The sequence below is a fragment of the Kitasatospora sp. NPDC101235 genome (assembly GCF_044767505.1).
Taxonomy (GTDB): Bacteria; Actinomycetota; Actinomycetes; order Streptomycetales; family Streptomycetaceae; genus Kitasatospora.
On record NZ_JBIWNZ010000009.1, the window covers coordinates 166678 to 222170 of the forward strand.

The window sequence follows — 55493 nt, forward strand, 5'->3', positions numbered from 1 at the left end:
GGCGGACCGCCAGGTCCAGCTTGCGCTGGCCCATCACGAAGACCGGGTGCCCGGCGAGGCGCTCGTAGTCGACGTCCCACAGCCAGGAGGTGTCGGTGCCGTCGGCGTCGAGGGCGTTGACGGAGAGGATCACCGGAGCGGGCGGGCCGTCGATCAGCGAGAAGGTCTCCAGCCAGCCGGCCGGGTTCTTGGCCAGCAGCAGGCGGATGTCCCGGCCCTGGTACTGGACCACGTCGTAGCGGCCGGCCACGGCGGCCACCGAGCGCATCCGCTCCAGGGCGACCTGCGGGGCGACGCCGAACACGGCGGCGACGGCGGCCGAGCTGGTGGCGTTGGCCAGGTTGGCCCGGCCGGGCAGCTGGAGCTGGATGGGCCAGGCGCCGCGCTGCGGGTCGATCACGTGGGTGCCCTGGAGCGCCCAGTGCGGGTTGGGCCGGCGGAAGCCGCAGTCCTGGCAGAACCAGTCGTCGCCGGGGCGCTGCATCACACCGCCGCAGGCGGGGCAGGACCAGGCGTCCTCCTTCCAGGCCTGTCCGGCGGCCACCCAGACCACCTTCTTGCAGGAGGAGGCGGCCCAGGTCACCAGCGGGTCGTCGGCGTTGGCGATGACCACGGCCTCGGTGTTCTGGAGGCCCTCGCGCCACTTCTCGGCCATCATCCGGGTCTCGGCGGCGCGGTCGAGCTGGTCGCGGGAGAGGTTGAGCAGGGCGATCGCCTTGGGGCGGGTGTCGCGGGCGACCATCGCCAGGTACTTCTCGTCGACCTCGATCACGCCGAAGCGGGCGTCCGTGCCGCCGGCCAGGGCGGAGGTGATGCCGGCGGGCATGTTGGCGCCCAGGGCGTTGGAGACCACCGGGCCGGCGGCGCGCAGCGCCTCGGCGATCAGGCGGGTGGTGGTGGTCTTGCCGTTGGTCGCGCTGACCAGGACGACGTCGAGGTGGTCGGCGAGGGTGGCGAGCAGGTCGGGGTCGAGCTTGAGGGCGACCTTGCCGCCGATCACCGAGCCGCTCCCGCGCCCGGCCTTGCGCGACACGGCGGCGGCGACCCGGCCGGCGGTGACCGCGATCTTGGCGCGGGCCGGCAGCGAGGCGTCGCGTGCGCCTGTGGGCTCCGATTCGGTGCCTGCCATGCTCAGTGGTTCCTCCTTGCTGCGGCACCGCCTGCGACCGGATAACGGGCCGTCGGGCGGCGGGGACGGGGGTCAGCCTACCGACTCCGTCGCCCGACCGGACGATCCGGACCCCGCGCCGCCTGCTGCGACGCGCTCGCGGGCGCTGCTGAGGGCCCGTCAAGGAGGGCGGTGTACGGAGCGACCCCTTACTGCTTGACGACGCTCCACGGGTGCCGCCGGGTTCCCGAGCCGTCCGGTAAGGATCTGGTGAAGAAATGATCAGCGGTCCGGGCGGTGGGTGCAGCCGGCCGGATTTCCGGCGGCCAGCGTGGCGGTGATCACCAGGGTGCCGTCGTCGGCCCGGAAGTCCAGCGGCGCGTCCAGCCGTCGCATCGCGGCGATCAGCCCGGTGTTGGTGCCGTGGGTCACTGCGTAGACCGTCCGGACGTCGGCCGCCCGGGCGGTCGCCGACAGCTGCCGCAGCAACGCCAGGCCCAGCCCGTGCCGCTGCCAGGCGTCCTCGACCAGGACGGCCAGCTCGGCCTCGCCGTCGTCCCACATCAGGTGCCCGAGCGCGACGATCCGCCCGTCCGGGGCGGTCACCGCGAGGCTGCGGCCGTGCCGGGGGTCCAGGAGGTGGTCCAGGTAGCGGCCGGCGTCGCGGACCGGGCCGTGGTAGCGCAGCCGCAGCGCGGCGGGGGAGCAGCGGTCGTGCATCGCCAGCGCCGCCGCCCGGTCGGCGGGCCCTGCCGGACGCAGCAGCAGCCCGGTCCCGTCCGGCAGGGACAGCCGGGACGGGGCCTCCGGCGCCTGGCCGGTGGTGCGGGTGGCGGACGGGTGCGGCCGGGCGGTCCGGTACGGGCCGCCGGTGAGCGCGGGCAGCCGGGTGGCCTGGCCCTCGGGCGTCGCGCACCTGCGGTCGGACCTGCGGAAGGGCCGGTGCCAGAGCCGTTCGGGGCGCGTGCGTGATGCCTTCATGCCGCCGACGCTACCGACGGTGCGCTTCCGTTCGGTTACGTGATCGTGAACGTGCGAATGCCCGTGTCGCGGTCGGGCGGTGGGACGCCGGGCCGGGACGGGTTCGGGACGGCGGGCCGGCCGACCGGGACGGCGTCGGCGCAGGTCCCGACCGGTGCCTCGTGCGGCCGGGACGGCGGGCGGCCGACGGTGGACGGCGTTCCCGGCGCTCAGGGCAGTCGCGAGACCTGGTAGTGCGCGATGGCCCACCCGTCGTCGGAGCGTTGCAGCAGGACGCCGAGGTTGACGGTGAGGGTCGGGCGGTCGGTGAAGGCGAACTCGGTGCCGAGGTAGCCGAGGAGCAGGCCGTCGGCCGGCCGGCGGGTCTCCAGGACGCGGTACTCGGCGGTCATCCCGAGCGGCTGGGACTCGTAGTAGGCGGCGACGCCCGCGCGTCCGACGCTGTAGGGGTGCAGGCCTTGGAAGACCGCGTCCTCGGTGAAGAGGGCGGCCACCCGGTCGGGCCGGTGCTGGTCGACGGCGGCCTTCCAGCGGTCGAGCACGTCGCGCAGGATCGCCTCGTCCTGGGCGTTGGTCCGGTTCATCGCTCTGCTCCGGGAGTCGAAGGGAGGGGGCGGGGCAACGGGGGCTCAGCGGCCGGCGCTCATGCCGCCGTCGACGTGGAGGATCTCCCCGGTGACGAAGGCCGCGTTCTCCAGGTAGAGCACGGCGTCGACGATGTCGGCGATCTCGCCCAGGCGGCCGACGGGGTTCATCCGGGCCAGGTGGTCGTGGGTCCCGGGGGCGTGCATCGGGGTCCGGACGTTGCCGGGGGAGACGGCGTTCACCCGGATGCCCCGGGTGGCGTACTCGATGGCCAGGGACTTGGTGGCGGACTGCAGGCCGCCCTTGGTCAGCGAGGCGAGCACGGAGGGGACCCGGGTGTCGGCGTTGTCGACCAGGCTGGTGGTGATGTTGACGATGTGTCCGCCGCCCTGCGAGAGCATCTGACCGACGGCCAGCTGGGTGAGGTGGAAGAAGCCGGTCAGGTTGACGCCGGTCACGGCGGCGTAGTCGGCGGGCGTGTAGTCGGTGAAGGGCTTGGCGACGAACAGGCCCGCGTTGTTGACCAGGGTGTCGATCCGGCCGAAGCGCTCGATCGCGGCGGAGACCAGCCGTTCGGCGGTCGCCGGGTCGGCGATGTCGCCCGGGACGGAGAGGACGCCCTCGTCGTCGGCGGGGGCGATGCCGCGCGAGGTGGCGACCACGGCGTGGCCGAGCTTGCGGTAGCCGTCGACCAGGCCGGCCCCGATGCCCTGGGAGGCTCCGGTGATGAGGGCGACCTTCTGCCGCGGCACTGACTGGGACGTGGGCACGACCTACCTCCGGTGGGCGCGGCCGGGCATCGGCCCGGTGGCGGGCGCGGGATCGGTGTCGGCCACGGTTGCGGCCCCGTCCTTTCGGGGCGTCCGCCGGCCGACCCCTCGACGGTAGGCCGGGCGCCGTGGTCGGGCAACGCCGAACCGCCCCGGCGCCGGGACCGGCTTCCTCCCTCCTGGAAGGCCGGGTCTGCCAGGCCTGGTCGGGGGCCCTGCCGCTGCCGGTCGTGGCGCCGGGCGGGCGGCGGACGGACGATGAGGGGGGCGGCGGAGCCCCGGTCCTGGGGGGCGATCCCGCCGGAACCCCCTGAGAACGGAGCCGTGCCGTGAACGAGTTCCTGGTCGAGATCACGACCGTCGTGCCCGAGGGCACCCCCGCCGAGGAGGTGGACCGGCGGCGCGCCGCCGAGGCCGTCCGCGCCCGCGAGCTGGCCGCCGCAGGCCACCTGGCGCGGCTGTGGCGCCCGGTCGGCGAGCGGCGCAGCATCGGCGTCTGGCGGGCGGCGGACGAGGCGGAGCTCCGTGGGAAGGTGCTCGGCAGCCTGCCGCTGTGGCCGTGGATGACGGCCACGGTGACGGCACTCGAACCGCACCCCAACGACCCCGGGAGCCGCTGACCGGCGGTGGGCCGCCCGCCCCGGCGCAGCGGTCTACCGCAGCAGTTCCGACGCCGCGGCCTTGACCTCGGCGAGCAGGAGGTGGAGGTCGGCCTCCGTGGTGGCGGCGTTGAGGAGGCAGGCACGGAGCATCTCGGCGCCGCCCAGGCGGGCGCCGGTGACGAAGACCCGGCCGCGCCGCTGGACGGCGACGGGGAGGTCGCGGTTGAGGGCGTCGCGGGCGGCCTCGTCCAGACCGGGCGCACGGTGGCGGAATGCCACGATCGAGGTCTGCACCTCGGTGAGCAGCTCCAACTCCTCGTCCGCCTCGACGAGTTCACCGAGCCGGCGGGCCAGCGCGGTGCACCGGGCGATGTCCCGGGCGAGGCCGTCGCGGCCCTTGTGGGCGATGGTGGCCCAGACCTTCAGGGCCCGGAAGGGGCGGGTCTGCTCGGTGCCGTACTCGGAGAACCAGCCGAGCGCGCCGGCCGCCTCGTCGCGCAGGTAGGACGGGACGAGGCTGAAGGTGCCGCGCAGCTCCTCGGTGTCGCGGACCAGCGCGCAGCCGCAGTCGACCGGGACGCCGAGCCACTTGTGCGGGTCGAGGGCGAGCGAGTCGGCGCGCTCCAGGCCGGCGTAGCGGTGGGCGATGGCCGGGTCGAGCCGGCCGAAGGCGCCGTACGCGCCGTCCACGTGCAGCCAGAGGCCCTGGTCCTCGCACAGGTCGGCGATCGGGCCGAACTCGTCCACCGCGCCGGCGCCGACGGTGCCGGCCGAGGCGACCACCAGGAAGGGCAGCAGGCCGGCCGCGCGGTCGCGCTCGATCGCCGCCCGCAGGTCGGCGGTGTCCAGCCGGCCGTCCGGGCCGGTGGCCACGGTGCGCAGGTGCCTGCTGCCGAGGCCGAGGAGTTCGGCGGCCTTGCGGACGCAGGAGTGGGTCTCGCCGGTGACGTAGCCGACCAGCGGCGGGAGTCCGGCCAGGCCGTCCTCGCGGACGTCCCGGCCGGCGAGCCGGGCGGCGCGGTTGCGGGCGGCGGCGAGGCAGACGATGGTCGCCATCGAGGTGCCGGAGGTGAGCAGGCCGCCGCCGGCCGGGTGCGGGAAGCCGACCAGCTCGGCTATCCAGCGGACCACGGCGCGCTCCAGGTGGACGTCGGCGTGGTCGCCGCCGGCCGAGCTGGGGTTCATCGCGGAGGCGGCGAGGGTGGCGAGCACCCCGGCGGGGGCGGGGGCGGAGTTGACCCAGCCGAAGAAGCGAGGGTTGCCGTTGCCCATCGGGTACGGCAGGACGTCCCGCTCGATGGCGCCGATCAGCTCGTCGAGCGGGCGGCCCCCGGCGGGCAGCGGGGCGTCGAGCAGGGCCTGGCGGGCGGAATCGTCCATGGGCTGCCAGACCGGGCGCCCGGGCAGTTCGGCGAGGTAGTCGGAGACCAGGTCGGCGGTGGCGTGCGCGGCACTGCGAAAATCGGTGCCGGGGAAGTCCTCGGTGGTCATGGCGTGCTCCAGGGAGGCCGGGGGACTGGCTGGGCGAGGCGCGGCTTCCTTGGCGCACCCTGATCAGGCGATGATCGGGCGATCGTACGCATGAGGGCCCTCGCCGTGCGGCGAGGGCCCTCATGCTGAGACCGGGAGCGTCAGTCCAACGTGCTGGACAGGCCACTGGCCGAGCGGCAGTAGCCCTGCATCTCCTTGTCGGTGATCTTGGCGCAGAGCCGTCCGGCTGCGCCGCCGTCGGTGTAGTTGACCGTGTAGTAGCTGACCAGGCCCTCGGCGCAGGCCTTGCGCTGCCAGCCGTCGGCGGCGGTGGCGCACTGCTGCGCCGCCCAGTCCTCGCGGTCCAGGTTGTACTTCATGGTGCGTGAGCCGACGCCGCGGCTGCAGTCCACCGCCCCGCCGCCGGCCTTGCCGTTCAGGCACCACTTGAGGGCCTCGGCGTAGACCTCGGGGTGGTTCGGGTAGTCGTGCGAGGACAGGTAGAAGGTCGGGGCGTAGAAGTAGCAGGCGGACTGGAACAACGCCGGCTGGTCCTTGCACGGGTAGAGCGGATCCTGGGCGAGCTTGTCGGCGGGCAGGTTGGCCTTGGCCTGCTCGTCTTCTTCGTCCGGGCCGAAGAGCTGCATGAACAGGCCCTCGGAGCAGCGGATCCGGTTCTGCTCGGAGGGGAACTTGTTGCACAGGTCGCGCGCCTTGGCGACGTCCTGCTTGACCACGAACATGGTGCCGTGGCCGACGCCGTGGATGCAGGGTCCGGCGTTCTTGGGCGCGCAGAGCTTGAGCAGGTCCGTCTCGGGCTGGGTGGAGGCGTTGAGCATCTCCTCGACCGCGCCGTGCAGGTAGCCGGCCGCGCAGGTCTCGTGGGGGAAGGAGATGACCTTCTGGAAGTCGGCGTTGAAGCGCTTGACCGCCGCGTGGCCGAGCTCGTGCGCGATCGGGTGGCAGAAACGCACGGTGTACGGCTTCTCCTTGGTGATCTTGTCGAGGTCGGCCAGGGCGACGCCGGGGTCGGTGGCGTCCATCTCGGCCATCAGCTTGTTGCGCAGCGTGGAGCGGGTCCACACCGCCGGGTCGCCGGTCGGGGTGGCGCTCGCGGGGCCGGCCGCGGAAAGCCGGGCGCCGGCGGCCCCGGGGCCGCCGGCGCCCGGGGTCGCGGTGGCCGCCGCGGGCGACCAGTCGGTGACGGCCACCGATCCCAGGCCCAGGACGCCCAGGAGCAGGGCGGTGAGAATCGCGAAGACTCGCGGCTGCATGACGGGATCCCCCGGCGGATCGAGGTGAACGTTTCGCTTCCATCCTGACGGTACGTGAGCGGTAATCCACGAGTTCGTCCGCCATTCGGGAGGTGTCGGCGACGCTACCTCACCCCGGGGCCTCCGGGCCTGCCGGGATGGTCCCGCACAATCACCCGGACGGAGTACGAGGGCGCGGGCGTCGGCGGCTGCGCCGTCCGGGTGGTGGTGCCGGGCGCCCCGGTGCCTCGCGGGTGGCGGCGCGGGCGCTCCGCTCTCCGTTGTCCGGGGCTCGGGCGCTGAGGAATCCGCTGCTCACAGCTCCAGCGTCACCCGGTACTCCGTCAGCCAGGCGTCGAAGTCCAGTGCGAGGTCGACGGCCAGTCGGACGGACTGCGGGTCGGTGTCCGGGGCGAGCGCGTCGGCGAGGCGCCGCCGGTCCAGCAGGTCCAGAGCCGGGGACGTGCGTTCGGCGGCGAGCCGGGCCAGTCCGGCGCGCAGCTTCGCCGGGTAGTGCGGGTCGGTGGTGACCGGGTACGGGCTCTTCGCCCGTTCGGCGACCGCTTGCGGCAGCACGTCCCGGACCGCGGCGCGCAGCAGGCTCTTCTCCCGTCCGTCGAAGGACTTCATCGCCCACGGGGTGTTGAAGACGTACTGGACCAGCCGGTGGTCGCAGAACGGCACCCGTACCTCCAGGCCGTTGGCCATGCTCATCCGGTCCTTGCGGTCGAGCAGGATGCAGACGAAACGGGTCAGGTTGAGGTACGAGATCTCGCGCATCCGCCGTTCCAGTGAATCGGCGGCCGGAAGGTGCGGGACCTCGGCGATCGCCTCGCGGTAGCGGGCCCGGCGGTAGCCGTCCAGGTCGAGCTTGCGGAGCAGTCCGGCGTCGAGGAGGTGCTCGCGCGGGGTGGCTCCGCCGCCGGCGATGTCGGTGAGGCCGAGCGCCCAGGGGAAGTCCTCGACGGCGATGGTCTTCGGGTCGTGGAACCAGCGGTAGCCGCCGAAGAGCTCGTCCGCGGACTCGCCGGACAGCGCGACGGTGGAGTGCCGGCGCACGCCCCGGAAGAGCAGCAGCAGCGAGGTGTCCATGTCGCCGACGCCGTTCGGCAGGTCGCGGGCGCGCAGCACGGCGGAGCGCCGGGACGGGTCGGTCAGGTCGGCCGCGTCCAGCTCGACGACGCTGTGGTCGGCGCCGACGTGGTCGGCGAGCAGCCGGGCGTACGGGCCGTCCTGGGTCTGCCGGACGTCGTCGGCGTGGAAGTTCTCGCTCTGCCCGGCGAAGCCGACGGAGAAGGAGCGCACCGGCCCGGCCCCGGCGGCGCCCAGCGTCCGGGCGGCGAGGGCGGTGACGGCGCTGGAGTCCAGGCCGCCGGAGAGCAGCGAGCAGAGCGGGACGTCCGCCTCCAGCTGGCGGTGCACGATGTCGTCCAGCAGGGCCCGGACGGTGGCGACGGTGGCCTCCAGGCTGTCGCCGTGCTCGCGTGCCTCCAGCGCCCAGTAGCGGCGGACCGAGAGGCCCTCGCGGCGCACCCGGACGACGTGCCCGGGCCGGACCTCGTGGACGTCCCGGTACGGGGTGAGGCCGGGGGTGCGGGTGTAGCCGAGCAGTTCGCGCAGCCCGTCCAGGTCCACCACCGGGCGGACGGCGGGGTGGGCGAGCAGGGCCTTGACCTCGGAGCCGAAGACCACGCCGTCCGGGGTGCGGTGGTAGTACAGGGGCTTGACGCCCATTCGGTCGCGGACCAGCAGCAGCTCCTCGCGCCGGACGTCCCAGACCGCGAAGGCGAACATGCCGTTGAGCCGCTCGGCCAGGTGCTCGCCCCACTCCAGGTAGGCGCGCAGCACGACCTCGGTGTCGCTGTGGGTGCGGAAGCGGTGCCCGGCCGCCTCCAGTTCCGCGCGCAGTTCGCGGTGGTTGTAGACCTCGCCGCTGTAGGTGAGCACGGCCAACGGCCGGCCGTCGTGCTCGACCGTCATCGGCTGGATGCCGCCCGCGATGTCGATCACCGCGAGCCGGCGGTGGCCGAGCGCGGCGTGCGGCTCCAGGTGGACGCCGCCGGCGTCCGGGCCGCGGCGGAGCTGGGTGGCCGTCATCGCGTCGAGGACACCCCGTTCGGAGGTGAGGTCGCGCTCGAACGCGACCCATCCGGTGATCCCGCACATCAGCAAGCCTCCGGTCTTCCGCTTCGTGTTCAAGGGGTCACGCTACGTGCGGAGCCGACGCCGCTTCAAGGGGCTTTCGAGAACGGGGGCGAACGGGTGGCCGGTTGACCGTCGACTATGGAGGAAGTGTGAAGGTGGGCTGAAAGTCGTAATGTCTGCCCGATTTCGGGCAGGAACTTTGGCTTCGGCGGGCCGCCCGACCTAGGCTCCTCACTCGTGCCGAGCTCACCCCACCCTCACGAAGACCTCCTCGCCCACCTCACCCGGACCAGCCCGCTCGGGCCCCGGGAGGCGGCGCGGGTCGTGGCGGAGGTGCTGGCGTACTTCTCCGAGAGCACCGAGGAGTACGTGCGCCGCCGCCACACCGAGCTCCAGGCACGCGGTCTGACCAACGAGCGGATCTTCGCCCGGCTCGCCGAGGAACTGCCGCAGCGCCGGGTCTCGGCGCCGGAGCTCTCGGCCCGCCAGCTGCGGCGGATCGTCTACGGCTGAGCCGTCGTTCCCGACCTTCCGAAGACTTCGAAGAGGAGACCACGCATGTGCGGAATCGTGGCCTACATCGGCCCCAAGGACGCGACCCCCTTCCTGCTGGAGGGGCTGGCGCGGCTGGAGTACCGCGGGTACGACTCGGCCGGCGTCGCCGTCACCGGGCGCAGCGGCGGGATCAAGCTCCGCAAGGTGAAGGGCCGGGTCGCGGACCTGGCCGCCGCCGTGCCGGCCCGGTTCAAGGGCACCACCGGCATCGGCCACACCCGCTGGGCCACCCACGGCGTCCCCAGTGACGCCAATGCGCACCCGCACCTGGACAACGCCGAGCGGATCGCCGTCGTCCACAACGGCATCATCGAGAACGCCGACGAACTGCGCGCCAAGCTCACCGCCGACGGTGCGGTGTTCCGCTCCGAGACCGACACCGAGGTGCTCGCCCACCTGATCGCCGCGCACGTCGCCGACGGCGTCGAGCTGGAGGACGCGGTGCGGGCCGCGCTCGGCCGGGTGGTCGGCACCTACGGCATAGCGGTGCTCGACTCCGAGCAGCCGGACCGGATCGTGGTCGCCCGCAACGGCAGCCCGATCGTGCTGGGCATCGGCGAGAAGGAGATGTTCGCCGCCTCGGACGTCTCCGCGCTGGTCCGCTACACCCGCCAGGTCGTCCACCTGGAGGACGGCGAGCTGGCCACCGTCCGGGCCGACGGCTTCCGCACCTTCACCGCGGACGCCCGCACCACGCACCGCCAGCCGTCCACCGTGGACTGGGAGGTCGACTCCTACGACACCGGCGGCTTCGAGCACTTCCTGCTCAAGGAGATCCACGAGCAGCCCGGCTCGGTCGAGCGCACCCTGAGCGGCCGGCTCGACGAGCGCTTCGCCACCGCGCACCTCGGCGGCCTCAACCTGGACGCCCGGGAGCTGCGCGAGATCCGCCGGGTGAAGATCCTCGGCTGCGGATCGGCCTACTACGCGGGCGAGATGGGTGCGCAGCTGATCGAGGAGCTGGCCCGCATCCCCGCGCACAGCGAGCCCGCCTCGGAGTTCCGCTACCGCAACCCGGTGATCGAGGCGGACACCCTGTACGTCGCGGTCAGCCAGTCCGGCGAGACCTACGACACCCTGGCCGCCGTCCAGGAGATCAAGCGCAAGGGCGGCCGGGTGCTCGGCGTCGTCAACACCGTGGGCAGCGCTATCGCCCGAGAGTGTGACGGCGGTATCTACCTGCACGCCGGTCCGGAGGTCTCGGTCGCCTCCACCAAGGCGTTCACCTCCACCGTGGTCGCCTTCGCGCTGCTCGCCCTGCACTTCGGGCGCATCCACGACCTGTCGCCCGCCGACGGGCGCCGGATCGTCTCGGCGCTCCAGGCGCTGCCGGACCAGATCCGCGAGGTGCTGGAGCAGAGCGAGGCGATCGCCGCACTCGCCGCCGAGTACGCCGACTCGGCGGGCATGATGTTCATCGGCCGGGTGCGCGGCTACCCGGTGGCCCGCGAGGGCGCGCAGAAGCTCAAGGAGATCTCCTACGTGCACGCCGAGGCCTACCCGGCGAGCGAGCTCAAGCACGGTCCGCTGGCGCTGATCAGCCCCGAACTGCCCACCGTGGCACTGGTTCCGGACGACGAGCTGCTGGACAAGAACCTGACCACGCTGGGCGAGATCAAGGCCCGCTCCGGGCGGGTCATCGCCGTCGCCCACCGGCGGCCGGAGGAGAAGCTCGCGGACCACTGCATCCTGGTGCCGAAGAGCGAGCCCGAGCTGGACCCGCTGCTGCTCAACATCCCGCTCCAGCTGCTCGCCTACCACGCCGCCGTCGCCCTGGAGCGGGACGTGGACAGGCCGCGCAACCTCGCGAAGAGCGTGACGGTGGAGTAGGACCCTCCGGGAAGGGCGCCCTCGGAACGGGCGTGTGCATCGGACTCGCGGGTCCCGGTCGCTGTGCGGACGGCCGAGGCCCGCGTCCCGTTCGACTTGGCCTCGCCGGGCGGCCGACCCGGCGAGGCGGTCCGGTGGACCGGCCCGGTCCGGCGGGCTCAGGCGGCGGGCCGGCGGAACTGTTCGATCAGGGCCGCGTAGCCGCTTCCGGCGTGGCCAGCGGCGATCGCGAGGTCGACCAACTCCCGGTAGAAGTGCGGGAGTTCGGCGTTCACGCCAAGGGCTTCACTCTCCTCGGCGAGGTGGCGCAGGCCGCCCTGGTGGACCGCCAGGGTCGCGTCCTCGGCCGGATACTCGCCCGCGTCGATCTGCGGGGCGTACGCGGTGACGTAACCGGCCGCCACGTTGATCATGGTTTCGGCGAGCGGGGCGAAGACGGTCGCCGGGACCCCGGCCGTGCCGAGCAGCGCCGCCCCGTGGAGGAAGCTGTTCAGGATGCCCCACATGATGCCGAGCAGTGACATGTCGTACAGCGGCGACAGGCCGTGGTCGGCGTCGAGGTAGACGGTGCCCGCCGGGCCGAGGTTCCGCAGCGTCGCCTCGTGCGCCCGGTAGGCCTCCTCCGGCCCGCTGTACAACAGGACGGCCCGCTCGGTGGCGATGTCCGGCGGGATCGCCATGATGACGCCCTCGACGTAGGCCAGGCCGCGCTGCGCCGCCCAGGCGGCGGTCTCCCGGGCCTGGGCCGAGGTGCCGGTGGTCAGGTTCACCACGACGCGGTCCGCGAACGTGCCCGCCGGCAGGTCGAGCAGCTCGCGGACGGCGTGGTAGTCCGAGACGCAGACGACCACCAGCGGGCTGGCCCGGACGGCCTCCTCGACCGAGCCGGTCCGGGCGGCGCCCCGGGCGAGCAGTTCGCCGGCCTTGTCCGGGGTGCGGTTCCAGACGGTGGTCGGGTGCCCGTTCGCGAGGAACGCGGCGGCCAGCGCCCGGCCCATCAGGCCGAGGCCGATGACCGTGACCGGGGCCGGGGCGTCCGTGGGGTTCGTCATGGGATTCCTTCCGTACGGTGTGCGGTTGGCGATGCCTGGATCCTCGCGGTTCACACCGGTGTGAAGGTCAAGTCGGCTGGGATGCCGGTTCGTTGGCGCCGTGTCGGACCCGCCCGGAACCGCCCGGACCCGCTCGGACCCGCCCGGACCCGCCCGGACCCGCTCGGACCCGCCCGGAACCGCTCGGAACGGATCGGAGTGGCTCGGGGCGGCTCGGAACCGTTCAGAACACCGAGCACCCGGAGAGGGTGGTCAGAGTGTCCAGGGCGGTGACCGCGGCGACGGAGTTGCCGGCCTGGTCCAGGCGCGGGCCCCAGGCGCAGACGGCGGCGCGGCCGGGGAGTATGGCGAGGATGCCGCCGCCGACGCCGCTCTTGCCGGGCAGGCCCACGCGGAAGGCGAACTCGCCGGCGGCGTCGTAGGTGCCGCAGGTGAGCAGGACGGCGTTGATCCGCTTGGCCTCGCTGCGGGACATCAGCCGGGTGCCGTCGGCGCGCACGCCGTAGCGGGCGAGGAAGGAGCCGGCCAGCACCAGGTCACGGCAGCTGGTGGCGACGGCGCAGTGGGCGTAGTAGTGCTCCAGGACGGTCTCGACCGGGTTCTCCAGGTTGCCGTGGCTGGCGATGAAGTGGGCCAGCGCGGCGTTGCGGTGGCCGTGTTCGGCCTCCGAGGCGGCGACCGCCGGGTCGGTGTCGAGCAGCGGGTTGCCGGACTCGCGGCGCAGGAACTCCCGCACCGCACCGGAGGCGTCGCCGGTCATGGTCTGGAGGCGGTCGGTGACCACCAGGGCGCCTGCGTTGATGAACGGGTTGCGCGGGATGCCGTGCTCGGTCTCCAGCTGCACCAGGGAGTTGAACGGGTTGCCGGACGGTTCGCGGCCGACGCCCTGCCAGAGCGTGTCACCGCCGTAGGCCACCGCGAGGGCGAGCGAGAAGAGCTTGGAGACGCTCTGGACGGAGAACGGCTGCTCCCAGTCCCCGACGCCGTACAGCTCCCCGTCGACGGTCGCGACGGCCATGCCGAAAGCCTCCGGGTCGGCGGTGGCGAGGGCCGGGATGTAGTCGGCGACCCGGCCCCGGCCCGTGGTCGCCCGGGCGGCCGCCTCGGCGGCCTCCAGCAGCACCGGCCAGTCCAGGATCTCCCCGCCGGGCACACCGTTCAACGCTTCTCCTCCACCGGCACCGACTGGGGACACGACCGGGACCGGGCGCGCGGTGCGGGTGCGTCCGGTCCGACCAGGATTATCCGTGTTTCGGGCGGGTGGTTCGGGAGGGGGTGGGTGGTCGGCCTCGTGTGGCGTGGTGCGGAGCCGTGCGGCGTGGTGCGGAGCCGGTGTCGCTCGGGGCCGGTGTCCGGAGTCCCGCGGGCCGGCTACGGCGCGTTGGTGGGGGCCTGGACGGGCGGGCCGGTGAGCAGGGTGCCGGTGTCCGAGTACGGCCGGCCGTTGGGGACGCAGCCGTGCAGCCCCTTGATCTGCTGCATCATCACCGGTGCCGGGGCGCCCGGGCCGGGGCAGTCGACGTGACCGTAGCCGAGGATGTGGCCGACCTCGTGGTTGACGGCGAGCGCGTGGTACGGCTCGGGCTTGCCCTGGTAGAACTCGGACAGCTCGGTCCAGCGCTTGAGGTTGATGACGACCTGGTGGGTGACGCCGCAGTTCACCCAGCCGCCGGTGTCCAGGCCGTACTGGCCGCAGATCCGGTCGGTGGACTTCGGGGTGGCCAGGTAGACGGTGAAGTCCACCGGGTCGGCGGGCATCCGCTGGAACGAGGCCGTGCCGCCGGCCGCCCAGCCGTGCTTGACGTCGCCGAGGACCGCGTCGACCTCGGCGGCGAACTGCGCCGGGCTCTGCGCGATCCCGTCCTCCACCCGCACCTTGTAGCGGTACAGGCGCTCGCCGGTGCCGAAGCGGGCGGAGCCACCGGGCGCGGTGGTGAACGCCAGCCCGTCCCGGTCCTCGCCCCCGCCGTTCCACGGTTGCCACCAGAGCAGCCCGGCGGTCAGCGCCGCGACCAGCGCGAAGGCGAGCACGCCGTGCCGGGGCTTGCAGCGGCGGAGCCGCGCGAGCGCCCTCAACGGCCCGCTCCCGCCGCGTCCAGGTGGCCGTACACCCCGCGCATCCGCCGGCGGCGGGCGGGGAGCGCCAGGCGGAAGGCACGGAAGGCGCGCAAGGCGGCGGTTCCGGCGCGCAGCGCCTCCGCGCCGGGCGCGCGGCAGACCCCGGCGAGGCGGGCGAACTCGCCGCGTAGGGCGGAGTGGGCCGTCAGAAGGGCGGTGATGCCCGGGCGGGCAGGAACGGGGGCCAGGGTGGACATGGCGGAAGTGCTCCAGGACGGGGTCGACGGGCCGTGGCGGCCGATCGGCGGCCGGGCCGTCGCCCGGTTGCGCGAAGGGGTTGTACCCGGAGGAACGGGACGGGGCGGGGCGGCGGTTCAGGAAGTGGCGTGCACCACGGCGTGACCCCTGTCGGACGGGAGGTCCGGTCGGTTCCCGGAACCGCTCGATGGTGTCACCCGGGCGGCGTGTCCCTGGGCGGCGCCGTCGGATTCGGGTGTCGTAGGGCGGGTCGGCCCGTCCGGGTCGATTCGTCGGGGCCGGTCCGCCCGGGTCGGCCCCGACCCGTCCGGAACGCCATCGGAGGCGCCGTCATGTCCATCACCGCCGTTTTCACCGTCGACGGCATGAGCTGCGGCCACTGCGAGAAAACGGTCAGTGCCGGGCTGGCCGCCCTGCCGGGCGTCACCGACGTCAGTGCCGACGCACCGAGCGGCCGGGTCACCGTGGCCTCCGCACAGCCGCTGGACGAGGCCCTGGTCCGCAGCGTGGTCGACGGGGCCGGGTTCACCTTCGTCGGGCGGGCCTGAGGGCGGTCCCGGGGTACGGGCGTGAAGGGTCGGGGTGAGGGGGCGCGGGGCCCGTCGGTCGTCGCCGACGCTGCCCCGCTGCCGTGCGGACCGGGCTCAGCCCATGCTCTTCGCGCCGTCCAGGGACTCACGGATGATGTCGGCGTGGCCGGCGTGCTGGGCGGTCTCCGCGGCGACGTGCAGCAGCACCCGGCGGGCCGACCACTCGGCGTCCGCCTCGAACCACGGGGCCTTCGGCAGCGGCTGAGTGGCGTCCAGGTCGGGGAGGGTGGCCACCAGCTCGTCGGTCCGGCGCGCCACCTCGGCGTAGGCCGCGAGGACACCGGCCAGCGTCTCGCCGGGCAGCAGGCGGAACTCGTCCGCGCGGCGGGCGTAGTCCTCCTCGGTGAAGCTGGTGAAGTCGGGCATCGCGGACGGGCCCTGCACGATGAACTCCGCCCAGAGCCGCTCGACGGTGGTCACGTGCTTGATCAGGCCGCCCAGGCACAGTTCGCTCGCACAGGACCGCAGGCCGGCCTGCTCGTCGGTGAGGTCCCGGGTGGTGAAGCGCAGGAAGTGCCGCTGCTTCTCCAGGGCCACCAGGAGGTCGGCGCGCTCGCCGGTGAGGTTCTCGGTGGCGGCGGTGGTGGTGGTGGTCGCGCTGGTGGTCGTGCTGGTCATGGTTCCGGCCCTTCGTTCGGTTCCTGCTCCCTCGGACAAGAACAACGCTACGGGCCATTGCGGTCACTTCCTGTCCTCAATTCCGGGGAGAATCGATGCATGGCGAACACCAGCACCCGAACGCTGCGACTGCTCTCCTTGCTCCAGACCCACCGGTACTGGCCGGGCGAGGAACTGGCCGAACGGCTCGGCGTCTCCGCCCGCACCCTGCGCCGCGACATCGACCGTCTGCGCGAACTCGGCTACCCCGTCGAGGCGCAGCGCGGCGTCGACGGCGGCTACCAGCTGGCGGCAGGCGCGGCGCTGCCGCCGCTGGTCATCGACGACGAGGAGGCGGTGGCCCTCGCGGTGGGCCTGCAAGCGGCCGCCGAAAGCCCGGTGGAGGGGGTCGCGGAGGCCTCGGTGCGGGTGCTGGCGAAAGTGGTCCAGGTGATGCCGGCCCGGCTGCGCCGACGGGTGGAGGCGCTGCGTGCGATGACCGTCCCGGTGGACTGGGGGACGCAGGTGGGCGCGGGTGTCGACCCGGACGCCCTGACGGTGGTGGCGCTCGCCTGCCGGGACGGCGAGCGGGTGCGGTTCTCCTACACGGCCGCCGACGGGCGCGGTACGGAACGGCACGTCGAACCGCACCGGCTGGTCTGCCTGAACCGCCGCTGGTACCTGGTCGCGTACGACCTCGGCCGGGCGGACTGGCGCAGCTTCCGCCTCGACCGCCTCAGCGCCCCGTCCGGCAGTGGCGCACGCTTCGCCCCGCGCACCCTGCCGGCGGCCGACGCGGCGGAGTTCGTCCGCGCGGGCCTCAACGGCATGCCCCGGCCACACCGGGTGGAGGCCCTGATCGAGGCGCCGGCCGACCACGTCCGGGCCCGGGTCGGCCGCTGGGGCACCGTGGAGCCCGTCACCCCGCACCGCTGCCACCTGCGGATGACCGCCGACTCGCTCGACTGGCCCGCCATGGCCCTGGGCTCCCTCGGCGCCGAGTTCCAGGTGCTCGCCCCGGACGCCCTGCGGATTCTCCTCGCGGAATGGAGCGCCCGCTTCGCCCGAGCGGTGACGGAGGACGAGGCGTAGGAAGCCGCCGTCGGGAGCCGCGGCACCCCCGCCTCGCCGGAGCCTGACGTGTGCCGGCCCCGTCATGGCCGGGTGACGGCGGGGGAGTGGGGAGTGGGGAGTGGGGCGTCGGGCGGGGTTCGGTCAGGGGGCGATGGCTTCGAGGGTGGTGCGGAGGTGGGTGAGGACGCTGGGGAGGGTGGGGAGCGGGGGTGTGGCGAGGGCCAGGCGGAGGGCGTTGGGGTGGTGGGGGGTGGTGGCGAAGGCGTCGGCGGTGGAGATCAGGATGCCCTCGGCGGCCAGGGCGGCGGCTGCGTGGTTGGCGCGCTGGTGGGGTTCGAGGGTGAGCCAGACGATGTAGGAGGTGGGGTGGGCGGTGGTGGTCAGGCCCGCCAGGGCGGTGCGGGCGATGGACTGGCGGGCGGCGGCGTCCGTGCGGCGTTCCTGCTCCAGGCGGGCGACCGTGCCGTCGGTGAGCCAGCCGGTGGCGAGGGCGGTGATCAGGCCGGGGGCGCCCCAGGCCGCCGTGCGCAGGCTGGTGGTGGCGGCCCGGAGCAGGTGGTCGGGCAGGACGGCGAAGCCGAACCGCAGGCCCGGTGCGACGCTCTTGGAGAGGCCGGCCACGTAACAGGTGCGTTCGGGGGCGAGGGTGTACAGGGGCGGGGGCGGTGCGGCCTCCAGGAAGGCGTAGGTGCCGTCCTCGATCAGGGTGAAGCCGTGCTCGGCGGCGAGCCGGACGAGGCGCTCGCGCTGCGCCGGGCCGAGCACCCAGCCGAGCGGGTTGTGGACGGTCGGCTGGGTGTACACCGCCCGCACCGGCCGGGTGCGGCAGAGGCGGTCGAGTGCGTCGAGGTCCGGGCCCGCGGCGGTGACCGGGACGGGGGCCGGGTCCAGCCCGTGGGCGGTGGCGAGCAGCTTGATGCCCGGGTAGCCGAGGGCGTCCACGGCGAGGACGTCCCCGGGGCGGGTGAGCGTGCGCAGGACGCAGTCCAGGGCCTGCTGCGCCCCGCTGGTGAGCAGGACGTTCTCGGGGGCGGTGTCGATCCCGCGGTCCAGCAGGTGGGTGGCCACTGCGGCCCGGTCGTGGCGGTGGCCGCCCGGCGGGTGCTGGCGCAGCAGGGCTTCGGCGTCGCCGCAGGAGGCGAGCGCGCGCAGGGCCTGCCGCAGCTGGTCGCCCTGCCCGGGGGCGAGCGGCTGGTTGAAGGAGAGGTCGGCCACCCGGGGAACCGGGAGTGCGCGCGAGGGTTCGAGGCCGTCGTAGCCGGAGCGCAGCCGGACGAAGGTGCCGCGGCCCTGTTCGCCCACCACCAGCCCGGCGGCGGCCAGTTCGGCGTAGACCCGGGTGGCGGTGGCGAGGGCGATCCGCCGTTCGCGGGCGAGGGTGCGGTGGGTCGGCAGCCGGGTGCCGGCCGGGAGCGCGCCGGAGCGGATGGCGGCGGCGTACTCGTCGACGATGGCCTTGTAGGAGGGCCGTCGCACGGATCACCTGCCGTTCCCGGGAGTGGAGGCGCGCTCCGGGGCGTACGGGCGTGCACCGGAGTGTATCCAGGACAATAAGTGGATTGTCCTGGGCGGGTGTTCCTAGCCTCGTCACATCCAGCAGCGAGGCCAGGAACGGAGCACGCGCCCATGACCATCCGCAGCGAGCGGGACCGGCACGTCGTCACCCTCACCATCGACCGGGAGAAGAAGCTCAACGCCCTCGACTACCCGACGATCGACGCACTGCTCGCCGAGCTCGACCGGATCGACGCCGACGACACCGTCCGTGCCGTGATCCTCACCGGCGCCGGGGGGCGGGCGTTCAGTGCCGGAGCCGACATCCCGTCGTTGGCGGCCAGCATCGAGGGCGGGCCCGAGCGGGCGCTGCGCGAGTTCGTCCGGCGCGGGCACACCCTCACCCGGCGGATCGAGGAGTTCCCCAAGCCGGTCATCGTGGCCGTCAACGGCCTCGCGTACGGCGGTGGTTGCGAGATCACCGAGGCCGCACCGCTGGCCGTCGCGGCCGAGCACGCGACCTTCGCCAAGCCCGAGATCACGCTCGGTTTCCCGCCGCCCTTCGGCGGCTCGCAGCGGCTGCCGCGGCACGTCGGCCGCAAGCGCGGCCTGGAGCTGATCCTCACCGGTGACCCCATCCCGGCCGCCCGCGCCGCCGAGATCGGCCTGGTCAACTCGGTCGTCCCGGCGGATGAACTGCTGGACTCGGCGCGGCACCTGGCCGAGCGGATCATCCGGCACGCGCCGACCGCCGTGGCCGCCTGCCTGCGGGCGGTGACCCGGGGCATCAACCTGCCGATCGACGAGGGGCTCGCGGTGGAGGCGGCGGCCTTCGCGGCGACCGTGCCGACCGACGGCGTACGGGACGGGATCCGGCGCTTCCTGGACCGCTCGTCCCCCGCCTCGTCCGCCTGAGGCGCACGGGCTGAGGCGCACGGGAAAGTCGTTGCCCGCAGCGGCCGGGCGAGTGATCATGGCGGGATGTCGGATCTGCTTGCGCGCGTGACCGCCTTCCGTGCCGCCTTCGCCCGTCGCCAGGCGGCGGATATCCGCGAACTTCCGGATTTTCCCGGGGTGTTCGCCGTTCGGGACGCCGAGTTCGTCCGTTCCGAGGAACACAACCAGCTGATCGTCGAGGGCCCGGGCACCGACCCGGCGGTGCTGCCCGAGCTGGCCGCCCGATGGCTGGGGCGGCGCCGCCGCTACTGCATCACGGTGCTGGACCCGGAGTCGGGCGAGCGGGCCGCCCCCGTCCTGGCGGCGGCGGGGTGGGAGCGGGAGAGCGTGGTGACCCTGGCGCGGCCGACGGACGGCTGTGTGCTGCCCGAACCTGCGGCGCTCCCTGTGGAGTTGGGCGAGGTGCGGGAGGCGGTGATGCGCCAGCACCGGGAGTGGAGCGAGGACGAGGAGCTTGCCCGGCAGCTCACCGACCGCCGCACCGCCCGGCTGCGCGGAGCCGAGCGGGTGCAGTTCCTGGCCGCGCGGACGCCGGCCGGCGAGGTCGCGGCCTGGAGCGATCTCTACCTCGAACCGGCCGTCGGGCTCGCCCAGTTGGAGGACGCTGTGACCGGCTCGCAGCACCGCGGTGCGGGGCACGGCGACACCCTGCTCGCCTCCGGCCTGGCGCTGGCGGCCGAGGCCGGCATCCCGCAGCTGTTCCTGCTCGCGGACGCGGTGGACTGGCCGCGCGCGTGGTACGGCCGCCGGGGCTTCGTGGAGATCGGGTGCAGTCATTCCTTCTACGGCTTCTACGGCCGGTGAGCGCCTGAAGCCCGGAGGGGTGGTCGCGATCGCGGGGCCGTGGGCGCGGATCGGCAACCGCCCGAGCACGGCGAGGGACCGGCCCGCCCGCGCGCTGCTCCGGCCGAGGGAACGGGCGGCCGGACCCGGACCGAGCCGGAGCCCGGACCCGCGGGGAGACGGGTGAGCGCGGCGCCGGGCGGGCGCCACCACCTGCGGGCGGCGGGACGGGAAGCGGGTGCGGAGCCTGCGCGATGGTTTCCCCGGCGGACTTCGCCGCACACGGGGAGGTGCGGCGGTCAGGCCGTACCGGACCCGGCGGGCGGTGTGGCCCCGCGGCCGCAGTGGGCGGCGACGGTGTCGGCGAAGGCGCGGGCGAGCGGGAAGAGGTTCTCCCAGTCCCGGACGGCCCAGCCGGCGGTGAGGGCGGGCAGGTCGGGCAGCGGGAGCAGCCGCAGGCCGGGGTGGCCGGGGCCCTGCCACTGCGGGAGGGCGGGGACGACGGCGTGGCCGAGGCCGAGTTCGGCGAGCAGGATCGCGGTGTCCCAGTCCGCGACGCTGGTGTCGAAGACCGGCCGGATGCCCGATTTCCCCAGCCAGGCCTCGACTTGGGAGCGGGAGACGGAGTTCTGCGGCAGCCCGATCAGCCGGGCGTCCTGGAGGTCGGCGGGCGAGATCCGGGCCCGGGTGGCGAGCGGGTCGCCCGCCGCGACGGCGAGCACCCAGGGCAGGTCGACCACCGGCCGCTGGTCGATGCCCCGGGCCGGGACTCCGAGGGTGATCCAGGCGAGGTCGGCCCGGCCGGTGTTGAGCGACTCCAGGCAGCTGCGGCTGGAGACCTCGGTCTGGAACTCCAGACTGACCTGGGGGAAGCGCCGCCGGAAGTCCACCACGGCCGCGGACATGAAGTGCCGGATGCTGGTGGCCCCGGTGGTGATCCGTACGGACCCGCCCTCGCCGCGTGCGAGTTCGGCGATCCGGTGCAGCGCGTGGTCGATGCTGCCGAGCCCGGCGGCGATCGCCGTGCGCAGCAGGCTCCCCGCCTTGGTGGGGACGACCCCGCGCGGGTGGCGTTCGATCAGGGCGAGGCCGACCTCCCGTTCGAGCCGTTTCACGTGCTGGCTGACCGCGGACTGGGTGCAGTTCAGGTCGCGGGCGACGGCGCTGAGCGAGCCGGCCCGGCAGACCGCGGCGAAGACGCGGAGGTCGTCAATGGTCACGGAGATCCAAGGTATCGCTTGGGGGTTTCCCAGTAAATCGGCGGATTGACTTGGGTGTTCCGCGGGATCGATCATCGAACCAGGGCCCAGGGCGGCAACCCGCCCGCTGTCCTCGCGGCGTTCCGGACGCAGTGGCGGGGGCACGGGCGGGTGTCGACCCGCATGGATGTGCAAGAGCGGTGCAAGAGCGGTGACGTACGACGGCGGGGAGTGGGCATGCGGTACGCCGATGGTCCTGGTGCGCAGTGCGAGGTGTTCGTCGCGGCACCGGTGGAGCGGGTGTGGGAGCTGGTGACGGACATCGGCCTGCCCGCCCGGCTCAGTCCGGAGCTCCAGCGGGTCGCCTGGCTGGACGGCGCGGACCGCCCCGCGCTGGGCGCCCGCTTCGAGGGGCACAACAGTCGCGAGAACATGTCCGACTGGCGGACGGTCTCCGAGGTGACGGAGCTGACCGGGCCGACCGACGGGACGGCACCGGCCGAGCCGGGCGCCCGGCGGGTCTTCGCCTGGGGCGCGATGGACGCGGACGGCCGCTACGGCGCGCCGGTGTCCGACCTCACCGGGGCACTGGCCCGGTGGCGCTTCGAGCTGACCCCCGAGGACGGCGGCACCCGGCTGCACCAGTCGGTGGTGATCGGCCCCGGCCGCAGCGGCGCCAGCCTGGTCATCGACGCCAGGCCGGAGCTGGAGGAGAAGATCGTCGAGTTCCGGCTGAACGAGCTGCGCACCGGCATGACGACCACCCTCGAAGGCATCAAGTCGCTGGCCGAGCAGGGGGACCGGGCCCGGCCCGAGCGCTGATCCCGAGCCCGCGAGGCGGGACGGGCCGGGCGACCACCGAGCACGGCACGTCCATCGGGCCGTGCCGTCCGAACGGGAGGAAGGGTGTCATGGCACGTGTGAACTGGGCGGGCTCCGAGGTCATCTGGGTGGGACAGCTCGGTCGGCTGCTCGCCGTGGTGCGAGAGGCGGACGGTGCGCGGATCCTGCACATCGACGACTGGTCCACGGTGGTGGACGACCGGACCGAGATCCACCACCAGGGCGGTGGGCGGCGCCGCCGGCTCACCGTCCGTCAGCCCGGTGAGCAGCCGGTCGTGTTCCGCTACCGGCTGTCGTGGCTGGTTCCGGTGGAGATGTTCCTGGACATCAGCTATGACCGGTGGGTGGACGAGGAGAACGATCCGGGGCTGCTGCTGGTCGATCTGCTGGGCGGAACGGACGACTGGAAGTAGCCGAAGCCCTGATGGGCCGGGAGGCCCGGTCAGCCCGCCACCCGGGCGCCCGGGCGGCGCAGCGCGGCCCGGGCCGGCAGCACGCCGGCGAGCAGGGCCAGGAGCAGGCAGACGCCGACGGTCAGGGCCATGGTCGACCAGGGCAGGGTGAGGTCGACCCGGGTGCCGAGCCTGGCGGAGAGGCCGGAGCGGATGCCGGCCAGGGTGACGACCGCGATCAGCAGGCCGAGCGCGGCGCCGATCCCGACCGCGAGGGTCGACTCGGCGGCGACGATCCGCAGCACCTGCCGACGGGTCGCGCCGGACAGCCGCAGCACCGCGAAGTCCGGGGCCCGCTGGGCAGTGGCCATCAGCAGGGTGTTGGCGACGGCGAGGCAGCTGTAGCCGAGCGACATGCCGATCAGGACGACCAGGAAGATCCGGACCAGGGCGTTGTCCTCGGAGGTGGTGCGGGAGGCGTACTCGGCGCTGCTCAGCGCCTGGGCGCCTAGCGGGGCGAGGGTGGCGGCCGAGGTGGCGTCGGCCGTGTAGACGACCGAGGTGAGTGCCGAGGGGTCGTGCGCCCGGACGGTGCGGGTGGTCAGCAGCACGCTCGCGGTGGCGGAGCCGTCGGTGATCTCGGCGACGACCGTGACGTCCACGGTGCTGCCGTCCTCGAAGGTGACCGGAACGCGGCGGCCGGTGGTCCAGCCCAGCCAGGCGGCGGTGCCGGCCTTGACCACCATGGTGTGTTCGCCCGTCAGGCCGTCCAGGGAGCCGGAGGTGACGGTCATCCGGGTGCGGGCCTTGCGGAACGCGGCCTCGCTCATCCCCACCGCGCCGACGTGGTCGGTGCCGCCGGCGTAGAGCCGGGTGGGCAGCAGCGAGGCGCCACCCGCAACGGCGGCCACGGCGGCGTCGGAGAGCCCGGGCGTGCCCTGCGGGGTGACCACCGAGGCGGCCTCCTGCCGGACGGTCTCGTCCAACGCGTAACCAGTGGCCCGCAGTTGGAACAGCCCGGCGATCAGCACGGCGAAGCCCACGGTGACCAGCACCGGCGCGGCGGTGGAGGCCGTGCGCCGGACGGCGGTCAGCGCGCTCTCCCGGGCCATCGTGACGGTGGCGCCGCGCAGCCCGGCCAGTGGCCGGCAGACCGCGCGGACGATCGGCGGGATCACGGCGGGCGCGAACAGGGTGAGGCCGACGATCAGCGCCATGGCCGCGTACAGGGCGTTGTTGATCATGCTGTCGGACTCGCTGCCGGCGGCGACCACCACCAGCCCCAGCCCGAGCGCGGTGCACACCCCGCCGGCGATCCACCGGCCGCGGGACATCGGGCGGTGTTCGACGGCGGCCTCGCGCAGCGCCTCCAGCGGAGCCGTCCGGGCCGCCCGGCGGGAGGCAGACCAGACCCCGAGCAGCGCGACCACCAGGCCCAGCGCGAAGGAGCCGAGCAGCGGCAGCGCCTGGAACCGTACGGTGAAACCGGCCGGCTCCAGGCCGCCCTCGACCATCAGCGCGCCCAGCGCGGGTGCCAGCAGTGCGCCGAGCAGCACGCCTGCGCCGCCGGCCGCAACGCCCACCGCGAGCGACTCGGCGTACACCATCCGCGCGATCTGACGCGGGGTGGCGCCGACGGTGCGCAGCAGGCCGAACTCGCGCCGTCGCTGGACGACCGCGAAGGCGAAGGTGGAGGCGACCACGAAGACGGAGACGAAGGCGGTCAGCCCGGCCATCGCGGTCAGGATCTGCAGGCCGATCCAGCGGGTCTTCTCGGCGCTCCGGTCCTCCAACGCGGTGAGCGCGGCACCGTGCAGCACCGTCCCGTCGCCGCCCACGGCGGAGGCCGCCGCCGCGGCAACGGCCGGAAGGTCCGCGCCCGGCGCGGTGACCAGGCCGATCGCCCGGACCCCGGGGGCGAGGGACTCGGCGGCGCGGTCGGAGAGGTAGAAGGACGGCGAGTCGACGGTGCCGGACACGGTGTAGCGGTCCGGCCCGGCGGCGGTGAGCAGGGTGACCGGGGAACCGGGCGCCAGCCCCAGCGAGGCGTCCAGCACCACCTGGTGGTCGTCGGCCGGGGCGCTGCCCGCGGTGAGCCGATCGGGGCCGAACGCGGCACCGGACCAGTTGCGGCCGCGCGGCTCCGGGCCCGGGTCGGCGACCGGCCTGCCGTCGATCACGGCCTGGGCGTAGAAGGCGCGGTCCGGCACGGCCCGCGCCACGCCCGGAACGGTGGCCAGGGCCCGCAGCAGTTCCTGCGTGCGCTCCCGGGACCAGGGCCGGCCCGGGGTGAAGGTGCCGTCCGACTGGTCGACAGTGGGGCTCTGCACCACGACCCGGGTGCCGGCGTAGCGCCGGGGCACGTCCGGTTCGGCGGAGGCGAGCACCAGGGCGGTCATGGCCAGGATTGTCACGCCCAGGCCGAGCGCGACGAAGGTGCCGAGGAAGGACGCCCAGCGGGCGCGGACGGTGGCGAGGCTCGACCTGCCGCAGGCCCCGGACGACCACCGCCGGGTGCTGGCGGTGCTGACGTACCTGGGGTCCTGAGGGCGTTGCGGTTGCGCGGTCCTGCCGTGGCTTCAGCCGGCGTCGGCCGTACCGGAGTTGCGGGCGGCCTCTTCCTCCGCCGTGCGCAGTGCCTCGGCGATGGCGCGGAAGCCGCGGCGCCCGGCGTGGGTGCGGGCGGTGACGCCGTCGGCGTCGGCGAGGTACGGGTCGGCGCCGTGGGCGAGCAGGATGTCGACGATCTCGCGGTGGGCCGGGCCGCCGTCGCCGAGGAGGACGGCTTCGAGCAGGGCCGTCCAGCCGAGGTCGTTGACGTGGTCGACGTCGATCGCGGTCTCGGCGAGGACCGCGCGGACGTAGGCGACGTGGCCGCGTTCGGCGGCGGGGATGACCGACACCCCGCCGTAGCGGTTGCGGCGGGTGAGGTCCGGGCCGCCGGGGAGCAGGGCGCGCAGCATCGGGACGCTGCCGGTGATGCCGGTGACCAGCCAGGGGCTGTTCAGCTGGGGGTCCTGCGCGTTGACGTCCGCACCGGCCTCGACCAGCAGCCGGGCGACGGCGACCCGGTCGGCGAAGGCGGCCCGCAGCAGCGGGGTGCGGCCCTCGGCGTCGCGGGCCTCGACGGTCGCGCCCGCGGTCAGGGCCGCGCGGACGGCGTCGAGGTCGCCGCGGTCGGCGGCGTCCAGCAGGGCCTGATCGGCGGGGGAGAGCGGACGGGCGGTCATGGCGGGGACTCCTCGGCGGGGTGGGCGGACTGCGTGATGCTCCCAGCCTGCCGTCGCGGGCGTACGGCGGCGTCGGCGGGGCGGTCGCCCTTGGCCGGCGGAGCGGATGACGGTCGGGTCATCCGATCGGATGACCCGACCGTCGGCGTTCAGCAGGAGAGTGGAGTGGACAGCAGGTCACCACGGCGTCGCCGGTCGCCAGGGTGTTCCCTGTCGGCAGGGCGTGGTCGGTCGCCGGGGCGCCGCCGTCACCAGGACACCGGGTAGCGGACCGGATGCCCGCCGATCCGGCCGGGCAGCAGGCCGATGGCGACCAGCAGCCCGGCGGCCAGCACGAGGAGCGGGAGGAAGGGCACGGGGTGCGGCGCCTGCAGGACCACGATCACGGCGGTGGCCACGGCCGGGGAGTGCGAGAGGTGGGTGAGCATCATCGCGCCCAGTGAGAGTCCGGCGGCGACGGCCGCGCCCCAGGCGGTGCTGCCGGTGACGGCCAGGGTGGCGAAGCCGATCAGGGCCGACATCAGCTGACCGCCGATCAGGTTGCGCGGCTGCGAGATCGGCAGCCCGGGTGCGCCGTGCACCAGCGCGGCGCTGGCGGCCAACGGCGGGATCAGCAGCGGTTGGTCGAGCAGTACGCCCACCCCGACCAGCAGGAGCAGGGCGCCGATGGCGAAGACGGTGGCCCGCAGGGCATGCAGCGGGTGCGGTCCGGGCGTGACGGCGGGCGGTGGCGTGGGCATGCGTGAGCGACTCCGGACGGGGGACGGGAACCCGGAGATGATAAACAGACTGTTGAATGAAAGGTAGGACGTTTTGCCTGTCGGACAGATTCCGTCCACGGAGCCGGATCACCCCGGGAACCAGAGCGAGAGCGAGCACCCCATGACCACGCCTTCCGGCGTCACGCGATCCGATGCCACTCCTTCCGCCACCGTGCCGTCCGTCACGGTCTTCCGGGACGTCCGTCCGTACGGCGCCGACCGGGCCGTCGACCTGATCGCCGTGGACGGCCTGCTGGCCGAGCGGGTGCCGGACGGGGTGGTGCCGGAGGTGGTCGAGGGCGGCGGCCGGATCGTGCTGCCCACCCTGGTGGACGCGCACATCCACCCGGACAAGACCGCCTGGGGCGAGCCCTGGTACAGCCGCCGCCCGGCCGGCTCGCTGCCCGAGTACGTGCAGGGCGACGTCGACCTCCACCGGCACCAGCGCACCCCCGCTCGCCGACCGCGCCCACCGGCTGCTGAGCCACGCCGTGACGCGCGGCACCCGCGCGGTGCGGGCCCACGTGGACGTGGCGCCGGCGTACGGGCTGGCCGGGGTGACCGGGCTCGCCGAGGTGCGCGAGCGGCTGGCCGGCGTGCTGGACGTCCAGCTGGTGGCCTTCCCGCAGCACGGGGTCCGGCGGATGCCCGGCGCGGGCGCGCTGCTCGCGGAGGCGGCGGCGAGCGGGCTGGTCGACGCCATCGGCGGGATCGACCCGGCGGGCTTCGACGGCGCCCCGGCCGGGGGTTCCGCGGGCGAGGGGCCCGCCCAGCTGGAGCTGTTGTTCGGTCTGGCCGAGCAGCACGGACTGCGCCTCGACATCCACCTGCACGACCGGGGCGAGCGCGGCCTCGGCCCGCTGCGCGACATCGCCGCGCGGACCAGGGCGGCCGGACTGGCCGGGCGGGTGGTCGTCAGCCACGCCTTCTGCGTCCCCGAGCTGACCGGCGACCCGCTCGCCGACCTCGCGGCCGAGCTGGCCGAGTCCGGCGTCGGCCTCACCACCGTGGCGCCCTCGGCCCACCAGGTGCTGCCGTTCCGTGAGCTGCGGGCGCACGGGGTGCGGGTCGGGCTCGGCTCGGACGGCGTGCGCGACTCGTGGAGCCCGTACGGCAACGCCGACATGCTGCACCGCGCCCACCTGCTCGGCTGGACCACCGACGCCCGCACCGACGAACAGCTGGCCGACTGCTTCGCCCTGGCGGCCGACGGCGGCGCCGAACTGCTGGACCTGCCGGCCGCCACCCTGAAGCCGGGCTCGCCCGCCGACTTCATGCTGGTGACGGGCGAGTGCCTGCCGCAGGTGGTGATCGACCTGCCGGCGCGTGAACTGGTGGTCCGCGCGGGCCGGGTGGTGGCGCGGGACGGACGGTTCACGGGCTGAGCGTCGCCGCGGGGCGGTGCCGGCCGCCGAGGGCCGCCGCGGGGGCGGCGTGGGTCGGTGCGGGCACGTCGGTCCGAGGATCGATCAGCCCGTGCCGACCAGCGTCGCCGGGAGGTAGCCGGAGGATATGCCCAGCTCCCACCCGTGTGCCTGGACCGCGAGGGCGGCGAGGGCGATCGGGACGACCGGGAGCAGGGTGCGGGGCCAGGCCGTCGCGGGCGTGCTGTCGCGGTGGAGGACGAGGCGGTCGGCGAGCGCCTCCTCGAAGGCGGCCCGGTCGTCCTCCAGCAGGACCCGCAGCAGCCGCTGGTCCGGGCTCAGCCCGCCGGGCGTCGCCCCGCCCGCGGCGTCCAGGCCCCGGGCGGCGGCCGCGCGCTCGTCGGTGTCCGGCTTGCGGAGCGGGACGGGGCCGGGGGCGATCCACGGCGACCGCTCCGTCTCCACGACGAAGAGGTACGAGCCGAGGGCCGCCACCGCGGCCAGGTCCGCGGGCTCGGAGACGGACGCCAGGTCCGAGTGGGGCAGGCCCTCGCGGACCGCGGGCGCGTAGTCCTCGACGAGCAGCGGGCCGAGCATGCGCTCGCGGTGCGGGAGCAGACCGCCGATCAGGCACATCGCGAAGGCCTCCACCCAGGTCGCGGCCGTGGGCGCGAAGTCCACGACGGCACCGAAGCGGACGTCCTCGCTGTCCAGCGTCCTGCCGATGTACGGGAAGGGGACGTCGAAGTCGCCCCGGGGGAAGCAGCCGAGCTGGAGCACGCCGAGGGCGCACTCGGCCGCCGTCCGCAGGGCCGCGCGGGCGTCGGCCCCGGTGAGGCCCCCGTCCTCCAGGGAGAGGGCGGCGACGTGGTCGAGCAGCTCCTCGCCCATCGCGCGGACGGACCCGATGGTCAGGTCGTCCTCCAGGTCGTACCAGTGACCGAGCGCCCGGCCGCGGACGTCCCCCAGGGCGTCGCGGATCCGCTGCCGGACCACGGTGTGGCGCGTCACTTCCCGCACGTGCTGGTGCCTCCCCCGTCGGTGGTGCGGCCCGTCCTGCCGCGAACCGTTGCTGACGGAGAGGCACGCTAGCAGCGACCACTGACGACGCTCAGAGACGGCGGGCCGCGCTGGTCCCGTGGAGGTGGATCAGCGCGTCGTAGGCCGGGCCGATCGCCAGCCGCGGCAGCGGGTCGCTGCGGAACTCCGTCCCGGCGTCGTAGGTCGGGCGGGCGGTGTCCAGCCAGGCGCGGCCGGCCGGCGGGGCGGAGCGCAGGTCGACGTAGTAGTCGCCGGGGCGGACCCGGTCGAGGACGTACTCGTTCATGCCGGCGGTGGCCGGGGGAACGGTGACCGTCTTCCAGTCGGGGGCGAACGGCGAGTCCTTGGTGAGGAACGAGCCGCGGCCGAAGGTGAAACCGATGGCGACGTAGCCCGCGCCGAGGGCGTCGCGCAGGTACTCGCCCTGGGTCCTGGGGTAGAGCTCGGGGTCGCTGCTCCGGTACCCGACATGGCCGTTGTGCGCGGACAGCAGCACCTTCCCGCCGGTACGGCGCTGCCACCAGAGGGTGTTGTCGGTCATCGCCCGGTCGCGGAGGTTCTGCATCGCGGCCACGTCGGCGGTGTCCTCCAGGTTCACGGCGCTGAAGGCGAAGGTCAGGGCGATGCTCCGGGCGTTCTGCACCGCCCACGCGTACGCCTCGCCGTCCTCGCCCCCGGCGGCGGTGACCAGCTCCAGTGTCTGCTGCGCCACGGCGGCGTTCCGCCGCCGTTCGGCGAGCGGCCGCGTGGTGATGTAGCCGATGGCGTCGTCGAACGGGCGCAGGCCGGCGTACAGCTGCTCCAGCCGCGGAAGCGACCCGGGAGCGGCCTCGCGCACGTAGGCGGTCACCCGGTCGAAGAGCTGGTCGCCGATGGCCGGGAAGTCCAGGTCGTCGCCGAGGAAGTGGACCGGGCGCAGCGGGTGTGCACGGTTGTGGTCGCGCATCCAGTCGATCAGGTCGGCGAACTCCTGGCGCTCCCAGGGCGAGGTGCCCATCGTGTCCTTCACCAGCTGCCGGGCGTCGCCGCCGGTGCGGCCCTGGACGTAGTCGTCGATCCGCAGGCCGGCGGACCAACTCGTCTCCAGGGCGAAGGTGGTGAATCCCTTCTCCTCGACGAGGTGGCGCAGCACCCGCTGCTTCATGGTGAAGAACTCGTGCGCGCCGTGGGTGGCCTCGCCGAGCCCCACCACCGTGGCGTCGCCGATCATCGCGCCCAGCGGCCGCAGGTCGGTGGTCCGGCCGGTCGGTTCGGTGGACCTCAAGGGGTGTGCGAGAGCGCTCAGTTCGCGTACCACAGTGGAGGTCTGGCTGTCCGTCCGGTCCGACCGGTTCGCGCTCTCCGGCTGGTCGGCGTTTCCCGGCTGGTCCGCGCGGGCCGCAGGGGCGAGCAGGGTGGTGGTCACGGCGGCCGCGGTGGCGGTCAGCAGGGCGCGTCGGTCCATGCGCCTGTCGCGCTCCTCGCTGCGTGCGGTCATGTCGGGCTGCTCCTCGGTTCGTCGAACCGCCGATCCTCGAAGCGTCGATTCGACGATTCGGAAAGCCGGTTCGATGGGTGCGATCGGTTCACCGACGAAGGCCGGCCGAAGAATCGTCGATCACCGAGGTGCGGCGACGCGCTGGGGAGAGCCACCGGATCCAGCAGGGGGACAACCCCCGGGCGGTCCCGCGCTTCCGGCCGGTGGATCGGAGCGCGGGACCACCGTACGGAAAACGGAAACGGAGTACAACGGAATGCGGGGGCCGGGCGGTTCAGGACGAATGGACGAACTGCTGGTAGCAGGCGACGTCGTACCGGGACGGCGCGCCGGCGTTGCTGTACGCCGGCCGCCAGGAAGTTCCGGCAGGTCCGGTTCGGCGGCCCCGGCTGGTTCGGGGTGGGGTTCGCGAACGCGGCGGACGCGCCACCCAGGCGGAGGAGCCCGGCGAGCAGCCCGGTGGCTGCGGTGCGGAGCGTCGTGCCTTCCTCGGTCGGGCACGTGCGCCGGACCGGGAGGCCTCGCGCCCCCCGTCCAGGGGTACGGGGTGGGCCGCCCGGCGTTCAGGCCGTGTGTCGGGGTCGTGCCGTCGGGCCGGTGGTGCGATACGGGCCGGTGGAGTGACCCGGTCCGGTGCGGGTCGTGGCCCGTTCAGAGCGAGTCGCAGCGGTGGGTGGGGCGGCCGTCCAGGACGGTCAGCAGGACGGGGAGGTCCGCCAGTTCGGTGGCCGGGGTGGTGAGCGGGTCGGCGGCGAACACGGTGAGGTCCGCGCGGTGGCCGACGGTGATCCTGCCCGCCAGCTGCTCCTCGCCGGCCGCGTGGGCGGCGTTGGCGGTCATCGTCAGCAGCGCCTCTGCGGCGGTGAGCGCCTGGCCGGGGTTGTGCGGGGCCTGGCTCAGGTCGCGGGTGGGACGGCGGTGGCGGGCGCCCGCCATGACGCCCAGCGGCGGGTAGGGGGCGATCGGCCAGTCCGAGCCGAGGACGACGGTGGCGCCCGCGTCCCAGAGGTCCCGGCAGCGCCAGGCGCGGTCGGCCCGCTCCTCGCCGAGGCGGCGGGACCAGTTGTCGGTGTGGTCGGCCCGGGTGAAGTCGCAGCAGTGGGTGGGCTGCATGGAGGCGACCACGCCGAGCTCGGCGAATCGCCGGACGAGTGGGTCCGGAACGGTCTCGATGTGCTCGATCCGGTGCCGGACGGGGGACGCCCCGTGCGGCGTGCCCTCGCTCGCCGCCTTCTCGATCGAGTCGAGCGCGTGCCGGACGGCGGCGTCGCCGATCGCGTGGGTGGCGGTCGGAACCCCGGAGCGGTGCAGCTCCTGGATGACGTGGGTGTAGTGCGCCGGGTCCGGCCACAGGGCGTGGGTGGAATCACCGTGGCAGTCCGGGCGCTCCAGCCAGGCGGTGCCGTTGTCGATCGTGCCGTCCATGAACAGCTTGACGCCGTCCACCCGCCAGAGCCGACCGCCTCGGCCCTGCTGCTCGACCAGTGCGCGCAGCCCGTCCGCGTCCACGCCGGGCCGGCACCAGGGGGCGACGCGCAGCCGCAGCGGCAGCCGGCCGGCCTCGTCCAGTTCGGTGTAGAGGTCCAGGCTGTCGCCGTCGGCGTCCATCGCGTGGCCGCCGGTGAGGCCGTGGGCGGCCATGGCGCGCAGGGCGGCGGCGAGGCGGTCGCGGCGCTCGGCGCGGGTGGGCCGAGGGGCGGCGCGCTCGACCAGCTCGCACGCGGCGTCCTCCAGCAGCAGGCCGGTGGGGCGGCCGTCGGCGTCGCAGACCACCTCGGCGGTCCGGTCGAAGCTGCGCGGGCCGTCCACTCCGGCCAGCTCCAGGGCGCGCGGGCTGGCGAGCACGGAGTGGGCGTCGAAGAGCTGGAGCAGCGCCGGGATGTCGTCCAGGACGGGCGCGAGGGCGGCGGACTCCACCGGATGGTCGCCGAAGACGTTCGGGTCCAGGCCCCAGGCGTGCAGCCAGGCGCCGGGGGAGAGGCGTCCGGCCTCGGAGGCGAGGGCGGCGCGGACCTTGGCCAGGTCGGTGCAGCCGGAGAGGTCCAGGCCGTGGGTGAGCTCGGCACCGGCGGCCGGGTGCAGGTGTCCGTCCACCAGGCCGGGGGTGACCACGGCGCCCTTGAGGTCGATCACCGTGGTCGCGGGGTCGGCGAGTCCGCGGATGGTGCGGTCGTCGCCGAGGGCGGCGATCCGGCCGTCCACGACGGCGAGGGCGGTCTGCGGGAGGAAGCCCCCGGAGGCGGGGTCCAGCAGACGGGCGGAGAGGAGGACCAGGGAGGTGCGCACTTCGGCTCCAGCGGTGCGTGGTGGGGGCGTGGCGTGTCTGTGGGGCAGCGGTCAGGACTGCTCGGTGGCGGGGGGTTCGGGTGCGTCCGTGGGGTTCAGCGCACCCTCGGCCAGGCCCAGTTCGCGTTCGGCGGTGGCGGCGGCGAGCCGGGTGACGGCGGAGGGGCGGTCGCGCAGGCCGGTGTTGGCGTGGACGGCCAGGCCGTCGATCACGACGAGGATGTGAACTGCCGTCAGCACCGGGTCCTCGGTGCGGAATTCGCCCCGCTCGACCCCGGCGGCGATGACGCCGACGAGCCGGCCGCGCCGGCCGGTCTCCTGGTCGAGCACGTGGTCGCGCAGGCCGGGCCGGTAGCGGCTGAGGTGGCGGGCGTTGAGCCAGAGCCGGCTCATGTCGTCGTAGGACGGGCCGGTGGTGCGGGCGAGGAAGCGGGCCAGGTGCCTCAGCGGGGACCCGTCCTGCGGGTCGGCGGGCAGCAGCGCCTCCAGTTCCGCGGTGGCGGCGCTGCCGAAGGCCTCGGCGACGAGGCCCTCGACAGCGGGGAAGTAGTGGCTGATCAGACCCGGCCGGACGTCGAGCTGCTCGGCGATCCGGCGCAGGGTGACGCACTCCAGGCCCTCGGTGAGGGCGACCTCGGCCGCGGCGCCGACGATGTCCGCCCGGCGGTCCTCGGGGGACTTGCGAACCCTCTTGCGCTGAACGCTTGACGGCATGCGCCGGATGCTATTGAGGGTGCCACCAATAAGCAAGCAGGTGGGCACGAACCCCACGGAGGGCCCAAGGAACGGGGCGGCCGCGTCGAGGCGCACGGCATCGACCACATCCCCGAGACCGAGCGGCGCGGGCGCGGCGCCGCAGGGTGCGTTGCGCGCCGGCCGTCCGCTGACAGCGGGCGGCCTGGCCGGGACCAGGAGTCCCGGAGGTGGTTCGCCGGATTGGGCTGCCTGCGGCAGATGGCTCGGGGTGGAAAGCAACCGGGCCGACGGTCTCTCGTGCGCGTGGCCCGGAGTGGCCGTCGGGGCCGCGGCAGGCCGCCCGGCGGTAGGGGTGTGCGGAGCGGGCGGCGCCCGGCGGATCAGCCGGGGCAGGCGGGGTTCCGGGGTCGGATCGCTCCGGTGCGGCAGGTTCGGTGTGAGCGGGTGGGACCGGGCGGCCAATGGAAACGGCAAGGAGAACCAATCCCCTTGCCACTGTCAAGCTATAGCGTGCCCCGGGGCTTGCGGCAAGCCCCCCGTTGTGCCGCAGAATCCCGGCCGTAAGGCCATGACCTGCGGAAACGGGAGTCGTGAAATGCGCGTGTTGATGACGACGTGGGGATCGCGCGGAGATGTCGAGCCGTTGGCGGCGCTGCGGGGGCTCGGTGCGGAGGTACGGGTGTGTGCGCCGCCCGACGAGGAGTTCGCGGACCTGCTGGCGCGGGTCGGGGTGCCGCTGGTGCCGCTCGGTCCGTCGGTGCACTCGGTGGTCGCCGGTCCGAAACCTCCGACGGCCGAGGCCGCGTTCCGGCTCGCCCGCGAGCTGGTCGCCGCACGGTTCGAGACGCTGACCGCGGTGGCCGAGGGCTGCGATGTGCTGCTGGCGACCGGCCTGATGCCGGCCGGGGCGCGGGACGTCGCCGAGAAGCTGGGCCTCCACTACGTGTTGGCCTGCTTCCACATCTTCGGACTGCCCTCGCGGCACTTCCGGCCCGGGCGGCGGCCCGGGACGCCGTCCCCACAGGACGAGACCGACTACCGGAAACTGTGGGAGCAGGACGCCCAGCGGGTGAACGGGCTGTACGGGGACGCGCTCAACAGCCACCGCGCGGCGGTCGGCCTGCCGCCGGTGGAGAACGTCCGCGACCACGTCTTCACCGAGCGGCCGTGGCTGGCGGCGGACCCGACGCTGTGCCCGTCGGATGGCAGGACGGAGCTCGACCTGGTGCCGACCGGGGCGTGGATCCTGCCCGACGACCGTCCGCTCCCGGCTGACCTGGAGGCGTTCCTGGCCGCCGGTGAACCGCCCGTGTACGTCGGCTTCGGCAGCATGGCCGCATACGCACCGGAGGGCATCGCGCGGGTGGCCGTCGAAACGAGCCGGGCGCACGGCCGCCGCGTGCTCCTCGCCCGCGGCTGGGCCGGACTCGCCCCGATCGACGACCGCGAGGACTGCCACGTCGTCGGCGAGGTGAACCAGCAGGCCCTGTTCCGCAGGGTGGCCGCCGTCGTCCACCACGGCGGCGCGGGCACCACGACGACCGCGGCCGTGGCGGGCGTACCCCAGGTGGTCGTCCCCCGGATCGCGGACCAGCCGTACTGGGCCGCCCGGGTGGCCGAGTTGGGCATCGGCGCGGCCCACCTCGACCTCACGCCGACCGTCGACTCGCTCTCCGCCGCGCTCGCCACGGCCCTGGCGCCCGAGACCCGTGTCCGGGCGAAGGCTGTGGCCGGCAGTATCCGCACCGACGGGGCGACGGTGGCCGCGAAGCTGCTGTTCGAAGCGGTGGGCCAGGAGGTGTCGACCGTTTCCGGATGAGTCGTGCGGCGTCGGCGTCGGCGTTGACGCCAGCGTCGGTGCAGGTGCCGGGCGAATGGCGGCGCGGGCCGGGTGTGTTCGGTTCCGGATCAGCCTCCTTCCGATCGATCAGGGGTGGTTGTCGGCCCGCGCGGGGCCGGTTCCGGCACCGATCCGGCGACCGGTCTCCGGCTGTCGGCCGGGTCGGTTAGGGTGCCGACCGGCGCGCCCGGTCACCACAGGCCACGCGCGAGGGGAGGGCGGCATGACCGACGGCACACACGACGGAGTGGGGCAGGACGGCGACGGCATCCAGTGGCTCGCGGAGCTCGGCGGGCCGGGCGCCGGCCGATCGTCAACGGGCGGCCGCGACATGGACGGTGAGCTCGGCGGTGTCGTTTTCGCCCGGGGGATCGCGCCCGAGGAGCTCGCCCGCCGGATGGGTGCCGACCCGGCCACCGCGACCCGGCCGATCAGCGACACCGAGATCCGGGACCTGGACATCGAGGTCTACCGCCCGGGTGGCGACGGCGACGGCGTGATCCGGGTCGGTGCGTGCGCAGGCTGGTCGTTCGCGATCGAGTACGGCGACTCCACCGGTGGTGAGCTGCTCACCGAGATAGCGCGCGACGGCGTCGAGGTGGTGCACTTCCGCGCGATGCCGGAACAGCGGCAGGCCCTGCTCGACTACGCCCGGGACGGCGCCGTGCTGTGCGGCTTCGGCCTCGGCGAGGAGCGCTGGCGTTGGGGCCAGGAGCCGGACCTGTTGGTGCCGGACCTGGTCGCCGCCGGCGTCCTGGAGGCCGACGGCGTGACCTCCTGCGACCCCGGGCGGCAGGCCGACGGGGCCGCCCGACGCCGCACCCTCGGCGCCGTCGAGCGGTGCTTCGGACTGAGCCTGCCCCGCGCAGCCCTCGGCGGGCTGCGCCTGCCGGCGTACGCGGTGCGGGGAACCCCGGGCATGGCGCTGCGCTGAGGGGATGCGTCGGCGACGCGTGGCGTGCAGGGCGCCGACGCGGGCCCAGGGGGAGACGCAGAAGGCAGCGGACAGGGCGAAGCGCAGGACCGGGAACGACAGGAAAAGGCACGACAGGACCGGGAGCAGCAGGAACAGGGCGGTCACGGCAGGGCTCCTTCCCGGGCCCCACCGGCGGGGCCCCGATGGCCGTCATCCTTGCGCGCCGCCAGTCCGTCGCACAGGTGCCGATCGGGAGGTTCCCGGGCCGCGATCGCCGTCGCCACCCTGCCGATCGGCAGGGTGGCGACGGAACACGGCAGTGGAGACGTGTCCCACCGTCACCGTGAGGCTCCGCAACCGGGCTGCGCGGATCGGCCCCTCACCCGGTCGGCCGGTGGCAGCCGGTTCGGCGCGCGCCCCCATCCGAAGGTCGCCGCGGGGCATCGCCGGGCCCCGGACCCTAGGGTCTGTGGTGCGTCGAAGAACCGAGCGCCGGGCGCGCACGCAATCCTGTCGCGGGCCGGGGCGGCCGGCGGACCCGAGACCGCGCCCCGAGGTGCCCGGCCGACCCGAGAGGTGGACCCACCCCATGCACACCGTCGTCCGCGGCGCCGGAGCAATCGGCCTGACCGTCCTGCTGCTCACCGCCGCCACCGGCTGCCAGGGTGACGGCTCCTTCGCCGCCGAGCCCGAGCAGGCCCCCCCGGCCGTCGGGACCGGGACCGCCACCGGACTGGCCGCCCAGCAGCTGGACTGGCACGCCTGCGCCGCCCCCACCAACGCCCAGGGCAACGGCACCGCGCCCGCCGCCGACTGGCAGTGCGCCACCCTCAAGGTCCCGCTGGACCACAGCAAACCGGACGGCACGACGATCGGCCTCGCCCTGATCCGCAGCCGGGCCAAGGACGAGCAGCACCGGATCGGCTCGCTGCTGTTCAACTTCGGTGGCCCCGGCGCCTCGGGTGTGGCCACCCTGCCCGCCCTCGCCACGGCCTACGCCTCCCTCAACTCCCGCTACGACCTGGTGAGTTTCGACCCGCGCGGGGTCGGCGCCAGCGCCGGGGTGACGTGCCTGGACGACCGGGCGATGGACGAGTCCACCGCCGCCGACAGCACTCCCGACACCCCCGGCGAGGTGAAGGCCCTGGACGAGGGCAACGCCCGTTTCGTCGCCGCCTGCGAGCACAACTCCGGCGCGGTGCTGCCGTACGTGGACACCGAGAGCGCCGCGCGGGACATGGACCTCATGCGGCAGGTGCTCGGCGACCGGAAGCTGTCCTACTTCGGCATCAGCTACGGCACCCAGCTCGGCGGCGTCTACGCGCACCTGTTCCCGCAGCACGTCGGCCGGATGGTGCTGGACTCGGTGGTCGACCCGACCAAGGACCCGCAGCAGTCCGCGCTCGGCCAGGCCCAGGGCTTCCAACTCGCCCTCGGCGACTTCATGAAGGCCTGCGCCGCCCAGGCCGGGGCCGCCTGCCCGACCGGCGCGGGCGGCGACGAGGGCACCGCGAAGGTCGTCGCACTGGCGCAGAAGCTGGCGCAGTCGCCGCTCCCCACCAGCCAGGGGCGGCAGCTCACCGAGAGCCTGGCGATCACCGGCATCGCGGGCGCCCTGTACAGCACGGAGACCTGGCCCGCGCTGGCCGCCGGGCTGACCGAGGCGACGGAGCAGGGGACCGGCGACACGCTGCTCCGGCTCGCCGACGCGTTGAACGGGCGCGACGCCCAGGGGCACTACACCAACCTGAACGCCGCGAACCGGGCGATCAGCTGCGTGGACGCCCGGCAGCGCTACTCCGACCAGGACGTGCAACAGCAGCTGCCGCAGTTCCGCGCCGCCTCGCCGGTGTTCGGGCCCTACACCGCCTGGGGCCTGACCGGCTGCACCGGCTGGCCCGTCCCCGGCAAGGCCGCCCATCCGGAGGTCTCCGCGCCGGGCGCCGCCCCGATCCTGGTGGTCGGCACCACCGGCGACCCGGCCACCCCGGTGGAGGGCGCCCGGGCGATGGCGCAGCAGCTCGGCACGGGCGTCGGCGTCGCCGTCACCCTGCAGGGCGAGGGACACGGCGGCTACAACACCGGCAACCCGTGCCTGAAGCAGATCGTGGACGCCTACCTGCTGGACGGCACGGTGCCGGCGAACGGGACGACGTGCGGTTGAGCGGCCGGCCGGGCGTCGAAGTGGCCCGCCAGGTCAGTCAACGATTGGCCCTGGAGAGTGGGCCACCCGGGGCCTAGCCTCTCCGGTGTGACAAACGATGTGACGAACAGCGCGCCCCACCAGCACCTCGACAACGGCCACCGGACCGACACCGGCACCACCAAGGTCGACTTCTACTTCGACCCCATCTGCCCGTTCGCCTGGATAACCTCCCGGTGGATCCTGGAGGTCGAGCGGCAGCGCGAACTCGACCTGAACTTCCGGGTGATGAGCCTGTCCGTCCTCAACGAGGGCCGCACCGACCTGCCCGAGCGCTACCAGCGCCTGCTGACCACCGGCTGGGGCCCCGTGCGGGTCTGCACCGCCGCCGCCGAGCAGCACGGCCCGCAGGTGCTGCGCGCGTTGTACACCGAGCTCGGCACCCGGCTGCACGACCAGGACCGGCCCGCCGACGACGCCGTCATCCGGGAGGCGCTGGTGGCGGCGGGCCTGCCGGAGGAGCTGGCCGAGGCGGCGAACGGCACCGAGTACGACGAGGCGCTGCGCAAGAGCCACCACGAGGGCATGGACCCGGTCGGCGAGGAGGTCGGAACACCGACCATCCATGTGGACGGCGTCGCCTTCTTCGGCCCGGTGCTGAGCGCCATCCCGCGCGGTGAGGACGCGGTACGGGTCTTCGACGGTGTGCGGCTGCTGGCCGGGTACCCGAAGTTCTTCGAGCTCAAGCGGACCCGGACGGACGGCCTCGACTTCTCCTGAGCGGCCGGGGGCGCGAGGACGTGCGGCCCTGGCCCGCGGCCGAAGGGGTGGTCGCGGGGAGGGCTGACGGAGCGGTCGCGCGGTCGGGCCGCAGCTGCGGCCGGCCGCCGGCCTGCACCGAGCGGCCCGCACCGAGCGGACCGTCGAGCGGTGCTGTTTTGCCCCGGTTGGACCGGTATCGTCCCGTTCGGCCTCCCGTCCGGGCGCGGAGCGTCCGACCATGGAGGGGCGGAGGCTGTTCGGTCCCCCGAGAGGCGGTGAGCGTGGATGATCGCACGAATCCGGCTGCGCGCTGCCCGCCACCCCACGACCCCGCCGGGCCCCGGCGCCGGACCGGGGCAGGGCCGGGGCCAACCGCGAGGACCGGGCCAGGGTCCGGGGCCGGGCCCCGGCGGCCCGGCCAAGCCCCCGCCCCCCTCGTGGCGCCGCTGGCTGCTGCCCGTCGCCGTGCTGGCGACGCTGTTCATGCTGGTGCTCTTCTCCAATCCCGGTAAGCCCGGCACCCGCTACGGCTACACCGACTTCCTGAACCGGGTCAACGCCGGCCAGGTGCAGACCGTGGACGTCAGCGACACCGGCGGGGTGAGCGGCACGCTCAAGGACGGCACCCACTTCACCAGCCAGATCCCCACCGTCCTGGGCACCTCCGAGCTCAGCGGCGCGCTCTCCGGCCACCACGTGACCATCACCGGCAGCCGGACCAGCGGCGGCGGCTCCGTCTGGTCCACCCTGCTGCTGTTCCTGCCGCTGCTGATCTTCGGCGCGCTCTTCCTCTGGTCCGGCCGGATGGCCGCCCGGTCGCTGGGCGGCGGCCTGAGTGCCATCGGGCGGTCCCGGGCGAAGATCATCGAGGCCGAGCGGCCGGCCACCGGATTCGCCGACGTGGCCGGGTACGAGGGGGTGAAACAGGAGGTCAGCGAGGTGGTCGACTTCCTGCGCAGTCCGGAGCGGTACGCCGCCGCCGGAGCCAAGGGGCCACGCGGGGTGATCATGGTCGGGCCGCCCGGCACCGGCAAGACCCTGCTCGCCCGGGCGGTCGCCGGCGAGGCCTCGGTGCCCTTCCTCTCGGTGACCGGATCCGGCTTCGTGGAGATGTTCGTCGGCGTCGGCGCCTCCCGGGTCCGTGACCTCTTCGACGAGGCCCGCAAGCGCGCGCCGTCGATCATCTTCATCGACGAGATCGACGCCGTCGGCGGCCGCCGCGCGGGTGGCACCCGGATCGGCGGCAACGACGAGCGCGAGCAGACCCTGAACCAGCTGCTCGCCGAGATGGACGGCTTCGACCAGAGCACCGGCATCGTCGTCATCGCCGCGACCAACCGCCCGGACGCGCTCGACCCCGCCCTGCTGCGCCCCGGCCGCTTCGACCGGCAGGTCACCGTCCCGCTGCCCAACCAGGCCGAGCGGGCCGCCATCCTCGCCGTGCACGCCCGCGGCAAGACCCTGGCCCCGGACGTCGACCTCGGACGGCTCGCCCGCGGCACCCCCGGCTTCTCCGGCGCCGACCTCGCCAACCTGGTCAACGAGGCCGCCATCAACGCCGTGCGCGCCGACCGGGCCACCCTCACCGCCGACGACCTCGACGCCGCCCGCGACCGGGTGCTGCTCGGCCGGCGGGAGTCCTCCAACGCGCTGCTGCCCGAGGAGCGGCACGCCGTCGCGGTGCACGAGTCCGGACACGCGCTGGTGGCCGCGCTGTGCGAGCACGCCGACCCGGTCGCCAAGGTGACCATCCTCCCGGCCGGCGTCGCCCTCGGCGCCACCGAACAGCTGCCCGAGGCCGAGCGGCACCTGTACAGCGAGGGCTACCTGACCGACCTGCTCACCGTCCAGCTCGGCGGCCGGGCAGCGGAGCTGGTGGTCTTCGGCGAGGGCTCCACGGGCGCCGCCAACGACCTCGCCAACGCCACCTCGGTCGCCACCCGGATGGTCCGCGAGTTCGGCCTCTCCCCGGAACTCGGCCCGGTCGGCTACTCCAGCGGCACCCCGCACTACCTCGGCGACAACCCCGAGGACCTGCTGCGCCGCCCGTACTCCGAACAGACCCAGCACGCCGTGGACGGGGCGGTGGCCCGCCTGCTGCGCCGGGCCGAACGACGGTCCGTCGACCTGCTCACCGAGCACCGGCACCACCTGGACGAGCTGGCGGCGCTGCTCGTCGCCCAGGAGACGGTGGACGGCAGGGTGGTGCTCGACATCCTGTCGCACCCGGCGCCGGGCCCTGATCAGCCGGGCCCGGGCCGGCCGGTCCAGCTGACGAAGCCGGAGGCACGGGCGGGGCCGGAGACGCAGGCGGGGCCGGAGACGCAGGCAGGGACGGAGGCGCAGGCGGGGACGGAGGCGCAGGCGGGGACGGACGGGACGGGGGCACCGTCGGGACCGGCGGAACCGGGGGAGGCCCCCCGCCCGTGAAGGCCGCGACCCCGGTGGTCGTATCCTCGTGACCGCGTCTCGTACCCACCGTCCCGAGGAGTCGGAATGACCGAGCCCCTGCCCGCCGACGTCCAGCGGGAGATCGCCCGCGCCCTCGGGGTCGTGCCCGTGCCCGACCCCGCGAAGGAGGCGGAGCGCCGGGTGGACTTCCTGGCCGAGCAGGTGCGGGCCACCGGCGCGCGCAGCCTGGTGCTGGGCATCAGCGGCGGCGTCGACTCCACCACCGCCGGGCGGCTCTGCCAGCTCGCCGTCGAGCGGCTGCGGGCCGAGGGCCACCAGGTGACCTTCACCGCGATGCGGCTGCCGTACGGCGTCCAGGCCGACGAGGCGGACGCCCAGCTCGCGCTCGGCTTCATCCGCGCCGACGAGGTGCTGACCGTCGACGTCAAGCCCGCCACCGACGGCGCGCTCGCCGCCCTGAAGGCCGCCGGCCTGACCTACACCGACCACGGCCACGAGGACTTCGTCGGGGGCAACGTCAAGGCCCGCCAGCGGATGGTGGTCCAGTACGCGGCCGCGGGCGCCAAGGGCGGGCTGGTCGTCGGCACCGACCACGCAGCCGAGGCCGCGGTCGGCTTCTTCACCAAGTTCGGCGACGGCGCGGCCGACGTGATGCCGCTGTCCGGCCTGACCAAGCGCCAGGTGCGGGCGATCGCGGAGGCGCTGGGCGCGCCGGCCGAGCTGGTCAAGAAGACCCCGACCGCCGACCTGGAGAACCTCGCCCCCGGCCGCCCCGACGAGGACGCCCTCGGCGTCAGCTACGACGCCCTGGACGACTTCCTGGAGGGCCTGCCGGTCAGCGAGGACGTCCACCGAACCGTCCTCGGCCACTACCGCCGCACCGAGCACAAGCGCAACCTGCCGGTCACCCCGCCCCTGGCATGACCGGCCCGGACGAGCGCGCCGCCGGAGCCGTCCTCGGGTCCGCCGTGGGTGACGCCCTCGGCGCCCCCTACGAGTTCGGCCCGGCCGGCGCCTACTCCGCCCGCTTCCCGGACACCCCCGGTGACCTGGTGGCGGGCGGCGGCTGGCAGCTCGGCGAGGCCACCGACGACACCCAGATGGCCGTCCTGGTCGCCGAATCCCTGATCGAACGGGGCGGTCTGGACCTCCCGGACCTCTTCGACCGGTTCCGCCGCTGGGCCGCCGCCGGGCCCCCCGACATCGGCATCCAGACCGAATCGGTCCTCACCAGTGGCCTGCCCTGGGACCTCGCGGCCGCCGTCCACTTCGACACCACGCTGCGCGCCGCAGGCAACGGCGCCCTGATGCGCGCCTCGACCTCCGCCGTCGCCTTCGCCCGCGCCGGGCGGCAGGCCACCATGGACGCCGCCCGGCGCATCGCGGCACTGACCCACGGCGACCGGGCCGCCTGGGAGGGCACGGCGATCTTCCACGAGCTCGTCCGGCTCGCGCTCGACGGCGCCGACCCGCTGGCCGAACTCCCCGCCGTCCTGGCCCATGTCGCCCCCGACCATCGCGAACGCTACGCCACCGTCCTCGCCCCCGACTGGCACCCGGAGCGCGCCACCGAGGCCAACGGCGCGGTCTGGCCCTGCCTGGGCTCGGCGGTCTGGGCGCTGCGCACCACCGACGGCTTCGAGCAGGCGCTGCGCGCCGCGATCGACCTCGGCGGGGACACCGACACGGTCGCCGCCGTCACCGGCGGCCTGGCCGGGGCCCGGTACGGCCTGGCGGCGATCCCGGAGCGCTGGACCGGGCCGCTGCACGTCGAGCTGCCCGGGTCCGGCGGGCGGGTGCTTCGGACACCCGAACTGCTCGATCTGGCGGCGAGGTTGACGGTCAGTCGGTAATCGGCACGGCCTACCAGGGAATGCGGATCTCCGGCGGGCTGATCAGAAAGTAGACGATCAGGGCCGCCGGTACCAGCAGCTGGCAGAGGAGCGGACTGAGCATCGCGCATCGGTGGGTGGCCGAGGATGGGTCGTGGCGGCCGGTGTGCGGTCGGCTGACGAGTGAGGGGGATGAAGCGATGACGGTGGATCGGCTCGCGGTGGTGTCCGGCGGCGGTACCGGGATCGGCAGGGCGATCGCGGCGCGGCTGGCCGGGGACGGGCACCGGGTGGTGATCCTGGGCCGCAGGCCGGCGGTGCTGGAGCAGGCCCGGGAGGAGATCGAGCGGGCTGCCGGGCCGGGACTGGTCGTACCGGTGGCCGCCGATCTGACCGACCCGGCGGCGGTCGAGGCGGCGGCGGCCCGGATCGCCGGACTCGGTCCGGTGGACGTGCTGGTGAACAACGCGGGTGCGATCGTCACCCCGCCCGCCGACGGCAGTCTGGCCGCGCTGGCCGCTTCCTGGCGGCGGGACCTGGACGGCAACCTGCTCACCGCCGTGCTGCTGACCACCGCGCTCCAGGACGGGCTGCGCCGCCCCGGTGGCCGGCTGGTGGTGATCAGTTCGGCGGCGGCCCAGCGCGGTGGCGCGGGCCCGCACTCGGCGGGCTCGTACGCCGCCGCCAAGGCCGCGCTGCACGGCTGGGCGTTCGGCCTGGCGCGGCAGTTGGGGCCGGACGGGATCACGGTGAACGTGCTCGCGCCCGGTTACATCGAGGACACCGAGATCTTCGGGGCCGGCTGGAGCGAGGAGTTCCACGTCCGGAAGGTCGCTGACACCCTGGTCGGCCGGGCGGGCACGCCGGCCGACGTGGCCGAGGCGGTTGCCTACCTCGCCTCCCCGGCCGCCGGGTACCTGACCGGTCAGGTGATCGGGCTCAACGGCGGTGCGGTGCTGGGCCGCTGAGCCGTCGGGAGGGCCCCGCCGCGCCCGGCGGTGCGGTCCGTCAGTCCCCGTCGGCGTCGGCTTCCGGGGTCGGTGCGGAGCCGGTGCGGATGGCGAGCTTGGCCTCGGCGGTCGTCCAGTTGGTGGCGATCGCCTGCTGGGCGGCGGCCAGGGTGACCTGGCCCTTGCAGATCGCGGTGTGCAGGTGGGTCTCCACCGAGTCCTTGGGGTTGTTCGGGCCCTTGCCCGGGACGTGGCCGGGGGAGGGCGGCTGGACCCACAGGTTGCGCGGGTCGTTGGGGTCGCCGCCGAGCTGGAGGCTGATCAGGTGGTCGTACTCGGCGTCGCCCATCGGGCCGGTGTAGCCGTAGGACTTGGCGTTCTCGGCCTTCTCCTTGCCGGTGATGTTCACCGGCGGGCGGATGGTCGAGGTGTAGCCGCCCGGCTTGCAGATGGTGTCCTTGAGGTTGTCCTGGTTGACCGCCGGACTGATCGCGCCCGGGGTGCAGTTGGGGTCGGGCAGCGGCTGCTTGTCCGCGGTGAAGCGGTAGTGGCAGCTGCCCGGCGCGGGCTGCGGCTGGACGTCGTAACTGCTCTTCGGGCCGGGGCCGGTGACGATCGCGGCGGCCGCGGGCGGGGCAGCTGCGGCGTCGCCCGCGGCCGGGGCGGAGCTGCGCCCGGCCCCCTTGGCGGCGTGGCCGCCGCCGGACGAGCAGCCTGCGGCTGCGGCGGCGAGCAGGACGGCCGCGGCTATGGCCAGGGCACGGCGGGCGGGAGCCGGCACGGGTTCCTCCATCGGGGTGTGCGTGGGTGGCGGCCGCCGGGCGTGCCGGGGCCGCGCCAGCGGACACTACCGTGCCGACGGGGCCGATGGGGTGACGCCACGTCCGGGCGTGGAAAGCCTTTGCCGGGCGTGCGGAACCGTTTCCGCGACGGCGCCGGTTCGGTTGCCGGAGACCGTCACCGGGTTCGGGCAGGACTCCGTCGTCCAGGCCCGGCTCGGTGCGGACGGGCACACTCCTGGCCGGGCTCAAGGCCGGCGACTCCGTCCTGCGGACAGTCCGGTTCCGAGGAGGACGCGGAGCGGTCCCAAACCGACGGACGGACACGGAGCGGCTCCGAACCGACGGCCGGACGCGGAGCAGCGTCCGGCCGCCGGCGGCCTACTGCTCCAGGATCCAGTCCGTCACCAGCTCCTCCAGCACCCCCAGCGGCAGGCTGCCGTGCCCGATCAGCTGGTGGTGGAACTCCCGGACGTCGAACCGGGCGCCGAGTGCCGCCTGGGCCCGCTCACGGTGCCGCACGATCTCCTGGCGGCCGATCAGGTAGGCGGTGGCCTGGCCCGGCCAGGCGATGTAACGGTCGATCTCGTTGCGGACGTTGGCCTCGGGGGTGGCGGTGTTGGCCCGCATGAAGGCGATCGCCCGCTCCCGGGACCAGCCGTAGTGGTGCATCCCGGTGTCCACCACCAGCCGGACCGCCCGCACCGCGTCCAGTGAGAGCATGCCGAACCGGGACAGCTCCGAGCCGTACAGCCCCATCTCGTCCGCGAGCCGCTCGGTGTACAGGCCCCAGCCCTCGACGTGGGCGGTCAGCTGGCCGCTCGGGTTCTGCCGGAACCGCGGCAGGTGGTGCAGGGTCTGCGCGACGGCGAGCTGGAGGTGGTGGCCGGGAATGCTCTCGTGGAAGGCGACCGCCTCGTACTCGTAGCTGAACCGGGTCTCCGGGCGCAGCGTGTTGATCCAGTGGGTGCCGGGCAGCCCGCCCGGGCCCGGCGGCTGGTAGTAGGCCAACGGCGCGGTCTCCGCCCCGATCGGGTCGATCTCCCTGGTCACGCAGTCGGCGATCGGGTACGGGCGGAACCAGTCGGCGCTGGCTCGGCGGGCCCGCTCCAGCGCGCCGTCCACCAGGGCGATGATCTCGGCCGCGCTGCCGAAGCGCAGCGAGCGGTCCTCGCGCAGCGCGGTCAGCACGGCCGCGGGTTCGGTGATGCCCAACACCTTGCCGCCCAGCTCGGCGAACTCCTCGCGCAGTGCCGCGACGGCCTCCAGACCGATCCGGTGCACCTCCTCCGGGGTGAGCCCGGGCCGGGTGAAGCGGGCGACGGCGTCCGCGTAGCCCTCGGCGCCGCCCGGCACGTGGCAGACCCCGGCCTTGTCGTCCGGCCGGGCGACCGGCGCCAGCTGCTCGGTCAGCCCGGCCCGGAAGCGGGCCAGCGCCGGGCGGACGGCGTCGCGCACGATGGTCCGGGCGCGCTCGTGCTCCCGGCGGCCGGCCAGCGGCCGCAGCAGCTTGTCCTCGGCAGGGTCGGTGGCCAGGTAGGCCTCCAGCTGGGCGACGGCGGCGTCGATCCCGCTGCGCAGCGGGAGGCGGCCCTCGGCGGCGGCGTCCAGGGTGCAGCGCAGGGCGGCGTCGAAGTAGCCGGGCAGGCCGGCGAGGCGCTCCAGGTAGGCGTCGGCGCCCTCCTGGTCGACCGAGGTCATGGCGAGCGCGGAGAAGGCCTCGGTCTGCGGGGCGACGAGGGTCGCCGAGACGCTGAACTCGGCCAGGCCGTGGGTGATCTGGCCGATGCCGTTGTCGATCAGCCGGGCGAGCACCCGGTGGGTGATCCGGTCCTCGCCCGCCAGCGTGTCGAGCGGGATCGCGGCCAGCCGCTCGGCGAAGCCGCGCAGCGCCTCGCGGTGGCGGTGCGCGGCCGCGCGGGACGGGTCGGGCACCAGGTGGGCGTAGCCCTCGACCCCGCTGAGGGTCGCATCGAACGGGTTGTGGGTGTTCTCGGCGGCGAAGAACTCGTCCGCGAGTGCGGCGATTCCGGCGTGCTGAGGCTGCTCGATCACTGGTCGCTCCCCCGATGCGATGTGGTGCGGTGTCCACCGGTGTTGCCCACCGGCGGTGCCGGCGGCGTCGCCCGGCCGGCGCGCCCGGTACGGTACGGGGCACCCTGCGGTGCCCGGTCCCGCCGATTATTCGGAGTGACCGGCGGCCCGGTCAAGACACGCCGGCCGGAGGCGAGTTCCGCCCCCGGCCGGCGCGCCAAGGCGTGCCACGGCCCGGCCGGAGGTCAGCAGTAGGCGTCGCGGTTGTACTCCGCGGTGCCGTCCGTCATCTCCACCACCAGGCCGCCGGGGTGCTTCAGCAGCAGCGGCAGGGCGTGGTGGCTGGTGACGGCGTGCGTCTCCACCGCCAGGCGCAGGGGGACCAGGTGGTCGGTGGGCACCGCGATTCCCCGGCCGCCCGCGGCGGTGACCAGGTCGGCGGTGTCCTCGATCGTCTCGGGGCGGTCGTACTCCGAGCGCCGCTGCCGGGTGCTGCGGCCGGTGACGTACACCGTCGCGCCGGCCGCGCCGAGCTCGACCGCGATGCCTCGCCCGGCGCCCCGCGTCGCCCCCGCGACCAGTGCGATCCTGCCTTCCGGTGCCCGGGCCATCCCTGGACCTTCTCGCCTGTCGATCCCCTGTGTGAACCCGTGCACGACGGTGCCGACGCCCGTCGGGACGGACGTCGGCACCATCGTTGCGCAGGGGTCCGACAATCGGCGCCGGAGCGCCGCGGTGCCGGACGGGGGAGGGCGGGTCAGCGGGCCTGGGCGGCCTTCGCCTCCTTGGCGGCGGCCTCCTTCTCGTGCTTCTCCTTGATCCGGGCGGCCTCCTTGCGGACGTCCACCTGGTTGGCGCGCTCGTGCTGGAGCCAGAGCGGGTTCTCGGCCTTGACGGCGTCGATCTGCTCGGTGGTGAGCGCCTCCGTCACGCCGCCGCGTGCCAGGCCGGCGATCGAGACGCCGAGCTTGGCGGCGACCACCGGGCGCGGGTGCGGGCCGTTCTTGCGCAGGTCCTGGAGCCACTGCGGCGGCTCGGCCTGCAGCGCGTTGAGCTCCTCGCGGGAGACCACGCCCTCCTGGAAGTCGGTCGGCGCCGCGGCGAGGTAGATCCCCAGCTTCTTGGCCGCCGTGGCCGGCTTCATGGTCTGGCTGGTCTTCTGCTTGAGCGATGTCATGGTGACAAGGGTAAGGGAGTGCGCGGGCGCTTCCGGTCACGGTCGGTAGCCTTGCCCTGTGACAGACATGCAGGTGAACCCGTCCTTCCGGCTCGTGTACGTCCCGGGCGTGACCCCCGGCAAATGGGTCCGGGTCTGGGGAGAGCGGCTCCCGGACGTGCCGCTGGACCTCCTCGCGGTCCCGTCCGGCGACGGCGAGCGGACCCTGCGCGAGGGTGGCGCGGACGCCGGGCTGCTCCGGCTACCGGTCGACAAGGACGTGCTGAGCGCGATCCCGCTCTACACCGAGACCACCGTCGTGGTCTTCCCGAAGGACCACTGGCTCGCCGCCGCCGAGGAGGTCGCGCCGGCGGACCTGGCCGAGGAGGTGGTCTTCCACCCGCTCGACGACACCCTGGGCTTCACCGCGGACACCCTGCCCGGGCGCCCCGCCATCGCGCGCCCCGACAGCACGGCGGACGCGATCGAGCTGGTCGCGGCGAACGTCGGCGTGCTCCTGGTGCCGCAGTCGCTGGCCCGGCTGCACCACCGCAAGGACCTCACCTACCGGCCGGTGGTGGAGGCGCCGCAGTCCCAGGTGGCGCTGTCCTGGCCGCAGGAGCGGACGACGGACCTGGTGGAGGAGTTCATCGGGATCGTCCGGGGCCGTACGGTCAACAGCTCGCGCGGGCGCGGGGCCGGGCAGGCGGCGCCCGAGGCGCAGCCGAAGAAGGCGGCGGCCGGCCGGGGCAAGCCGCAGCAGCAGAAGGCCGGCGCGCAGAAGTCGGGCGGGCAGAAGCCCGGTGCGCAGAAGGCGGGCGGGCAGCGGGCGGGGTCGCCGAAGGCCGGGGGAGCCAAGGCTGGCGGGCGGGGCGCGGCGGCCCGGCGCGGTAGGCCGAAGCGGTGACCCTGGCGTAGCGTCTGCCCCGTTCCCTGCGGTCGAGGTGGGAGGAGCGGGGCAGTGTGGCACGACCTGGTGGCCGTCCAGATTCCGATCGTGGAGAAGGTCCTCCGCACGATCGCCGTCTACGCGTTGATCCTGGTGCTGTTCCGGCTCGTCGGCAAGCGCGGGCTGGCGGGGCTGAACACCTTCGACATGGTGGTCGTCTTCCTGCTCTCCAACGTGGTGCAGAACGCCATCATCGGCAACGACAACAGCCTTTTCGGCGGCGCGATCGGGGCGGTCACCCTGGTCGCGGTGAACTCCGCCGTCACCCGCTGGCTCTCCCGCGACCCGAGGGCCGCCCGCATCCTGGAGGGCACGGCCACCACCGTGGTGAAGGACGGCAAGCTGGTGCCCGGCGCGCTGCACGACCTGGCGCTGCGCCCGTCCGAGCTGGAGCACGCCGTCCGGATCCAGAACGGCGACGACCTCGGCCAGGTGGCCCGTGCCCGGCTGGAGCCGGACGGGCAGCTGCTGGTCACCCTCAAGAAGGGCGACCAGAGTGCCACCCGCGGCGACGTCGAGGATCTGCGGCGCCGGCTGGAGGAGATCGAGCGACTGCTCACCGCCATCGCCGCGGACCGGCGGCCACCCCGCTGACGGCAGCTCAGTCCTGCGGCCACCCCGCTGACGGCAGCTCAGTCCTGCGGTCGGACCGCGCCCCAGAGGAAGCGTCGTGGCCCGTCAGGGCGTGATCACCGGTCCGCCGGTACCGGGTCAAGGGCCTCGGCGCGGCGGCGGGAGGCGGTGAGGGCCACGGTGGCGGCCAGGATGAAGCCGAGGGCGGCGGCGAGGAGGTGGCCGACGGTGGTGAAGTCCGGCAGGGGGCCCGGCCATTCGCCGTCACCGGAGAGCGGCCAGGCGACGACGAAGGCGGCCCAGGGCAGCCGGGCCCAGCGGGGTACGGCGAGGGTGGCGAGGGCGAGGAGGGTCTGGGCGCCGTAGCTGATGCCGTAGTCCGAGGCCTGGCGCACGCTCTCCGGGTACCAGCCGTGCCGCAGGGCCAGCAGGATCACCGCGGCGGTGATCAGCGTGGCGCCGATGTGCCCGTAGAGGAGGACGGCGGCGGCGCGCAGGCTGCCGAAGCGGCGCTCCGCCCAGGCGAGGCAGCAGCAGACGCCGAGACCCAGGGTGATGAGGGTGCCGCCGAAGCCGGTGGAGAGGATCTCGGTGAGGGTGCCGTCGAAGAGCAGCGCGCTGCCGAGCAGGGCAGTGACCGGGTGGTCGTGCAGGTTGTCGAGGTTGGTGCTGATGTGGTCGCGGAGCGCGTCCGCCCGGTCCGCGGCGAGCAGGTCCTCGACCCAGACGTGTCCGAGCAGGAGCAGGACGACGTAGCCGAAGGTCAGCGGCGAACGGCGCGGATACGTCCGGACGGCGCGGAGCAGCCCGGTCAGGAGCCCCGATGGGGTTCGAGCGTTCATGGTCTGGTGGCGTCCCGGTCGAGCGGCGTGGTTCCGGCCGGCGCCCGTACGGCCGGCCATGCCGGGACAGTACCGAAGCCCGGTCGGAATCCGGTCAACGGACCCGGCGGGTCAGCGTCGCGGTGAAGGGCCGGGGCGAGAGGGAGGAGCCGCGGCCGGGGCGGACGGGCCGGCCGGGGGTGGGGGCGATGGTCCAGCGGGCGGCGATGGTGGCGATGGCGAGGACGGCCTCGGTGACGCCGAAGGACTCGCCGATGCAGCGGCGGGCACCGAGGCCGAAGGGCGTGTAGGTGCCGGGGGCGGGTCGGGCGGTGGTGAGCCAGCGGTCGGGGTCGAAGCGGTCGGGACGGGGGAACAGGTCGGCCCGGCGGTGCAGCAGGTAGGGGCTGTACAGCAGGGTGGCGCCGGCCGGGATGCGGTGGCCGCCGAGCTCGGTGTCGGTGGTGGCGGTGCGGCTGAGGATCCACGGCGGCGGGTAGAGCCGCAGGGTCTCGCTGACGATCCGGGCGGTGAGCGGCAGGGCGGGCAGGTCCTGGTGGCGGGCGGGCCGACCGTCGAGGACGGTGTCGAGTTCGGCGTGCAGGCGCATCCGGACGGCCGGGTTGGCGGCGAGCAGCGTCCAGGCCCAGGAGAGGGTGGCGGCGGTGGTCTCCACGCCGGACAGCAGGAAGGTGAGCACCTGCTCGTGGATCTCGGCGTCGGACAGACACCGGCCGTCCCCGTCCGTCGCGGTGAGCAGCGTGGAGAGCAGGTCGTGCCGGTCGGTGCCGGCGGCGCGGTAGTCGGCGATCAGCCGCCGGGTGATCTCCCGCAGGTCCTGTCGGGCGCGGCGGAAGCGGCGATTGCCGGGGGTGGGGAGGCGGTCGGCGCCCGGCAGCGGCAGCATCACCCGCCGGCCGGCGCCGCGGGCCACGACGTCCATGCTCCGGTGCACCGGCAGCGAGCCGTCCCGCTCGTGCACGGCGAACAGGCAGCGGGCGGTGACGGCGGTCGTGAGGCGGTGCATCGCGGCGGGGACGTCGATCACGTCGCCGTCGCGCCAGCGGGCGGTGGCGCCGGCGATCTCCTCGGCCATCATCACGGCGTGGTCGGGCAGCCGGTCGCGGTGGAACGCGGGTTGCAGCATGCGGCGCTGGCGCCGGTGGGCGGCGGCCGGGCAGGTGGCGAGGCCGTTGCCGACGGTCTCCCGGGTCTTGTCGAGCAGGGGCCCGCCCTTGTCGAAGGCGTGGTCGTCGGTGAGGAGCCGGCGGACCAGCTCGGGGTGGCAGACCACGTACGCGTGGAGCGGGCCGAGCCGCAGCCGCACGAGGTCGCCGTGGGCGGGCAGGCCGGCGACGAACTCGTGCGGGCGGTGGAGGAGGGCGGGGGCGTGGCCGAGCAGCGGGAGGCCGCCGGGGGCGATGGCCGCGGTGAACCGGGTGGTCGGGAAGAAGGGGGTCGGCACGGGCGTCACCTTGGTTCGGGCGGGAGGACCTGGGCGGTCGGTGAACGTGATCTTTCCCGGCGGTGTGCGGCGAAACGATCGTGAACCGGCGGACGGGGTGAACGCGGGGGCGCGGGCCGAACGCTCGTGCGCCCTCGACGATTTGACGGATGGGTCACCAGCCGAAGGCACCCCCGGCCCGGAGGCTGCCGCCGGTCGCGCCTACACTCGAACCGCTGCAAGATTACCGGTCAGTAGAGCCGGGCAGGTACGACCAGCCGGTGTGATCGCCGGACGGTGGAACGTCCGGCAGGGAGTGGGGAGTTCGGATGACCGACGAGCGGGTCCACGCGTTCGCCGACGACGCCCTGGGCGCACACGACGCGGTGGCACTCGCCGCGCTGGTGCGGGCCGGCACGATCAACCCCCGGGAGCTGGTCGGGGCGGCCGTCGACCGGGCCGCGCGGGTGGACGGCACGCTGCTGCCCGTCGCCCATGCTTCGTACGACAAGCCGCAGATCAGCCGGGAGGGCATCGGCGGCCCGCTGTGGGGCGTGCCGACCTACCTCAAGGACAACGTGGACCTGCGCGGCCTGCCGACCGCGATGGGCAGCGAGGCCTACCGCGCCCGCCCGGCCCGCCGCAACGCGCGCTTCACCGATCAGTTCCTCTCCACCGGCCTGGCCGTCCTCGGCAAGACCAGACTGCCCGAGTTCGGCCTCAACGCCTCCACCGAGTTCGCCACCGCCCAGCCGGTGCGCAATCCGTGGAAGCCCTCGCACTCGGCCGGCGCCTCCTCGGGCGGCTCGGCGGCCCTGGTGGCCTCCGGCGTGGTGCCGATCGCGCACGCCAACGACGGCGGCGGCTCGATCCGCATCCCGGCGGCCTGCTGCGGACTGATCGGGCTCAAGCCCACCCGGGGCCGGCTGGTGACCAACGCCCAGGGCGGCAAACTGCCGATCGACCTCGTCACCGACGGCGTGCTGACCCGATCGGTGCGCGACACCGCCGCCTTCTTCGCCGCCGCCGAGCGGCACCGCAGCAATCCCGGACTGCCCCCGCTCGGCCTGGTCGAGGGGCCGGGCGGGCAGCGGCTGCGGATCGGCCTGGTGGTGGACTCGCCGATCGCCAAGACCGACGAGCCGACCCGGCAGGTGGTCGAGGAGACCGCCGCCCGGCTGGAGGCGATGGGCCACCGGGTCGAGCCCACCACACTGCCCTTCGGCGAGGAGTTCTCCCGCGACTTCGTCGCCTACTGGGGCTACATCGCCTGGGCCATCGCGGCCACCGGCCGGCTGCTGATCGACCCGAGCTTCCGCGCCGGGAAGCTGGACGGCCTGACCACCGGGCTGCGCCGCCGGTTCCAAAAGGAGTTCCCGCAGACCCCCGCCGTGTTGCGGCGGCTGCGCCGGGCCGAGGGCGTGTACGCGCGGATCTTCCGCAACCACGACGTGATCCTCTCCCCGGTGCTCGCCCACACGGCCCCACCGATCGGGCACCTGAGCCCGAACGTGGACTTCGACGAGCTGATGGACCGGCTGATGCGCTACGTCGCCTTCACCCCGGTCAACAACGTGACCGGCGGCCCGGGCATCGCCCTGCCGGCGGGCTCGGCGCCCAGCGGGCTGCCGATCGGGGTGCACCTGTCGGCGGCGCACGGGCAGGAGCGGCTGCTGCTGGAACTGGCCTTCGCGCTGGAGGCGGAGCGGCCCTGGCGGCGAATCCAGGACTGAACCCGGCGGGTCCGGGACTGAACCCGGCGGGTCCGGGACCGACCGCCGGGTCGACGGCTGAACCCGGCGGGCGCGGGACCGGCAGCCCTCAGAGCGCCGCCACCGACCGGGCGGCGTGCACCTCGTGGTGCAGCCGGGCCAGCGCGCAGTCCGGCGACAGCACGTCGGGCTGCGCCTCCGGCAGCGGCCGGCCGGTGCGCAGCGCCTCGGCCAGGCCGGTCAGCTCCCGGGTGACGGTGGTGACCTCGGCGGCGGTCGGCACCAGCGCGCCGTGCTCGATCCGCACCCGGGTGGCGGTGGTGACGTCCACGATCCGCTCGACCGCGATCACCACCGGCCACCACGCCTCCGCCCGGGTTCCGACCGGCGGTGGCTCGGTGAGGGCCCGCTGGAACTCGCTGCGCACGGCGGACAGGTCGCGGTAGAGCCGCCGTCGGTAGCGGGCGCGGGCCGGTTCGTCCCGTCCGGGCGCGGTGGTGAAGGCCAGCGACACGTACGAGGCGGTGTCCTGGACGGCGTCGGCGAGCCGGTCGCCGATCCGGGTGTGCCAGGATTCCGGCCACAGCAGGTAGCCGGCCAGCAGCGCGATGCCGCAGCCGATCAGCGAGTCGTAGAGCCGGGGCAGCACCAGGTGGAAGCCCTGGTGGTTGAGCAGGTCGGAGAGCAGCAGGATGACCGGGGTGATGGCCGCGGTCTGGAAGGCGTACCCCTTGGCGGACAGCGCCGGGATCAGTGCCGCGAGCACCGCCATCACCGGAACGTCCCACCAGCCGTGCGGCACCTCGGCCAGCACCGGCATGGCGATCAGCAGCCCGGCGGCGGTGCCGAGCGCGCGCAGCACCGCGCGGGAGAACACCGAGCCGAAGTCGGGCTTCATCACGAAGGTCACGGTCAGCGTCACCCAGTACGAGCGGGGCACCGCGATCACCGAGACCAGCACCTGCGCCAGTCCGATGCACAGCGCCAGCCGCAGCCCGTACCGCCAGGACGCGCCGGACAGCAGCAGCGCCCTGGTCGCCCCCCGGGCTCTGACCGCGAGGCGGGCGGGCCGGCCGAGCCGGTCGTCGGCGGCGTACGGGTCGGGCGCGGCCTCGTGCGCGACGGTGGTGGCGTGCCCGATCGCCTCGACCAGCGCACGGGTGGACGGACCGGCGGGGACCGGCAGGTCGAGCGGCGGCGCCGGGCCGGTGCGGCCCCGCTCGACGGCGTCGGCCAGCGCGCGGACGGCGGCCGGGTAGTCGGCTGGCAGCGGGCCGAACTCGGGCGGGCGCAACTGCGCCGCCGTGGCCGCCTCGACCACCGGGATCGCCGCGTTGAGCTGGGCGAGCAGCCGCGCCAGGGTCGCCGAGCGGCCGTGTCGGCGGGCCCGGCGGGCTAGCAGCAGGTCGTAGGACTGGTCGAGCGACCGGGTGAGCTCGTGGCGGCGGCCGTCGTACTCCGGCGTGCCGGTGGCCTCCAGCATGTCGGCGACCGCCCGGTAGGTGCCGGCCACCACCGCCCGCTCGGGGACGCCCAGGCGCAGCGGCCAGGCGAGCAGGGTCAGGGCGAGCACCACCAGGCCGCCGAGCAGCAGCAGGGCGGCCGGCAGCCACCAGGGGGAGGGCAGCGGCAGGCCGGCCCCGACCACCGCGTTGAGCAGCAGGAGCAGTCCGGAGACGGAGGCGACCGCGCCGATCGAGGAGATCATGCCGGAGAGCA

48 protein-coding genes and 2 pseudogenes (2 of these 50 only partly in view) are annotated in these 55493 nt (G+C 74.4%); 22 read left to right on the plus strand and 28 right to left on the minus strand.

Going from position 1 to position 55493, the window contains the following annotated elements; genetic code table 11:
* The 4 genes from ACIRRH_RS17730 to ACIRRH_RS17745 form a co-directional block, all read right to left on the minus strand.
* On the minus strand, positions 1-1129 hold the 5' portion of the coding sequence (locus ACIRRH_RS17730; RefSeq protein ID WP_403067709.1) for a MurT ligase domain-containing protein. It extends 134 nt beyond the left edge of the window; the window shows 1129 of its 1263 coding nt (coding positions 1-1129); it begins with the start codon at positions 1127-1129; its stop codon lies beyond the left edge, outside the window.
* A gap of 261 nt (positions 1130-1390) precedes the next feature.
* The gene (locus ACIRRH_RS17735) at positions 1391-2089 is read right to left on the minus strand and encodes a GNAT family N-acetyltransferase (RefSeq protein WP_403067719.1); all 699 of its coding nucleotides are present in this window, start codon (positions 2087-2089) and stop codon (positions 1391-1393) included.
* 209 nt (positions 2090-2298) lie between these two features.
* Positions 2299-2673, minus strand: a complete 375-nt coding sequence (locus ACIRRH_RS17740; protein ID WP_403067721.1) for a YybH family protein — start codon at positions 2671-2673, stop codon at positions 2299-2301.
* Positions 2674-2718: 45 nt separating this feature from the next.
* On the minus strand, positions 2719-3444 hold the full coding sequence (locus ACIRRH_RS17745) for an SDR family NAD(P)-dependent oxidoreductase (RefSeq protein ID WP_403067723.1): 726 nt from the start codon (positions 3442-3444) through the stop codon (positions 2719-2721).
* Positions 3445-3773: 329 nt separating this feature from the next.
* Between ACIRRH_RS17745 and ACIRRH_RS17750 the strand changes: the two genes are divergently transcribed.
* A complete protein-coding gene (locus ACIRRH_RS17750) occupies positions 3774-4064 on the plus strand; it encodes a muconolactone Delta-isomerase family protein (RefSeq protein ID WP_403067725.1) in 291 nt (96 codons plus the stop codon).
* A gap of 33 nt (positions 4065-4097) precedes the next feature.
* On the opposite strand, the gene ACIRRH_RS17755 is transcribed toward ACIRRH_RS17750, so the two are convergent.
* The 3 genes from ACIRRH_RS17755 to asnB form a co-directional block, all read right to left on the minus strand.
* Positions 4098-5537 carry a pyridoxal phosphate-dependent decarboxylase family protein gene (locus ACIRRH_RS17755; RefSeq protein WP_403067727.1) on the minus strand — a complete coding sequence of 480 codons (1440 nt, stop codon included), beginning with the start codon at positions 5535-5537 and terminating at the stop codon, positions 4098-4100.
* Between the two features lie 140 nt (positions 5538-5677).
* Positions 5678-6790: a hypothetical protein gene (locus tag ACIRRH_RS17760; protein WP_403067729.1), complete on the minus strand. Its 1113-nt coding sequence runs from the start codon at positions 6788-6790 to the stop codon at positions 5678-5680.
* Positions 6791-7084: 294 nt separating this feature from the next.
* The gene (gene asnB / locus ACIRRH_RS17765) at positions 7085-8935 is read right to left on the minus strand and encodes an asparagine synthase (glutamine-hydrolyzing) (RefSeq protein ID WP_403067941.1); all 1851 of its coding nucleotides are present in this window, start codon (positions 8933-8935) and stop codon (positions 7085-7087) included.
* Between the two features lie 216 nt (positions 8936-9151).
* On the opposite strand from asnB, the gene ACIRRH_RS17770 reads away from it, so the two are divergent.
* Together ACIRRH_RS17770 and glmS are read left to right on the plus strand one after the other, a co-directional pair.
* Entirely contained in the window at positions 9152-9427 is a 276-nt protein-coding gene (locus tag ACIRRH_RS17770; protein WP_355254796.1) for a hypothetical protein, read from the plus strand.
* Positions 9428-9472: 45 nt separating this feature from the next.
* Complete coding sequence (glmS, locus tag ACIRRH_RS17775) at positions 9473-11299, plus strand: glutamine--fructose-6-phosphate transaminase (isomerizing) (protein ID WP_403067731.1); 1827 nt, start codon at positions 9473-9475, stop codon at positions 11297-11299.
* A 158-nt stretch (positions 11300-11457) separates the two neighbouring features.
* Here glmS and ACIRRH_RS17780 read toward each other — a convergent pair whose 3' ends face one another.
* From ACIRRH_RS17780 to ACIRRH_RS17795, 4 genes are all read right to left on the minus strand, one after another.
* Positions 11458-12351, minus strand: coding sequence for an NAD(P)-dependent oxidoreductase (locus ACIRRH_RS17780; protein WP_403067733.1), 894 nt, complete (start codon positions 12349-12351; stop codon positions 11458-11460).
* A 223-nt stretch (positions 12352-12574) separates the two neighbouring features.
* Positions 12575-13513, minus strand: coding sequence for a glutaminase (locus ACIRRH_RS17785; RefSeq protein WP_403067735.1), 939 nt, complete (start codon positions 13511-13513; stop codon positions 12575-12577).
* 209 nt (positions 13514-13722) lie between these two features.
* Positions 13723-14427, minus strand: coding sequence for a DUF3152 domain-containing protein (locus ACIRRH_RS17790; RefSeq protein ID WP_403067737.1), 705 nt, complete (start codon positions 14425-14427; stop codon positions 13723-13725).
* Complete coding sequence (locus tag ACIRRH_RS17795) at positions 14424-14666, minus strand: hypothetical protein (protein WP_403067739.1); 243 nt, start codon at positions 14664-14666, stop codon at positions 14424-14426. Before ACIRRH_RS17795 ends, ACIRRH_RS17790 begins: the two co-directional genes overlap by 4 nt.
* Positions 14667-14999: 333 nt before the next feature.
* On the opposite strand from ACIRRH_RS17795, the gene ACIRRH_RS17800 reads away from it, so the two are divergent.
* Entirely contained in the window at positions 15000-15215 is a 216-nt protein-coding gene (locus ACIRRH_RS17800) for a heavy-metal-associated domain-containing protein (RefSeq protein WP_224278254.1), read from the plus strand.
* Positions 15216-15311: 96 nt separating this feature from the next.
* Here ACIRRH_RS17800 and ACIRRH_RS17805 read toward each other — a convergent pair whose 3' ends face one another.
* Positions 15312-15875 carry a DinB family protein gene (locus ACIRRH_RS17805; protein ID WP_403067742.1) on the minus strand — a complete coding sequence of 188 codons (564 nt, stop codon included), beginning with the start codon at positions 15873-15875 and terminating at the stop codon, positions 15312-15314.
* A 99-nt stretch (positions 15876-15974) separates the two neighbouring features.
* Here ACIRRH_RS17805 and ACIRRH_RS17810 point away from each other — a divergent pair, with 99 nt between their 5' ends.
* Positions 15975-16946, plus strand: coding sequence for a helix-turn-helix transcriptional regulator (locus ACIRRH_RS17810; protein ID WP_403067744.1), 972 nt, complete (start codon positions 15975-15977; stop codon positions 16944-16946).
* Between the two features lie 123 nt (positions 16947-17069).
* Here ACIRRH_RS17810 and ACIRRH_RS17815 read toward each other — a convergent pair whose 3' ends face one another.
* Positions 17070-18404, minus strand: a complete 1335-nt coding sequence (locus ACIRRH_RS17815) for a PLP-dependent aminotransferase family protein (protein WP_403067746.1) — start codon at positions 18402-18404, stop codon at positions 17070-17072.
* Positions 18405-18554: 150 nt separating this feature from the next.
* On the opposite strand from ACIRRH_RS17815, the gene ACIRRH_RS17820 reads away from it, so the two are divergent.
* Both ACIRRH_RS17820 and ACIRRH_RS17825 read left to right on the plus strand, forming a co-directional pair.
* Positions 18555-19337, plus strand: a complete 783-nt coding sequence (locus ACIRRH_RS17820; protein ID WP_403067748.1) for a crotonase/enoyl-CoA hydratase family protein — start codon at positions 18555-18557, stop codon at positions 19335-19337.
* A 66-nt stretch (positions 19338-19403) separates the two neighbouring features.
* A complete protein-coding gene (locus ACIRRH_RS17825; protein WP_403067750.1) occupies positions 19404-20183 on the plus strand; it encodes an N-acetyltransferase in 780 nt (259 codons plus the stop codon).
* A gap of 278 nt (positions 20184-20461) precedes the next feature.
* On the opposite strand, the gene ACIRRH_RS17830 is transcribed toward ACIRRH_RS17825, so the two are convergent.
* Positions 20462-21382, minus strand: a complete 921-nt coding sequence (locus ACIRRH_RS17830; protein WP_403067752.1) for a LysR family transcriptional regulator — start codon at positions 21380-21382, stop codon at positions 20462-20464.
* A 216-nt stretch (positions 21383-21598) separates the two neighbouring features.
* Here ACIRRH_RS17830 and ACIRRH_RS17835 point away from each other — a divergent pair, with 216 nt between their 5' ends.
* Both ACIRRH_RS17835 and ACIRRH_RS17840 read left to right on the plus strand, forming a co-directional pair.
* A complete protein-coding gene (locus tag ACIRRH_RS17835) occupies positions 21599-22183 on the plus strand; it encodes an SRPBCC family protein (RefSeq protein ID WP_403067754.1) in 585 nt (194 codons plus the stop codon).
* A gap of 89 nt (positions 22184-22272) precedes the next feature.
* Entirely contained in the window at positions 22273-22617 is a 345-nt protein-coding gene (locus ACIRRH_RS17840) for a hypothetical protein (RefSeq protein ID WP_403067756.1), read from the plus strand.
* A gap of 29 nt (positions 22618-22646) precedes the next feature.
* On the opposite strand, the gene ACIRRH_RS17845 is transcribed toward ACIRRH_RS17840, so the two are convergent.
* Positions 22647-24995: an ABC transporter permease gene (locus tag ACIRRH_RS17845; RefSeq protein WP_403067758.1), complete on the minus strand. Its 2349-nt coding sequence runs from the start codon at positions 24993-24995 to the stop codon at positions 22647-22649.
* Here ACIRRH_RS17845 and ACIRRH_RS17850 point away from each other — a divergent pair.
* Positions 24994-25143 carry a hypothetical protein gene (locus tag ACIRRH_RS17850; RefSeq protein ID WP_403067760.1) on the plus strand — a complete coding sequence of 50 codons (150 nt, stop codon included), beginning with the start codon at positions 24994-24996 and terminating at the stop codon, positions 25141-25143. The two genes, ACIRRH_RS17845 and ACIRRH_RS17850, sit on opposite strands and share 2 nt — an antisense overlap.
* 32 nt (positions 25144-25175) lie before the next feature.
* Here ACIRRH_RS17850 and ACIRRH_RS17855 read toward each other — a convergent pair whose 3' ends face one another.
* Both ACIRRH_RS17855 and ACIRRH_RS17860 read right to left on the minus strand, forming a co-directional pair.
* Positions 25176-25826: an ankyrin repeat domain-containing protein gene (locus ACIRRH_RS17855; protein WP_403067762.1), complete on the minus strand. Its 651-nt coding sequence runs from the start codon at positions 25824-25826 to the stop codon at positions 25176-25178.
* A gap of 248 nt (positions 25827-26074) precedes the next feature.
* The gene (locus tag ACIRRH_RS17860; RefSeq protein ID WP_403067764.1) at positions 26075-26566 is read right to left on the minus strand and encodes an HPP family protein; all 492 of its coding nucleotides are present in this window, start codon (positions 26564-26566) and stop codon (positions 26075-26077) included.
* A 142-nt stretch (positions 26567-26708) separates the two neighbouring features.
* Between ACIRRH_RS17860 and ACIRRH_RS17865 the strand changes: the two are divergent.
* Positions 26709-27972 (plus strand): annotated as a pseudogene (locus tag ACIRRH_RS17865) (amidohydrolase).
* A gap of 84 nt (positions 27973-28056) precedes the next feature.
* On the opposite strand, the gene ACIRRH_RS17870 reads toward ACIRRH_RS17865, so the two are convergent.
* From ACIRRH_RS17870 to ACIRRH_RS17885, 4 genes are all read right to left on the minus strand, one after another.
* Entirely contained in the window at positions 28057-28971 is a 915-nt protein-coding gene (locus ACIRRH_RS17870; RefSeq protein ID WP_403067766.1) for an immunity 49 family protein, read from the minus strand.
* A 91-nt stretch (positions 28972-29062) separates the two neighbouring features.
* Positions 29063-30469 (minus strand): erythromycin esterase family protein, encoded by a 1407-nt coding sequence (locus ACIRRH_RS17875; RefSeq protein WP_403067769.1) that lies wholly within the window; start codon positions 30467-30469, stop codon positions 29063-29065.
* Positions 30470-31120: 651 nt separating this feature from the next.
* On the minus strand, positions 31121-32755 hold the full coding sequence (locus ACIRRH_RS17880) for an amidohydrolase (protein ID WP_403067771.1): 1635 nt from the start codon (positions 32753-32755) through the stop codon (positions 31121-31123).
* Positions 32756-32806: 51 nt separating this feature from the next.
* Positions 32807-33469, minus strand: coding sequence for a TetR/AcrR family transcriptional regulator (locus tag ACIRRH_RS17885; RefSeq protein WP_403067773.1), 663 nt, complete (start codon positions 33467-33469; stop codon positions 32807-32809).
* 577 nt (positions 33470-34046) lie between these two features.
* On the opposite strand from ACIRRH_RS17885, the gene ACIRRH_RS17890 reads away from it, so the two are divergent.
* The 8 genes from ACIRRH_RS17890 (at position 34047) to ACIRRH_RS17925 (ending at position 44324) form a co-directional block, all read left to right on the plus strand.
* Positions 34047-35270, plus strand: a complete 1224-nt coding sequence (locus tag ACIRRH_RS17890; RefSeq protein WP_403067776.1) for a glycosyltransferase — start codon at positions 34047-34049, stop codon at positions 35268-35270.
* A 244-nt stretch (positions 35271-35514) separates the two neighbouring features.
* Positions 35515-36225: a DUF6461 domain-containing protein gene (locus ACIRRH_RS17895; protein ID WP_403067779.1), complete on the plus strand. Its 711-nt coding sequence runs from the start codon at positions 35515-35517 to the stop codon at positions 36223-36225.
* 571 nt (positions 36226-36796) lie between these two features.
* The gene (locus ACIRRH_RS17900) at positions 36797-38371 is read left to right on the plus strand and encodes an alpha/beta hydrolase (protein ID WP_403067781.1); all 1575 of its coding nucleotides are present in this window, start codon (positions 36797-36799) and stop codon (positions 38369-38371) included.
* A 186-nt stretch (positions 38372-38557) separates the two neighbouring features.
* On the plus strand, positions 38558-39130 hold the full coding sequence (locus ACIRRH_RS17905) for a DsbA family protein (protein WP_403067944.1): 573 nt from the start codon (positions 38558-38560) through the stop codon (positions 39128-39130).
* 267 nt (positions 39131-39397) lie between these two features.
* Positions 39398-41542, plus strand: a complete 2145-nt coding sequence (gene ftsH, locus ACIRRH_RS17910) for an ATP-dependent zinc metalloprotease FtsH (RefSeq protein WP_403067784.1) — start codon at positions 39398-39400, stop codon at positions 41540-41542.
* A gap of 66 nt (positions 41543-41608) precedes the next feature.
* On the plus strand, positions 41609-42448 hold the full coding sequence (nadE, locus tag ACIRRH_RS17915) for an ammonia-dependent NAD(+) synthetase (protein WP_403067786.1): 840 nt from the start codon (positions 41609-41611) through the stop codon (positions 42446-42448).
* Positions 42445-43377, plus strand: coding sequence for an ADP-ribosylglycohydrolase family protein (locus ACIRRH_RS17920; RefSeq protein ID WP_403067789.1), 933 nt, complete (start codon positions 42445-42447; stop codon positions 43375-43377). The genes nadE and ACIRRH_RS17920 overlap by 4 nt, the downstream gene beginning before the upstream one ends.
* Positions 43378-43556: 179 nt before the next feature.
* The gene (locus tag ACIRRH_RS17925; RefSeq protein WP_403067791.1) at positions 43557-44324 is read left to right on the plus strand and encodes an SDR family NAD(P)-dependent oxidoreductase; all 768 of its coding nucleotides are present in this window, start codon (positions 43557-43559) and stop codon (positions 44322-44324) included.
* A 40-nt stretch (positions 44325-44364) separates the two neighbouring features.
* Here the strand turns inward: ACIRRH_RS17925 and ACIRRH_RS17930 are convergent, their stop codons facing one another.
* The 4 genes and pseudogenes from ACIRRH_RS17930 to ACIRRH_RS17945 form a co-directional block, all read right to left on the minus strand.
* Positions 44365-45099, minus strand: coding sequence for a hypothetical protein (locus ACIRRH_RS17930; RefSeq protein ID WP_403067793.1), 735 nt, complete (start codon positions 45097-45099; stop codon positions 44365-44367).
* A gap of 367 nt (positions 45100-45466) precedes the next feature.
* Positions 45467-47140 (minus strand): DUF885 domain-containing protein, encoded by a 1674-nt coding sequence (locus ACIRRH_RS17935; RefSeq protein WP_403067796.1) that lies wholly within the window; start codon positions 47138-47140, stop codon positions 45467-45469.
* 230 nt (positions 47141-47370) lie between these two features.
* A pseudogene (locus ACIRRH_RS17940) lies at positions 47371-47730 on the minus strand (short-chain dehydrogenase); the annotation flags it as partial.
* Between the two features lie 146 nt (positions 47731-47876).
* Complete coding sequence (locus ACIRRH_RS17945) at positions 47877-48296, minus strand: DUF5997 family protein (RefSeq protein WP_403067799.1); 420 nt, start codon at positions 48294-48296, stop codon at positions 47877-47879.
* A 67-nt stretch (positions 48297-48363) separates the two neighbouring features.
* Here ACIRRH_RS17945 and ACIRRH_RS17950 point away from each other — a divergent pair, with 67 nt between their 5' ends.
* Positions 48364-49182 carry a LysR family substrate-binding domain-containing protein gene (locus tag ACIRRH_RS17950; protein WP_403067947.1) on the plus strand — a complete coding sequence of 273 codons (819 nt, stop codon included), beginning with the start codon at positions 48364-48366 and terminating at the stop codon, positions 49180-49182.
* Between the two features lie 54 nt (positions 49183-49236).
* Complete coding sequence (locus ACIRRH_RS17955) at positions 49237-49818, plus strand: DUF421 domain-containing protein (RefSeq protein ID WP_403067801.1); 582 nt, start codon at positions 49237-49239, stop codon at positions 49816-49818.
* A 95-nt stretch (positions 49819-49913) separates the two neighbouring features.
* On the opposite strand, the gene ACIRRH_RS17960 is transcribed toward ACIRRH_RS17955, so the two are convergent.
* On the minus strand, positions 49914-50639 hold the full coding sequence (locus ACIRRH_RS17960) for a rhomboid-like protein (protein WP_403067803.1): 726 nt from the start codon (positions 50637-50639) through the stop codon (positions 49914-49916).
* 94 nt (positions 50640-50733) lie between these two features.
* On the minus strand, positions 50734-52083 hold the full coding sequence (locus tag ACIRRH_RS17965; protein WP_403067805.1) for a cytochrome P450: 1350 nt from the start codon (positions 52081-52083) through the stop codon (positions 50734-50736).
* Between the two features lie 308 nt (positions 52084-52391).
* On the opposite strand from ACIRRH_RS17965, the gene ACIRRH_RS17970 reads away from it, so the two are divergent.
* Positions 52392-53795 (plus strand): amidase, encoded by a 1404-nt coding sequence (locus ACIRRH_RS17970; protein ID WP_403067808.1) that lies wholly within the window; start codon positions 52392-52394, stop codon positions 53793-53795.
* 88 nt (positions 53796-53883) lie between these two features.
* On the opposite strand, the gene ACIRRH_RS17975 is transcribed toward ACIRRH_RS17970, so the two are convergent.
* Positions 53884-55493 carry the 3' portion of an FUSC family protein gene (locus ACIRRH_RS17975; RefSeq protein ID WP_403067810.1) on the minus strand. Its footprint extends 340 nt past the window's final position, so 1610 of the gene's 1950 nt are visible here — the last part of the coding sequence; its start codon lies beyond the right edge, outside the window; it ends in the stop codon at positions 53884-53886.

What these genes read in the sequence shown, in the direction of transcription:
- ACIRRH_RS17735 (WP_403067719.1), bottom strand. Translation starts at nt 2,089, where the DNA reads ATGAAGGCATCACGCACGCGCCCCGAACGGCTCTGGCACCGGCCCTTC.
- ACIRRH_RS17740 (WP_403067721.1), bottom strand. Translation starts at nt 2,673, where the DNA reads ATGAACCGGACCAACGCCCAGGACGAGGCGATCCTGCGCGACGTGCTC.
- ACIRRH_RS17755 (WP_403067727.1), bottom strand. Translation starts at nt 5,537, where the DNA reads ATGACCACCGAGGACTTCCCCGGCACCGATTTTCGCAGTGCCGCGCAC.
- ACIRRH_RS17760 (WP_403067729.1), bottom strand. Translation starts at nt 6,790, where the DNA reads ATGCAGCCGCGAGTCTTCGCGATTCTCACCGCCCTGCTCCTGGGCGTC.
- asnB (WP_403067941.1), bottom strand. Translation starts at nt 8,935, where the DNA reads ATGTGCGGGATCACCGGATGGGTCGCGTTCGAGCGCGACCTCACCTCC.
- glmS (WP_403067731.1), top strand. Translation starts at nt 9,473, where the DNA reads ATGTGCGGAATCGTGGCCTACATCGGCCCCAAGGACGCGACCCCCTTC.
- ACIRRH_RS17780 (WP_403067733.1), bottom strand. Translation starts at nt 12,351, where the DNA reads ATGACGAACCCCACGGACGCCCCGGCCCCGGTCACGGTCATCGGCCTC.
- ACIRRH_RS17795 (WP_403067739.1), bottom strand. Translation starts at nt 14,666, where the DNA reads ATGTCCACCCTGGCCCCCGTTCCTGCCCGCCCGGGCATCACCGCCCTT.
- ACIRRH_RS17800 (WP_224278254.1), top strand. Translation starts at nt 15,000, where the DNA reads ATGTCCATCACCGCCGTTTTCACCGTCGACGGCATGAGCTGCGGCCAC.
- ACIRRH_RS17805 (WP_403067742.1), bottom strand. Translation starts at nt 15,875, where the DNA reads ATGACCAGCACGACCACCAGCGCGACCACCACCACCACCGCCGCCACC.
- ACIRRH_RS17810 (WP_403067744.1), top strand. Translation starts at nt 15,975, where the DNA reads ATGGCGAACACCAGCACCCGAACGCTGCGACTGCTCTCCTTGCTCCAG.
- ACIRRH_RS17820 (WP_403067748.1), top strand. Translation starts at nt 18,555, where the DNA reads ATGACCATCCGCAGCGAGCGGGACCGGCACGTCGTCACCCTCACCATC.
- ACIRRH_RS17825 (WP_403067750.1), top strand. Translation starts at nt 19,404, where the DNA reads ATGTCGGATCTGCTTGCGCGCGTGACCGCCTTCCGTGCCGCCTTCGCC.
- ACIRRH_RS17835 (WP_403067754.1), top strand. Translation starts at nt 21,599, where the DNA reads ATGCGGTACGCCGATGGTCCTGGTGCGCAGTGCGAGGTGTTCGTCGCG.
- ACIRRH_RS17840 (WP_403067756.1), top strand. Translation starts at nt 22,273, where the DNA reads ATGGCACGTGTGAACTGGGCGGGCTCCGAGGTCATCTGGGTGGGACAG.
- ACIRRH_RS17850 (WP_403067760.1), top strand. Translation starts at nt 24,994, where the DNA reads ATGGCCAGGATTGTCACGCCCAGGCCGAGCGCGACGAAGGTGCCGAGG.
- ACIRRH_RS17845 (WP_403067758.1), bottom strand. Translation starts at nt 24,995, where the DNA reads ATGACCGCCCTGGTGCTCGCCTCCGCCGAACCGGACGTGCCCCGGCGC.
- ACIRRH_RS17855 (WP_403067762.1), bottom strand. Translation starts at nt 25,826, where the DNA reads ATGACCGCCCGTCCGCTCTCCCCCGCCGATCAGGCCCTGCTGGACGCC.
- ACIRRH_RS17860 (WP_403067764.1), bottom strand. Translation starts at nt 26,566, where the DNA reads ATGCCCACGCCACCGCCCGCCGTCACGCCCGGACCGCACCCGCTGCAT.
- ACIRRH_RS17875 (WP_403067769.1), bottom strand. Translation starts at nt 30,469, where the DNA reads ATGACCGCACGCAGCGAGGAGCGCGACAGGCGCATGGACCGACGCGCC.
- ACIRRH_RS17885 (WP_403067773.1), bottom strand. Translation starts at nt 33,469, where the DNA reads ATGCCGTCAAGCGTTCAGCGCAAGAGGGTTCGCAAGTCCCCCGAGGAC.
- ACIRRH_RS17890 (WP_403067776.1), top strand. Translation starts at nt 34,047, where the DNA reads ATGCGCGTGTTGATGACGACGTGGGGATCGCGCGGAGATGTCGAGCCG.
- ACIRRH_RS17895 (WP_403067779.1), top strand. Translation starts at nt 35,515, where the DNA reads ATGACCGACGGCACACACGACGGAGTGGGGCAGGACGGCGACGGCATC.
- ACIRRH_RS17900 (WP_403067781.1), top strand. Translation starts at nt 36,797, where the DNA reads ATGCACACCGTCGTCCGCGGCGCCGGAGCAATCGGCCTGACCGTCCTG.
- ftsH (WP_403067784.1), top strand. Translation starts at nt 39,398, where the DNA reads ATGATCGCACGAATCCGGCTGCGCGCTGCCCGCCACCCCACGACCCCG.
- nadE (WP_403067786.1), top strand. Translation starts at nt 41,609, where the DNA reads ATGACCGAGCCCCTGCCCGCCGACGTCCAGCGGGAGATCGCCCGCGCC.
- ACIRRH_RS17920 (WP_403067789.1), top strand. Translation starts at nt 42,445, where the DNA reads ATGACCGGCCCGGACGAGCGCGCCGCCGGAGCCGTCCTCGGGTCCGCC.
- ACIRRH_RS17925 (WP_403067791.1), top strand. Translation starts at nt 43,557, where the DNA reads ATGACGGTGGATCGGCTCGCGGTGGTGTCCGGCGGCGGTACCGGGATC.
- ACIRRH_RS17930 (WP_403067793.1), bottom strand. Translation starts at nt 45,099, where the DNA reads ATGGAGGAACCCGTGCCGGCTCCCGCCCGCCGTGCCCTGGCCATAGCC.
- ACIRRH_RS17945 (WP_403067799.1), bottom strand. Translation starts at nt 48,296, where the DNA reads ATGACATCGCTCAAGCAGAAGACCAGCCAGACCATGAAGCCGGCCACG.
- ACIRRH_RS17950 (WP_403067947.1), top strand. Translation starts at nt 48,364, where the DNA reads ATGCAGGTGAACCCGTCCTTCCGGCTCGTGTACGTCCCGGGCGTGACC.
- ACIRRH_RS17960 (WP_403067803.1), bottom strand. Translation starts at nt 50,639, where the DNA reads ATGAACGCTCGAACCCCATCGGGGCTCCTGACCGGGCTGCTCCGCGCC.
- ACIRRH_RS17970 (WP_403067808.1), top strand. Translation starts at nt 52,392, where the DNA reads ATGACCGACGAGCGGGTCCACGCGTTCGCCGACGACGCCCTGGGCGCA.